The sequence below is a fragment of the Pantoea sp. SGAir0180 genome (assembly GCF_043546245.1).
In genome coordinates, this window is the sequence record NZ_CP028071.1 from 2,981,358 (window position 1) to 3,039,028 (window position 57,671).

Annotated in this window: 49 protein-coding genes (2 of these 49 cut by a window edge); 18 read left to right on the plus strand and 31 right to left on the minus strand. The window is 53.6% G+C overall.

Features of this window, described 5'->3' with window-relative positions:
- Nucleotides 1-843, minus strand: the 5' portion of a protein-coding gene (locus tag C1N58_RS14155) for an ABC transporter ATP-binding protein (protein ID WP_006117721.1). It extends 84 nt beyond the left edge of the window; 843 of the gene's 927 nt are visible here — the first part of the coding sequence; it begins with the start codon at nt 841-843; the stop codon falls past the left edge of the window.
- A 106-nt stretch (nt 844-949) separates the two neighbouring features.
- Here C1N58_RS14155 and can point away from each other — a divergent pair, with 106 nt between their 5' ends.
- A complete protein-coding gene (gene can / locus C1N58_RS14160; RefSeq protein WP_033740288.1) occupies nt 950-1,615 on the plus strand; it encodes a carbonate dehydratase in 666 nt (221 codons plus the stop codon).
- Nucleotides 1,616-1,674: 59 nt separating this feature from the next.
- Here can and hpt read toward each other — a convergent pair whose 3' ends face one another.
- Nucleotides 1,675-2,220 (minus strand): hypoxanthine phosphoribosyltransferase, encoded by a 546-nt coding sequence (gene hpt, locus C1N58_RS14165; RefSeq protein ID WP_006117719.1) that lies wholly within the window; start codon nt 2,218-2,220, stop codon nt 1,675-1,677.
- 234 nt (nt 2,221-2,454) lie between these two features.
- Here hpt and C1N58_RS14170 point away from each other — a divergent pair, with 234 nt between their 5' ends.
- On the plus strand, nt 2,455-3,738 hold the full coding sequence (locus C1N58_RS14170) for a cystathionine gamma-synthase family protein (protein WP_282498529.1): 1,284 nt from the start codon (nt 2,455-2,457) through the stop codon (nt 3,736-3,738).
- Between the two features lie 2 nt (nt 3,739-3,740).
- On the opposite strand, the gene cueO is transcribed toward C1N58_RS14170, so the two are convergent.
- Nucleotides 3,741-5,342, minus strand: coding sequence for a multicopper oxidase CueO (cueO, locus tag C1N58_RS14175; RefSeq protein WP_058702045.1), 1,602 nt, complete (start codon nt 5,340-5,342; stop codon nt 3,741-3,743).
- 159 nt (nt 5,343-5,501) lie between these two features.
- On the opposite strand from cueO, the gene C1N58_RS14180 reads away from it, so the two are divergent.
- The 5 genes from C1N58_RS14180 to C1N58_RS14200 all read left to right on the plus strand — a co-directional run bounded on the left by C1N58_RS14180 (nt 5,502) and on the right by C1N58_RS14200 (nt 10,312).
- Nucleotides 5,502-5,849 carry a YacC family pilotin-like protein gene (locus C1N58_RS14180; protein WP_006117717.1) on the plus strand — a complete coding sequence of 116 codons (348 nt, stop codon included), beginning with the start codon at nt 5,502-5,504 and terminating at the stop codon, nt 5,847-5,849.
- Between the two features lie 107 nt (nt 5,850-5,956).
- Nucleotides 5,957-6,820 (plus strand): polyamine aminopropyltransferase, encoded by an 864-nt coding sequence (gene speE, locus C1N58_RS14185; protein ID WP_058702046.1) that lies wholly within the window; start codon nt 5,957-5,959, stop codon nt 6,818-6,820.
- A gap of 28 nt (nt 6,821-6,848) precedes the next feature.
- Nucleotides 6,849-7,658 carry an adenosylmethionine decarboxylase gene (gene speD, locus C1N58_RS14190; RefSeq protein ID WP_033740284.1) on the plus strand — a complete coding sequence of 270 codons (810 nt, stop codon included), beginning with the start codon at nt 6,849-6,851 and terminating at the stop codon, nt 7,656-7,658.
- 643 nt (nt 7,659-8,301) lie between these two features.
- Nucleotides 8,302-9,138 (plus strand): alpha/beta fold hydrolase, encoded by an 837-nt coding sequence (locus tag C1N58_RS14195; RefSeq protein WP_033740283.1) that lies wholly within the window; start codon nt 8,302-8,304, stop codon nt 9,136-9,138.
- Nucleotide 9,139: 1 nt separating this feature from the next.
- Nucleotides 9,140-10,312, plus strand: coding sequence for a nucleotide disphospho-sugar-binding domain-containing protein (locus C1N58_RS14200; protein WP_394564257.1), 1,173 nt, complete (start codon nt 9,140-9,142; stop codon nt 10,310-10,312).
- A gap of 46 nt (nt 10,313-10,358) precedes the next feature.
- Here C1N58_RS14200 and C1N58_RS14205 read toward each other — a convergent pair whose 3' ends face one another.
- From C1N58_RS14205 to C1N58_RS14230, 6 genes are all read right to left on the minus strand, one after another.
- A complete protein-coding gene (locus tag C1N58_RS14205) occupies nt 10,359-11,906 on the minus strand; it encodes a methyl-accepting chemotaxis protein (RefSeq protein ID WP_185199905.1) in 1,548 nt (515 codons plus the stop codon).
- A 586-nt stretch (nt 11,907-12,492) separates the two neighbouring features.
- Nucleotides 12,493-13,761, minus strand: coding sequence for a D-threonate kinase (locus C1N58_RS14210; RefSeq protein ID WP_394564258.1), 1,269 nt, complete (start codon nt 13,759-13,761; stop codon nt 12,493-12,495).
- A 39-nt stretch (nt 13,762-13,800) separates the two neighbouring features.
- A complete protein-coding gene (locus C1N58_RS14215; RefSeq protein WP_394564259.1) occupies nt 13,801-14,328 on the minus strand; it encodes a 2-keto-3-deoxygluconate permease in 528 nt (175 codons plus the stop codon).
- A gap of 150 nt (nt 14,329-14,478) precedes the next feature.
- A complete protein-coding gene (gene yacL, locus C1N58_RS14220; RefSeq protein ID WP_289367853.1) occupies nt 14,479-14,841 on the minus strand; it encodes a protein YacL in 363 nt (120 codons plus the stop codon).
- 159 nt (nt 14,842-15,000) lie between these two features.
- Complete coding sequence (gene acnB, locus C1N58_RS14225) at nt 15,001-17,598, minus strand: bifunctional aconitate hydratase 2/2-methylisocitrate dehydratase (protein ID WP_394564260.1); 2,598 nt, start codon at nt 17,596-17,598, stop codon at nt 15,001-15,003.
- 245 nt (nt 17,599-17,843) lie between these two features.
- Nucleotides 17,844-18,842 carry an aldo/keto reductase gene (locus tag C1N58_RS14230; protein ID WP_006117706.1) on the minus strand — a complete coding sequence of 333 codons (999 nt, stop codon included), beginning with the start codon at nt 18,840-18,842 and terminating at the stop codon, nt 17,844-17,846.
- A 97-nt stretch (nt 18,843-18,939) separates the two neighbouring features.
- Between C1N58_RS14230 and C1N58_RS14235 the strand changes: the two genes are divergently transcribed.
- Complete coding sequence (locus C1N58_RS14235) at nt 18,940-19,860, plus strand: LysR family transcriptional regulator (RefSeq protein ID WP_058702052.1); 921 nt, start codon at nt 18,940-18,942, stop codon at nt 19,858-19,860.
- 616 nt (nt 19,861-20,476) lie between these two features.
- Here the strand turns inward: C1N58_RS14235 and lpdA are convergent.
- The 4 genes from lpdA to pdhR all read right to left on the minus strand — a co-directional run bounded on the left by lpdA (nt 20,477) and on the right by pdhR (nt 27,627).
- The gene (gene lpdA / locus C1N58_RS14240) at nt 20,477-21,901 is read right to left on the minus strand and encodes a dihydrolipoyl dehydrogenase (RefSeq protein ID WP_028724707.1); all 1,425 of its coding nucleotides are present in this window, start codon (nt 21,899-21,901) and stop codon (nt 20,477-20,479) included.
- 282 nt (nt 21,902-22,183) lie between these two features.
- Nucleotides 22,184-24,079 (minus strand): pyruvate dehydrogenase complex dihydrolipoyllysine-residue acetyltransferase, encoded by a 1,896-nt coding sequence (aceF, locus tag C1N58_RS14245; protein ID WP_394549891.1) that lies wholly within the window; start codon nt 24,077-24,079, stop codon nt 22,184-22,186.
- A gap of 14 nt (nt 24,080-24,093) precedes the next feature.
- Nucleotides 24,094-26,760, minus strand: a complete 2,667-nt coding sequence (gene aceE / locus C1N58_RS14250) for a pyruvate dehydrogenase (acetyl-transferring), homodimeric type (RefSeq protein WP_033740274.1) — start codon at nt 26,758-26,760, stop codon at nt 24,094-24,096.
- A 102-nt stretch (nt 26,761-26,862) separates the two neighbouring features.
- Nucleotides 26,863-27,627, minus strand: a complete 765-nt coding sequence (pdhR, locus tag C1N58_RS14255) for a pyruvate dehydrogenase complex transcriptional repressor PdhR (protein ID WP_033740273.1) — start codon at nt 27,625-27,627, stop codon at nt 26,863-26,865.
- Between the two features lie 511 nt (nt 27,628-28,138).
- Between pdhR and aroP the strand changes: the two genes are divergently transcribed.
- The 3 genes from aroP (at nt 28,139) to C1N58_RS14270 (ending at nt 32,021) form a co-directional block, all read left to right on the plus strand.
- Entirely contained in the window at nt 28,139-29,494 is a 1,356-nt protein-coding gene (gene aroP, locus C1N58_RS14260) for an aromatic amino acid transporter AroP (RefSeq protein WP_394549892.1), read from the plus strand.
- Nucleotides 29,495-29,670: 176 nt separating this feature from the next.
- Nucleotides 29,671-31,065, plus strand: a complete 1,395-nt coding sequence (locus C1N58_RS14265; RefSeq protein ID WP_394564261.1) for a glycoside-pentoside-hexuronide (GPH):cation symporter — start codon at nt 29,671-29,673, stop codon at nt 31,063-31,065.
- Nucleotides 31,062-32,021, plus strand: a complete 960-nt coding sequence (locus C1N58_RS14270; protein ID WP_054634492.1) for a glycoside hydrolase family 43 protein — start codon at nt 31,062-31,064, stop codon at nt 32,019-32,021. The genes C1N58_RS14265 and C1N58_RS14270 overlap by 4 nt, the downstream gene beginning before the upstream one ends.
- Here the strand turns inward: C1N58_RS14270 and ampE are convergent.
- Together ampE and ampD are read right to left on the minus strand one after the other, a co-directional pair.
- A complete protein-coding gene (gene ampE / locus C1N58_RS14275) occupies nt 32,003-32,857 on the minus strand; it encodes a beta-lactamase regulator AmpE (RefSeq protein WP_006117697.1) in 855 nt (284 codons plus the stop codon). The two genes, C1N58_RS14270 and ampE, sit on opposite strands and share 19 nt — an antisense overlap.
- A 2-nt stretch (nt 32,858-32,859) precedes the next feature.
- On the minus strand, nt 32,860-33,414 hold the full coding sequence (ampD, locus tag C1N58_RS14280; RefSeq protein ID WP_006117696.1) for a 1,6-anhydro-N-acetylmuramyl-L-alanine amidase AmpD: 555 nt from the start codon (nt 33,412-33,414) through the stop codon (nt 32,860-32,862).
- A gap of 200 nt (nt 33,415-33,614) precedes the next feature.
- Between ampD and nadC the strand changes: the two genes are divergently transcribed.
- The 4 genes from nadC to hofC all read left to right on the plus strand — a co-directional run bounded on the left by nadC (nt 33,615) and on the right by hofC (nt 37,706).
- Complete coding sequence (gene nadC, locus C1N58_RS14285) at nt 33,615-34,511, plus strand: carboxylating nicotinate-nucleotide diphosphorylase (RefSeq protein WP_033740266.1); 897 nt, start codon at nt 33,615-33,617, stop codon at nt 34,509-34,511.
- Between the two features lie 174 nt (nt 34,512-34,685).
- The gene (gene ppdD / locus C1N58_RS14290; protein ID WP_054688149.1) at nt 34,686-35,135 is read left to right on the plus strand and encodes a prepilin peptidase-dependent pilin; all 450 of its coding nucleotides are present in this window, start codon (nt 34,686-34,688) and stop codon (nt 35,133-35,135) included.
- Complete coding sequence (gene gspE, locus C1N58_RS14295; protein WP_054688150.1) at nt 35,128-36,510, plus strand: type II secretion system protein GspE; 1,383 nt, start codon at nt 35,128-35,130, stop codon at nt 36,508-36,510. Before ppdD ends, gspE begins: the two co-directional genes overlap by 8 nt.
- Complete coding sequence (gene hofC / locus C1N58_RS14300) at nt 36,507-37,706, plus strand: protein transport protein HofC (protein WP_394564262.1); 1,200 nt, start codon at nt 36,507-36,509, stop codon at nt 37,704-37,706. Before gspE ends, hofC begins: the two co-directional genes overlap by 4 nt.
- Before the next feature lie 39 nt (nt 37,707-37,745).
- On the opposite strand, the gene C1N58_RS14305 is transcribed toward hofC, so the two are convergent.
- Nucleotides 37,746-38,786: a GMP reductase gene (locus tag C1N58_RS14305; RefSeq protein ID WP_394564263.1), complete on the minus strand. Its 1,041-nt coding sequence runs from the start codon at nt 38,784-38,786 to the stop codon at nt 37,746-37,748.
- A 226-nt stretch (nt 38,787-39,012) separates the two neighbouring features.
- On the opposite strand from C1N58_RS14305, the gene coaE reads away from it, so the two are divergent.
- Genes coaE through yacG form a run of 3 tightly spaced genes read left to right on the plus strand, consistent with a single transcriptional unit; the run spans nt 39,013 to nt 40,583 of the window.
- A complete protein-coding gene (gene coaE, locus C1N58_RS14310; protein ID WP_006117689.1) occupies nt 39,013-39,630 on the plus strand; it encodes a dephospho-CoA kinase in 618 nt (205 codons plus the stop codon).
- A 3-nt stretch (nt 39,631-39,633) separates the two neighbouring features.
- The gene (gene zapD, locus C1N58_RS14315; RefSeq protein ID WP_006117688.1) at nt 39,634-40,377 is read left to right on the plus strand and encodes a cell division protein ZapD; all 744 of its coding nucleotides are present in this window, start codon (nt 39,634-39,636) and stop codon (nt 40,375-40,377) included.
- Between the two features lie 8 nt (nt 40,378-40,385).
- Nucleotides 40,386-40,583, plus strand: a complete 198-nt coding sequence (gene yacG / locus C1N58_RS14320; RefSeq protein WP_006117687.1) for a DNA gyrase inhibitor YacG — start codon at nt 40,386-40,388, stop codon at nt 40,581-40,583.
- Nucleotides 40,584-40,614: 31 nt separating this feature from the next.
- Here yacG and mutT read toward each other — a convergent pair whose 3' ends face one another.
- From mutT to murE, 15 genes are all read right to left on the minus strand, one after another.
- Nucleotides 40,615-41,010 carry an 8-oxo-dGTP diphosphatase MutT gene (mutT, locus tag C1N58_RS14325; protein ID WP_006117686.1) on the minus strand — a complete coding sequence of 132 codons (396 nt, stop codon included), beginning with the start codon at nt 41,008-41,010 and terminating at the stop codon, nt 40,615-40,617.
- A gap of 133 nt (nt 41,011-41,143) precedes the next feature.
- Complete coding sequence (gene secA / locus C1N58_RS14330; RefSeq protein WP_394564264.1) at nt 41,144-43,849, minus strand: preprotein translocase subunit SecA; 2,706 nt, start codon at nt 43,847-43,849, stop codon at nt 41,144-41,146.
- 67 nt (nt 43,850-43,916) lie between these two features.
- Nucleotides 43,917-44,423, minus strand: coding sequence for a secA translation cis-regulator SecM (gene secM, locus C1N58_RS14335; protein ID WP_233255760.1), 507 nt, complete (start codon nt 44,421-44,423; stop codon nt 43,917-43,919).
- A 290-nt stretch (nt 44,424-44,713) separates the two neighbouring features.
- Complete coding sequence (gene lpxC, locus C1N58_RS14340; RefSeq protein ID WP_033740259.1) at nt 44,714-45,631, minus strand: UDP-3-O-acyl-N-acetylglucosamine deacetylase; 918 nt, start codon at nt 45,629-45,631, stop codon at nt 44,714-44,716.
- A gap of 101 nt (nt 45,632-45,732) precedes the next feature.
- Complete coding sequence (gene ftsZ, locus C1N58_RS14345; RefSeq protein ID WP_006117682.1) at nt 45,733-46,887, minus strand: cell division protein FtsZ; 1,155 nt, start codon at nt 46,885-46,887, stop codon at nt 45,733-45,735.
- A gap of 71 nt (nt 46,888-46,958) precedes the next feature.
- On the minus strand, nt 46,959-48,215 hold the full coding sequence (ftsA, locus tag C1N58_RS14350) for a cell division protein FtsA (protein ID WP_006117681.1): 1,257 nt from the start codon (nt 48,213-48,215) through the stop codon (nt 46,959-46,961).
- The gene (gene ftsQ / locus C1N58_RS14355; protein ID WP_054634500.1) at nt 48,212-49,051 is read right to left on the minus strand and encodes a cell division protein FtsQ; all 840 of its coding nucleotides are present in this window, start codon (nt 49,049-49,051) and stop codon (nt 48,212-48,214) included. The genes ftsA and ftsQ overlap by 4 nt, the downstream gene beginning before the upstream one ends.
- A gap of 1 nt (nt 49,052) precedes the next feature.
- Nucleotides 49,053-49,970, minus strand: coding sequence for a D-alanine--D-alanine ligase (locus C1N58_RS14360; protein ID WP_394549900.1), 918 nt, complete (start codon nt 49,968-49,970; stop codon nt 49,053-49,055).
- Complete coding sequence (murC, locus tag C1N58_RS14365) at nt 49,963-51,438, minus strand: UDP-N-acetylmuramate--L-alanine ligase (RefSeq protein ID WP_394564265.1); 1,476 nt, start codon at nt 51,436-51,438, stop codon at nt 49,963-49,965. Before murC ends, C1N58_RS14360 begins: the two co-directional genes overlap by 8 nt.
- Before the next feature lie 75 nt (nt 51,439-51,513).
- Nucleotides 51,514-52,572, minus strand: coding sequence for an undecaprenyldiphospho-muramoylpentapeptide beta-N-acetylglucosaminyltransferase (gene murG / locus C1N58_RS14370; protein ID WP_394564266.1), 1,059 nt, complete (start codon nt 52,570-52,572; stop codon nt 51,514-51,516).
- Nucleotides 52,569-53,783 carry a cell division protein FtsW gene (ftsW, locus tag C1N58_RS14375; RefSeq protein WP_394549902.1) on the minus strand — a complete coding sequence of 405 codons (1,215 nt, stop codon included), beginning with the start codon at nt 53,781-53,783 and terminating at the stop codon, nt 52,569-52,571. The genes murG and ftsW overlap by 4 nt, the downstream gene beginning before the upstream one ends.
- Complete coding sequence (gene murD, locus C1N58_RS14380; protein ID WP_006117675.1) at nt 53,783-55,099, minus strand: UDP-N-acetylmuramoyl-L-alanine--D-glutamate ligase; 1,317 nt, start codon at nt 55,097-55,099, stop codon at nt 53,783-53,785. Before murD ends, ftsW begins: the two co-directional genes overlap by 1 nt.
- Before the next feature lie 2 nt (nt 55,100-55,101).
- Nucleotides 55,102-56,184 carry a phospho-N-acetylmuramoyl-pentapeptide-transferase gene (mraY, locus tag C1N58_RS14385; RefSeq protein WP_033740254.1) on the minus strand — a complete coding sequence of 361 codons (1,083 nt, stop codon included), beginning with the start codon at nt 56,182-56,184 and terminating at the stop codon, nt 55,102-55,104.
- Nucleotides 56,178-57,536: a UDP-N-acetylmuramoyl-tripeptide--D-alanyl-D-alanine ligase gene (murF, locus tag C1N58_RS14390; protein ID WP_006117673.1), complete on the minus strand. Its 1,359-nt coding sequence runs from the start codon at nt 57,534-57,536 to the stop codon at nt 56,178-56,180. Before murF ends, mraY begins: the two co-directional genes overlap by 7 nt.
- On the minus strand, nt 57,533-57,671 hold the 3' portion of the coding sequence (murE, locus tag C1N58_RS14395; RefSeq protein ID WP_054634504.1) for a UDP-N-acetylmuramoyl-L-alanyl-D-glutamate--2,6-diaminopimelate ligase. Its footprint extends 1,349 nt past the window's final position; 139 of the gene's 1,488 nt are visible here — the last part of the coding sequence; its start codon lies off the right edge, out of view — the gene reads right to left on this strand; its stop codon occupies nt 57,533-57,535. Before murE ends, murF begins: the two co-directional genes overlap by 4 nt.

The following is a 57,671-nucleotide window of genomic DNA, read 5'->3' on the forward strand; positions in this document are numbered from 1 at the left end:
CTGAACGCCCTGTGCGCTGAGCTGGCTAAACACGCTGTTCAGCCCCTGCTCGCGCAGGACTTCAACTTCGAGCGTCGAGGTATCCACTAACCGGTACTGGAAACCTTCCAGCGACGGTAACGGGCTGCGCGGGGCCAGATCCAGAATGAAGGTTTCGGATTTGAGCTTCGACAGCAGGGATTTCATTGAGGTGTTTTCAACCAGTTCACCATTTTGAATAATGCCGATATTGCGGCACAGCATTTCCGCTTCTTCAAGATAGTGAGTCGTCAAAATGATGGTCGTCCCCTGCGCATTCAAATCTTTCAGGAAAACCCACATCGACCGACGCAGTTCAATATCCACCCCGGCGGTAGGTTCATCCAGAATCAGCAGTTTGGGCGCGTGCATCAGAGCACGGGCGATCATCAGACGGCGCTTCATCCCGCCAGACAACATGCGCGCCCTTTCGTGACGTTTCTCCCACAGGTCGAGCTGTTTAAGGTACTTTTCGGCCCGCTGAAGGGCCTCACGGCGCTCAACACCATAGTAACCGGCCTGGTTCACCACGATCTGCATGACCGTCTCGAACGGGTTGAAATTGAACTCCTGCGGCACCAGGCCCAGCTGGCGTTTGGCATTGACGACATCTTTTTCCAGATCGTAACCAAAGACGCGGACGCTGCCTTCCGACTTATTCACCAGCGAACTGATAATCCCGATGGTGGTCGATTTGCCCGCGCCGTTGGGTCCCAGTAGCGCATAAAAATCACCGGCTTCGACGTTAAGATCGATGCCCTTGAGCGCCTGTACGCCGCCGGGATAGGTCTTGGTCAGCCGGGAAAGTTCCAGTGCATAGGTCATTCTGAATACATACCCTGTTTTATGGCATTGTAATGCCGTTTGAATTTAGGAAGCCTTCGCCTATAGTACGCGCACGCAAATGCGCAGTAACAGGTTGCTTAACGCCATGACAGACATTGATACCCTGATCAGTAATAACCGCGAGTGGTCCAGATTACTGGTCAAAGAAGATCCTGGTTTTTTTGAGCGACTGGCTCAGGCGCAAAAACCACGTTTCCTTTGGATTGGCTGTTCAGACAGTCGCGTCCCCGCAGAACGTCTGACCGGTCTTGAGCCAGGTGAACTGTTTGTCCACCGTAACGTTGCCAATCTGGTTATCCATACCGATCTTAACTGCCTTTCTGTGGTGCAGTACGCGGTTGAAGTGCTGGAAGTTGAACACATCATCGTGTGCGGCCACTATGGCTGCGGTGGCGTGCAGGCTGCCATGGATAACCCGGAGTTAGGGCTCATTGATAACTGGCTGCTGCACATTCGCGATCTCTGGTACAAGCATAGCGTGTTGCTGGGTGAACTGCCGCCCGATAAACGTCTGGATAAACTCTGCGAAATCAACGTTGTTGAGCAGGTCTACAATCTGGGGCATTCCACCATCTTGCAATCGGCCTGGAAGCGTGGACGTAAAGTCTCGCTACATGGCTGGGTCTACGGTATTCAGGATGGCTGCCTGCGTAACCTGAATGTTACCGCGAACAGCCGCGAAAACCTGGAGCAACGCTATCGTCACGGCATGGCTAACCTGTTAGTCAGTGGCGATTTTCACCGCCCCTGACGCTCGCGCGCGACAAGCCTACACGAATCCAGAGGTCAGAGCCTTGGAAGAATGTGCGGTCACTCGCCTGAGGATTCGAGGGGAACCACTTTGCCAATGTAAGGCAGATGGCGATAACGCTGCGCATAATCGATGCCAAAGCCCACCACGAATTCATCAGGGATAGCAAAGCCCACGAATTCAACCTGAACGTCGACTTCACGGCGTTCAGGCTTATCCAGCAGCGTACAGATGGCCAGGGATTTTGGCTCCCGCAGACGCAGGATTTCCCGCACTTTGCTGAGCGTATTGCCTGAGTCAATGATGTCTTCAACGATTAACACGTCTTTACCGCGGATATCCTCATCCAGATCTTTGAGAATTTTGACATCGCGACTGCTGGACATCCCGCTGCCGTAACTGGAGGCGGTCATAAAATCCACTTCGTGCGGAACGTCAATCACGCGGCATAAATCCGCCATAAACATAAATGAGCCACGAAGTAGCCCTACCAGCACCATATCGCTGCCGCTGTCGCGGTAGTGGTCGGTAATTTCTTTGCCCAGTTCCGCGATGCGCGCGGCGATTGCCTGCTCAGGGATCATTACGTCAACAGTGTGTTTCATTGCCTTCAGCCCGGTCTCTCACAAAGCCACGCAGTCTACCATAACAGAAGTCCCTACTGACGCCGCGCAGAGAACGCAAACGTTTACGTGCACTAAAAATCTTCACCTGTGCGCAGGCAGTTGCACAAACAGCATTACCTTAGAACAACCCGGCATTTAGCCGCATTAATAGCTGCATGATACGATTTTATCGACATATCGTTATGCAGTTAGCGACCTTATTGGGAGATCTTAATGACTTCACCCTCAAGTAAAAAAACGCACGTCGGCGACCGCCCACTGCATCCCGAAACACAAATGCTGAACTACGGTTATGATCCGCGCCTGTCTGAAGGGGCCGTGAAACCGCCGGTCTTTTTGACCTCCACCTTTGTGTTTAACAGTGCAGAAGAAGGCCGCGATTTTTTTGATTATGTTTCCGGCCGCCGTCAGCCTCCCGAAGGTAAAAGTGGCGGACTGGTGTATTCCCGCTTTAATCATCCCAACAGTGAGATTGTTGAGGACCGCCTCGCTCTCTACGAACAGGCAGAAAGTTGCGCGCTGTTTGCCTCCGGCATGGCGGCCATTTCGACGGCGTTGCTGACCTTTACGCGACCAGGGGAAGTGATTTTGCATTCCCAGCCCCTGTACGGCGGTACGGAAACGCTGCTCAGTAAAACCCTGCACAACCTTGATATTCGTGCGGTGGGTTTCACTGACGGGCATGATGAAGCCAAAGTGCGCGAGGCCGCCCAGCGTGCAATGGCGCAGGGACGCGTCGCCATGATCCTGGTGGAAACGCCGGCAAACCCGACGAACAGCCTTGTGAATATCGCGCTGATGGCCCGTATTGCGGACGACATCGATCGTCAGCAGGGTTCACGCCCGGTCGTCGCCTGTGATAACACCTTACTGGGGCCGATTTTTCAGCAACCGCTCACGCTGGGCGCGGATTTATCGCTGTATTCCCTGACGAAATATGTGGGCGGTCACTCTGACCTGATTGCGGGTGCGGTGATGGGAAACAAAACACTTATGTCGCCGATCCGCGCTTTGCGTAGCGCTATTGGCACTCAGCTTGATCCGCATTCAAGCTGGATGATTGGCCGTTCGCTGGAAACGCTGTCGCTGCGCATGGAAAAAGCCTGTCATAACGCTGAAACCGTCGCCGCCTTTTTACGTACACATCCTGATGTCGCCGCCCTGCACTGGTTACCGTATCTGGATGCAGACAGCCCGGCAGGCAGAACCTATCGGGAACAATGCACCGGGGCCGGTTCAACCTTCTCTTTTGACATTGTCGGCGGACAACCTGCAGCGTTTCGTTTCCTGAATGCCCTGACGCTGTTTAAACAGGCCGTCAGTCTGGGCGGGACAGAATCGCTTGCCAGCCATCCTGCCACCACCACCCATTCTGGCGTGCCGGATACAGTGCGTCAGCGCATCGGGATCACCGACGCGACGATACGCTTATCCATCGGTATCGAGAACGCCGGGGATCTGGTGGAGGATATCCGTCTGGCGCTGGCGCAGGCCTGATATCAGGTCACGGTGAAGCCCAGCATCATGCCGGTGTCTTCATGCTCCAGTAAATGGCAATGCGCCATATACGCATGATCGGCGGCGGCAAGGTGGTTGAAGCGCACCAGCACTTCGCTACGCCAGCCGTCGACATTGACCATGTCTTTCCAGCCCTGACGGTGTGGCGCAGGTGGCTTGCCATTTTCAGAAAGAATACGGAACTGGGTGCCGTGAATATGGAAAGGATGCAGCATGCTGTCGCCTTCACCGGAAATGGTCCATTTTTCAACGGTGCCCTGCTTCACATCAAAGGCTGGCCGCGTCATATCAAATGGCTGGCCATTGATTTTATTGCCATTGTGAAAATCGTAGGCAGTCGCGGCCATCACGTCATGGTCCATCTTCTGATGATCCATTCCCTGGGACGCGCTGTCGTGCTGCATCGCATGATCGTTACCGCCCATAGCCATATCATGGTGCGCACCGTTCCCCATCGCTTTCGCGCCATAGCGTGCCATCAGCGCCTGCATACCTTGCTGATCCAGTTGGGGATCCATACTGAGTTGTAACCAGCGCGATGACAGACCGTCCGTTTTCGGTATGGCCGGTAATGTGGCTAGCTGATCCGGTAAAGTCGCGCTGGCCATGATCCGCAGCGGAATGATATTGACCAGCGGCAGGGGCCGATCGAAGGGAGCCAGCGTCATGCCCATTTGCGAAACAGGTAGCGTCACGATATCAAAAGCCTTGCCATCGGACGTATCGACCATGACTTCAAAGCGCTCGCCCGGCAGGAGCGGAAGGGAGTCGACCTTTACCGGCTCAGGCAGCAGACCGCCGTCACTGGCAATCACATACAGTGGGCGTTTATCGCTGGCAGCCAGATGCAGCGAACGGGCATTGCAGCCATTAAGCAAACGCAGACGTAACCATCCACGCGGTACGGCATGCTGAGGATACTGCGCACCGTTGGTCAGCATCATGTCGCCGAACCAGCCCACTGCGGCCCGCATAATATCAAGCTCATAATCGATGCGGTCACCGGATGAGGTGAGCTGTTTGTCCTGAAAAATCAGTGGAACATCGTCGGTGCCCCATTGATTAGGCAGACGAAGCGTCCCTGACGGCTGATCCTCTAACACAATCATGCCGGCCAGCCCCTGGGCAACCTGATGACCCGTTTTGCCATGCAGATGAGGATGATACCAGCAGGTGGCGGCAGGCTGGTCCGGCGTAAACGTCACCTGACGCGTGGCGCCCGGCGCAATGATTCCCTGCGGTCCACCGTCCACCTCGCCGGGGATTTCCAGACCGTGCCAGTGCAGGGTCGTCGCTTCACTAAGCCGGTTATGAATATTGATGGTGGCCGCCTTGCCACGCTGGAGCCGAATTGCGGGCCCCAACAGGCTGCCATTGTAGCCCCAGGTGGGTACGTCTTTGCCCTGCCACTGGCTGATGCCCGGCATCGCCGTCAGGCTGTACTCTCCTTTCGCATCCGCGTCCAGCAGGGAGGGAACCGGCAGCAGTGGCCGACTGGCCGCCATCAGGGATCGGCTCCAGAGCGGCAGCGCCCCTGCAGCACCCAGTACCGCGCTCAGTTTCAGAAAGTGACGACGTTGCATAATCCGCATCCTTGTAACGAAATGACCTCAAGCCTAAACCCTGCCCTTATGGCAAGGTCAAGCATCAGCAGGCAGAATGCCCCAAAAATCGTAAATTGATCGAAAATCTTTACACAACTGTGCTAACGTCTTTCAGACGACTATTACATGAGAATATCTATGAAGAAGAGCATCAGGATCCTGCTACTGGCAGGACTCTTCGGCTTCTCCTCCACCAGCTTTGCCCTGAGCGAATCCGAAGCAGAAGATCTTGCCGATCTGACTGCGGTATTCGTTTATCTCAAGAACGACTGTGGCTATCAGGATTTGCCCGATGCGCAGATCCGCAAGGCGTTGGTGTTTTTTGCCCAGCAAAACCGCTGGGATTTAAGCAATTACAACAACTACAACATGAAAGCACTGGGTGAAGACAGTTACCGTGATTTGAGCGGTATCGCGATTGCCAACGACAAAAAATGTAAGTCGCTGGCCAGAGATTCTCTCAGCCTGCTTGCCTATGTAAAGTAGCGCCCCAGCCCGCTCTCCCGTCAGACATTTGACCGTGCAACGGCTATCATAGTTAGCTATGATGTTTCGCCGATTTTTATGGCAATGTCACGAAGGAGAGCCCCATCATGGCCCAAAACGAGATGTGGTATGAAACACTTCATACCGGCTTTGGCCAGTATTTTACCGTCGATAAAGAGCTTTATCGTGATAAAACGGCCCACCAGGATTTAATCATCTTTGAAAATGCGGCGATGGGCCGCGTTATGGCGCTGGATGGCGTGGTGCAAACGACCGAACGTGATGAATTTATCTATCACGAAATGATGACGCATGTGCCGTTGCTGGCGCATGGTGCCGCCAAAAACGTACTGATTATTGGAGGGGGCGATGGCGCGATGTTGCGCGAAGTGTCCCGCCATACCGGCATTGAGAAAATCACCATGGTCGAGATCGACGCCGGCGTGGTGACCTTCTGTCGTCAGTATCTGCCGAACCACAGCGCCGGTGCGTACGACGATCCGCGTTTTAATCTGGTCATCGATGATGGTGTGAATTTCGTCAACCGCACCACCGAAAAGTTTGACGTTATCATCTCTGACTGTACCGATCCCATTGGGCCTGGCGAAAGCCTGTTTACGTCCGACTTTTATGCGGGCTGTAAAAATGCGCTGAATGAAAATGGGATCTTTGTTGCCCAGAACGGCGTTTGCTTCCTGCAGCAGGATGAAGCGGTTAACAGCCATCGTAAACTCAGCCATTACTTTGCCGATGTCAGTTTTTACCAGGCGGCCATCCCAACCTACTACGGCGGCATCATGACCTTTGCCTGGGCAAGCGATAATCCGGCCCTGCGCCAGCTTGATCCCGCCCTTCTGCAGGCGCGCTTTGCGGCCTCGGGCCTGAACTGCCGTTACTACACACCGGCGATCCACACGGGCAGCTTTGCTCTGCCACAATATCTGTTGAATGCTCTGTCAGAGACGCGCTGATCGATCATTTATAAGGGGGTGAATAAAATTGCAAAAGCTAAAACTGCATGGCTTCAATAATCTGACCAAAAGCCTGAGTTTTTGTATCTACGATATTTGCTATGCGAATACCGAAGCCGAGCGCGATGGTTATATTGCTTATATCGATGAGCAATACAATGCCAATCGCCTGACGGAAATTTTGACCGAAACCTGTTCGATTATTGGTGCGAATGTGCTGAACATTGCGCGCCAGGATTATGAGCCACAGGGTGCCAGCGTCACGATTTTGGTCAGTGAAGAACCTGTTGATCCTAAAGATATTGATACGTCTGAGCATCCCGGCCCATTGCCTAATTCCGTGGTCGCGCATCTTGATAAAAGCCATATTTGTGTGCACACGTATCCGGAAAGCCATCCTGAAGGCGGCCTCTGTACCTTCCGTGCAGACATTGAGGTCTCAACCTGCGGCGTGATCTCACCGCTTAAGGCGCTCAATTACCTGATTCACCAGCTGGAATCTGACATTGTCACTGTGGATTACCGCGTACGGGGTTTTACACGTGATGTGAACGGCGTTAAACACTTTATCGACCATGAAATTAACTCCATCCAAAACTTCATGTCCGACGATATGAAGCGGATGTACGATATGGTTGATGTGAATGTTTACCAGGAAAACATCTTCCATACCAAGATGTTGCTGAAAGAATTCGATTTAAAACATTATCTCTTTAATACCCGCCCGGAAGATCTGACACCGCAGGAGCACAAACGCATTACTGACCTGCTGTGGAAAGAGATGCGTGAGATTTATTACGGTCGCAATATTCCGTCTGTGGGATTAAAAACCTACTAAGTTATGCCCCCTTTGCGGGGCATTCTCTCTTTCGTCTGCCTGTTATCTGTCAAAGCCCGATCAGGGCCACTTATTGCGCCCTGCGAACCAGGATAGCCCCGGCTGCCTTTCTTTCGCGGCATGTCATCTTGCGATGGTGAGACTGGCAGACCCGTTACGACGTTCTTCCGTGAAATAAATCAGCCGCCCCCTGCGTTCTGTTGTGCAGACGCTATTTCTGAGATCGTCCCGCAACGCCTGTCAGTAACAGGCCACAGTGTGGCACTAACACAAACTCACCACAGTAATCCCTGCCGAGCCATTCGCCCCATGATAAAACATTAATTAAATTTACCATGAATACAGTAAGGATAATAAAGTTTTATGACACTATAAAAAAGACCAGCCTCCCTTTCCTCGCCTGGATTTTATGAGGAAAATCACACTTTAACGGTCTGTTAAGTTACTTAATTTTCCATGAAAACTAAGGTGATGGAGAAAAACCAGGAGCATTTAATTTATAAATACCCTTAAATCAATAAGATGAAAGATTGCGGATTAAAAACAGCGATAAAACATAAAAATAACTTAATGATTACCATTTGCTGTGATATACATTAGAAAACTTTAATATTTGATGATGTTTCTTGGTGGGGAGAGTGATATGAGTCACGGTTATTCTGTAGTAAACATAAATGAACTTAACATTTATGTGGAGTTAACAAAATGCAGTGTCCCGACCCGTAACAGGACCATCCTGATTAACGGTGCACTGGCAACCTCGTCTTCTTTCCGCAACTGGAAACGCTTCCTGGCGGATAAATCAGATGTCATTACGTTTGATCTTCCGTTCTCAGGCAAATCAAAACCCTTCAACGAACAGGGCTGCCATATCGTCACGCTTGATGATGAAGTCACGATTATTCGCGAGCTGATTTCAATTTATAAGCCCAATATTATTGCCTCAGCCTCCTGGGGCGGCGCATCGACTCTCAAGCTCTTGAATCACGGTGAAGAGGGCCTGGAACATGCCATCATCGCGTCCTATTCCTTTGAATTTAATGACCGTATGCGGACTTACGTGAAGCAAGCCAATCTGTTTTCAAAAGAGAAGAACTTTGTCGAGCTTGCGCATTTGATGAATGACGAAGTGGGTGCATATCTGCCGAATAAAATGAAGTTCTGCAACTTCAGGCATCTGACGTCGCTGGATGAGATTGAATACCGTCAGGGGCGTTTCCATCTTGAGCAGATTGCCACACTGCGCAACCACGACTACAAAAACATTATTGATAACTCGGCCTGCCAGTTTCACTTTATCAACGGCGATCTGGATATTCATACGCCGCAAAAAAACATCGAAGAGATATGCGGCGAGTCGGATAAAACGCGCTTTTATCAAATCAGGGATGCGGGACATTTTCTGGATCTGGAAGGCAAGCGCAGCCGGGAAAGGACCGCAGCCGCCTTCAACACTATTTTTAGTCAGATTGGTGTCTGAGATGAAAGTGATTATTGGCGCACTGGGCTCAGCAGGCGATGTCTTTCCCTGTATTGAGATTGGCTCGCTGTTAAAAGAAAAGAATCATGATGTTTACCTGCTCGCTAACGACTATTTCAGATCTGAGGCAGTAGATCGCGGCCTGTCCTTTGTGGCGGTCGGCGACAAAGAGACTTATGTGAAAGCCGTCCAGGATCGGGCGTTATGGGACAAAAAGCACGCCCTGAAACGGATTTCACATTATATGGCGGAACAGCAGGAGGCGATGTTCGATGCCATGAGCGCTCTTGTCGAAGATGACGCCATCATCATTCACTCTTTATGGTGTTTTGCGGCGAAAGCCGTCAGCGAGAAATACCGGTTAAAGAAATATGCTATCAGCCTGACCAATTCAAATTTAAAATTGCAGCCCGGGCGTGTTATCCATGCGCTGGAAAAAAGCCTGCGTGTCAGTCTGAACTGGAAACTGGCTTTATTTCAACGGGCCCTGGTTTCGCCTGCACTCCAGCGTACCATCGACACGCTGCGACGCGACCATAATCTGCCCGCCTCTCGCAATATTTACGCTGACTGGGTCAATAACGAACCGCAGTCGATTGTGTTATACGAACCCTGGTTTTATCAAAAGAAAGCGCGCGAGGGATTTTATGCCGGTTTTTTACTGAACAAGAGCCGGGCCTCGCTGGATGACGATCGTATTACCGATTTTATTGACTCCCGTACGGTGGTCTTTTTTACCAGTTGGGCCCTGGCTGAACAATCATCCGTGACACGCGTTTTACAGGACTTAAAAACAGAAGGACTGAAGTGCGTGCTTGTTACGCCAACCGCAGCCGCGTTAGCGATAAACGATGATGTGATGACGCTGCCGCATCTCAATATTGCCCTGACTGAAACCTGCTTATTTGCCATTCATCATGGCGGTATTGGCACCACCGCGCAGTTGCTCAAGAACGGGGTGCCTCAGCTGATTTATCCGTGCGCATTTGATCAGTTTGAAAATGCCCGCGCCCTTGAACGACTGGCCTGCGGCCTCAAGGGAAAAGGGATCAGGGAAATCAGAAAAATGGCGGCTCTTGCACGTCAGAAGAAACACAACTGCGACTTTTATGCTGTGCAACTGGCTAATCAAACCCACAGAGGTCTTGAGCTGGAACGCTTTCTGACCCGTTAAACGCGTCTTCAGGCCAGGCATCTGGTGCATGCCTGGCCTGAAGGCATCAGACCTGGAACGCCGCGGTTAACATGCGCAGACTGCGCGCCTGTTCAGTTAAGGATTGCGATGCGGAAGCCGACTGCTCCACCAGCGCGGCATTGCTTTGTGTGACGCTGTCCATCTGCGTGACGGCAATGCTGACCTGCGAAACGCCCTGCATTTGTTCCACTGATGCCAGCGCCAGACCATCCATATACTGTGCCAGTGACGCGACTTCACTTGCCGCTTTAAGAATACTCTGGGCGGTATGATCGGCCGCCTGTACGCCTTTCGCCACGCCGGTGACCGCTTCTTCAATCAGGTTACCGATTTCACGCGACGATGATGCGCTGCGCTGTGCCAGCGTACGGACTTCCGTTGCGACAACGGCAAAGCCACGACCGTGCTCACCCGCTCTTGCCGCTTCTACCGCCGCATTCAGCGCCAGAATGTTGGTCTGAAAAGCGATACTTTGAATAACCGCGGTAATCTCTTTCACTTTCGCCGCGCTCACCGAAATGCTGTGCATCGTGTGGCTCATGTCATTGACGGCTTTTTCGCTGGCGCGCGTCAGTGATTCCGTCTCCCGGGCCGAAGACGCTGTAGATTCAGCGACAGAGGTGTTATTGCGAACCGTCGCAGTAATTTGTTCCATGCTTGCCGCCGTCTGTTGCAATGCCGCAGCCTGCTCTTCCGTACGGGAGGACAGCTCGGTATTGCCCTGCGCAATTTCACTGGCCGCCAGTTCAACCGATGCCGCAGAATCTTTGATCTGGGTCACCAGGTTCCGCAAATGATTTTGCATGTTCGCCAGGGCCGTCAGCAGCTTTCCGGTTTCATCCTGACGGTTTACGGTAATCACAGAGGTCAGATCGCCCCGGGCAATAGTATCGGCCGTGTGCACCGCGATAGCCAGAGGACGAGAAATACTGCGGGAAATCAGCAGGCCCAGAATCAGGGAGATTCCCGCTGACAGTAGCAGTCCGGCCACCAGGATCACGCGCGTTTTGGTCCGCTCGCTAGTCAGTTCATCTTCACGCGATTTGAGTAATGATTTCTCCGTGACAATCATGGATTCAATCACGTTACGCATCGCATCCATTTGCACTTTACCTTCATCAGTCGCAAAGATGTCTAAAAAGTGTTGCTGGTCGAGGTTCCCCTGATTCAGACGCTCACGCGCCGCCATTACGTTACGGGCATAGCTTTCCAGCCAGTTCTTCTGTCTGCTTTCCAGATCGACTAAGCGTTGCTGCTGCACCGGATTGTCCTGCGTCAGCTGATGTGTACTCGCGGTGTAGTCGCTAAAGGCCTGTTTACCCTGATTAAAGGGTGCCAGCATTTGTGTCTGACCGCTAAGTGCATAACCCCTAAGGCCGGTTTCCATATTCAGCAGACTCTCGGTCACCTTATTCAGGCCTTCAACCACCTGATAGGTATGAACGTTAAGCTTGCTGGCCTGCGTGACGCGATTAAACCCCATATAAAACAGACTGCATACCACAATCATGACAAGCGTCATGGCACCAAACGCCATATAAAGGCGGGTTCTGATAGATGTATTGCTGAGCATAATATCTCCGCGAGTGGAAAGAGAATAATTAAATTCCATTAATTCACGAGAATAATGGCAAGGCACATTAATAAATCAGGCATATAAATTTAATGAAAAGCCTGACCACTCAACCGAACGGTGAGTGACGTAGAAGTGAACGCATCAATGTTAAGTTGATTATTAGCGCTCTCGCGGAAATTTCCACTGCGTTACAATTTAAATTAGCGTTAGCGGAAATAACGAGAAAACAGGGGGGATGATAATCCCTGTTATCGCCCTGTTCTCACGGTGCACGTGGCCATAAAAAACTGAAAAATCAAACAGATTAAGCATTCAAAAAGGACAGTGAAGCCTGTTTCGTTTTACCGAACAGTAAATTTGACTTAAGCGAGCAGTTGCATTCAGGTAACGAAATGTAACAGCACTATTGGGGAGTACAGCATTACACATCGAACAGGGAACGTAAGGATTTATTATATTTTAATAATGGAGAATATCGCGCCCTTTATTAAACAGGGCACAGCTATTCTCATCATTCCTCCAAATTTCCCCTGACTTATCCTGTCGAAACGCAATTCTGGCCTGCACATCTGCAGGCTCAGGTTTACGCATTCAGATACAGCTCCTCAATATAATGCAGCGCATCACAGAGCGTATCATCCGTCCCGAATCCCCCTGCTTTAGTGATAACGGGTAAATCATCGATGTCACTGTTTACGAAGGTGCCACACGGGATACAGGGCGCCACTTCGCCGTGGATACGGTAACCTTCTGCGCCGAGAGCATTCGCCACCGCGATCGCGATGTCGCCGCCCGTCAGGAACAGCCCACCCGTACGGGCACGATCCAGGATCGCTAAGGTGATATCCCCCATTCGCCGACTCAGCGTTTCGCCCAACGCCTCGCGACTCAATGCATATTTTCCGGTCAGCGCTGCAATCTGGTTACGGTCGTCCCCGTGGCTGCTGGTCTGCAGAACACAGTGCCTGTTCTGTGCAAGGATCTGGCACGCCTGCTCTACGATCTCTTTTTGCTCTTTCTCAGGTGCAAGCAGGGTTTCGACCACGATTCTGACCACGTCAGCCCGCCCCAGACGTTGCGCCTGGGCTACCTGACGCCGGGTCATTTCACTCATCGAGCCCGCCACCACCAGAACCGGAAGCGTTTGATCGCTGTCCATATAGCTGTCGGTCGGAAGCGCGTTGGCCAGTCCCGCCGCCCCAACCAGCAAAGGGCGCGCAGCCATTGAGAGAGCAGCCCGGGCAATCAGGGCCAGATCGTTATCGCTTTCTGCATCAATAATGACGATGCTGGCGGGCTGTTGGCGCAGGTTTTCAAGCCGGTCTGCGAGGTCGCCACGCCTGACGTCGTCCAGCGTCATCTCCCCGACAGGCAGATCGGTCTGTAAGCCGATCAGTGTGCGGATACGCGAGGAGATAATCGGTGTGCGCGGATCGCTGGCAAACTCGGTTTCCAGCAACGGGCGCTGGTGAACCCAGCATTCACCATTGCGCGTCATGCGCCCCGCAGACGGAATGGCTGCGGCGACAATCGCCAGCGTGGTTCCGCTGGCGGCCATAGCGGCAGCAATCTCTGCGCCGGGATTGCCACGAAAGGTAGAGTCGATTTTTTTATAGATCAGCACGCTGTTTTGCCCAGGGCGCACCCAGGGAGACAGCGCCTGTTTCACCGCAACCGCCGCCTGCTCAGCGCTGAGTGCCCGGCTGTCTGTGTTAATCACCAGCACATCAGCGCGACGTGAGGGCTTTTGCTGTGACGTCAGCATCACTTCCGTACGTGCCCCTTTTTTAGCCAGTTGCACGCCCGTATCATTCGCACCGGTAAAGTCGTCGGCAATAACGATCATTTTCATCGTGATTTTTCCGTAGATGAAGCGACAGCCCGTCGCTGATTACCTTTTGCCACCCAGGAAGGTCAGCATCGGCGTTAAAAGGGCGGTGACAATCACCGATGTCGCAATCAGCGGCGTTGCCGCGGCGACCACACAAGACAGAGCCGGATCGGCCAGCGCCAGCGCAGCCGGCGTGACGGCAGTTGTCCTGGCGGCGGCCCCTGCCGGGACCGTATGAAGACCGCCGTTGCTGTTCTCCATCGCCGCAATGACCGCAACGGATGACAATCCCCACCGGCCTTCAAGGCCAGACAACGTATCGACAGACAGACCCAGCGCGACAGCAGCAGGACGCTTCGTCACGGTGATACCGCCGCCCGTAACCCGCGCCTGGGGCAGCGCTTTAACCGATCTCATGCATAACAAAAAAACACCGATAAGCGCAGGCACGTCCTCTTTAAACGGTGCCGGCGTAAAGCCCCCTGTCCCTGAGGCGTCGGGAGCCAGCGTGTTAGCGGCGGCCCCCAGCACCAACGGGGTAATCATCATTCCGCCAGGCACTTTTTCGATTGTTTCCTTAATCTTCATACCACCACCTTATTGATTAATTATAATCACCATGATGATATTAAATCACAAGAATAAAATATGCGGCGGGAATCTCAGATTAAAACGCTGATAATTGAGCATTATCAATCAATAAAGGAGGTAAATGGCGATCGGTGTACAAGCTTTCAATCATTTGCCCGACATAAATCGCTGCCAGGCGGCAATCACGGCCAGGAAATCTTCCTTACCGCAGAAGCACAGGCTTTCTTCATCGTAGTAATTCATGCCCTCTTCCATCTCATCGCCTTCGAAATTCAATGTATTCGCGCGGACAATGACCTCTTCATCATCCATCCAGAGCGTATATTCGCGCCCGATGCGCTGCCACTGGCGCTCACTGCCTGTAAGTTTTTGGGCTTCGGCTTCAACCTCATCCAGCACGCTGGCGTCATGCCCGACTTCTTCATTAAACCAGTGGCCTAATGCTTCATGGCCCATCGACATGCGCACTTTTACCTTGCCCGTGATGTCGCGTAAAAATTCATACTCCATGATCTTATCTCTTTGTCAGTTACTCGCGCTGTTATACCGCTATTTTTATTGCCGTGCACCTGCTTAGCGCACCTATCCAGATTCCCTGGACGCCCCTTTTGAGGCATAAAAAAAGAGGAGCGCCGGGGCGCTCCTCTCATACAGAACGATCGTCACCTGTCAGACGGCAGTCTGGAAAATCACGCCGTCTGCTTTTTCCGTGTACTGACTCAACTGGTCAAAGTTGAGATAGCGATAGGTGTCAGTGGCTGTTTTATCAACCTGTGCCATGAACTGCTGATACTCATCTGGCGTAGGCAGTTTACCTAACAGCGATGAGACGGCAGCCAGCTCCGCAGAGGCCAGATAGACATTAGCCCCTGTACCCAGACGGTTCGGGAAGTTACGGGTTGACGTCGAGACCACCGTTGCGCCGTCAGCCACACGTGCCTGGTTACCCATGCACAGTGAACAGCCCGGGATCTCAATACGCGCACCGCTCTTACCAAATACGTTGTAGTAACCTTCTTCTGTCAGCTGAGCCGCGTCCATTTTGGTCGGTGGTGCGACCCACAGACGGGTTGGTAACTGGCCTTTATGGCTGTCCAGCAACTTACCTGCCGCACGGAAGTGACCGATATTGGTCATGCACGAGCCGATAAAGACTTCATCAATCTTCTCGCCCTGCACATCAGACAGCAGACGCGCATCGTCCGGATCGTTTGGCGCACACAGAATCGGCTCTTTGATCTCAGCCAGATCGATGTCAATCACCGCGGCATATTCCGCATCGGCGTCGGCTTCAAGCAACTGTGGATCCGCCAGCCATTTCTCCATGCCTTCGATACGGCGCTCCAGCGTACGACGATCGCCGTAGCCTTCCGAGATCATCCATTTCAAGAGAACAATGTTAGAGGTCAGGTACTCTTTGATCGGCGCCTGATCCAGCTTAATGGTACAGCCCGCAGCAGAACGTTCTGCAGACGCATCGGTCAGTTCGAACGCCTGCTCAACTTTCAGATCGGGCAGACCTTCAATTTCAAGGATGCGGCCAGAGAAGATGTTCTTCTTGCCTTTCTTCTCGACGGTCAGCAGGCCCTGCTTAATGGCATACAGCGGAATGGCGTGAACCAGATCGCGCAGCGTAATGCCAGGCTGCATTTTGCCTTTGAAACGTACCAGCACCGATTCCGGCATATCGAGCGGCATAACGCCCGTTGCCGCAGCAAAGGCGACCAGGCCCGAGCCTGCCGGGAACGAAATCCCGATAGGGAAACGCGTATGAGAATCGCCACCTGTTCCGACGGTATCCGGCAGCAGCATACGGTTCAGCCAGGAGTGAATAACCCCGTCCCCCGGACGCAGAGAAACCCCGCCGCGGTTCATGATGAAGTCAGGTAACGTATGGTGAGTGTTCACATCCACCGGCTTAGGATAAGCCGCCGTGTGACAGAACGACTGCATGACCAGGTCAGCCGAAAAGCCCAGGCAGGCCAGGTCTTTCAATTCGTCTCGGGTCATTGGACCGGTAGTATCCTGTGAGCCCACAGAGGTCATCTTAGGTTCGCAGTACGCACCAGGACGGATGCCGTCAACACCACAGGCACGGCCCACCATTTTCTGTGCCAGCGAGTAGCCACGTGTGCTTTCAGCCACGTCTTTCGCGATACGGAACACGGTACTGGCAGGCAGCCCCAGCGATTCGCGCGCTTTGGTCGTCAGGCCACGGCCAATGATCAGGGGAATACGACCACCAGCACGGACTTCATCGATCAGGACGTCGGTTTTCAGTTCAAAACTGGCCAGCAGGTCGCCGGTTTCGTGGTTGCGGACTTCACCTTTGAAGGGGTAGATATCAATGACATCGCCCATATTCAGGTTGTTCACATCCACTTCAATCGGCAGCGCGCCTGCATCTTCCATGGTGTTGAAGAAGATAGGGGCAATCTTGCCACCCAGCACAACGCCACCGCCTTTTTTGTTTGGCACGTTCGGAATGTCATCGCCCATAAACCACAGCACCGAGTTGGTCGCCGATTTACGTGATGAACCGGTGCCTACAACGTCACCGACGTAGGCCAGCGGGAAACCTTTGGCCTGCAGCGCTTCAATTTGTTTGATCGGTCCGATGTTGCCTGGCTCATCTGGCTCAATGCCTTCGCGGGCATTTTTCAGCATTGCCAGCGCATGCAGAGGGATATCAGGACGTGACCAGGCATCCGGTGCCGGAGACAGATCGTCTGTATTGGTTTCGCCAGTGACTTTGAAAACCGTTACGGTAATTTTTTCAGCCAGCTCTGGACGTGACAGATACCATTCGGCATCCGCCCATGACTGCATCACCTGTTTCGCATGCGCGTTGCCTGCTTTGGCTTTTTCTTCAACGTCGTAAAAGCTGTCAAACATCAGCAACGTGTGGGAAAGCGCTTTTGCCGCAATCGGCGCGAGTTTCGCATCATCTAATGCTTCAATCAGAGGATGGATGTTGTAACCGCCCTGCATGGTACCGAGCAGTTCAACGGCTTTTTCAGGAGATACCAGAGGAGAGGTTGTTTCGCCTTTGGCGACAGCAGCCAGGAAACCTGCTTTAACATACGCCGCTTCATCGACGCCGGGTGGTACGCGGTTGACCAACAAATCGGTCAAAAATTCTTCTTCACCCGCAGGTGGATTTTTTAGCAGTTCAACCAGCGCGGCCATCTGGGAAGCATCTAATGGCTTAGGTACGATCCCTTGGGCAGCACGCTCGGCAACGTGCTTACGGTATTCTTCTAGCACGACGTTCTCCTCGCTCTCATTGTATGGGTTTCCGGTGCACCCTGATGACAACGCATTCCATGAGTAGGGTAAGGTGCCCGGTTCCGCGTGGGGCAGCATAGCAGGATTTCAACAGCTTGTTAATCTGTTTACAAAAAAGCAACATTGCGGTTTTCTGCAGCAGAATGCGCTACCTGAACAGAGATAAACGAAAAAAACGCAGGGCTTAATGCCCTGCCGGTTAACCCAGTCATTTCGCTGTAAGCTTAACGATCGATCATGCCATATTCTGCATCCGCATAGCGTTCACCCCGCACGTTTTGCGGCGCAAAGAGCCTGTCCAGCGTGTCACTGTCCGCCCCTGTCAGGACGACATTCGCTGCGGCACAGTTTTCTTCCAGATGATGGACCTTGCTCGCTCCCGGAATCGGCACAATATCTTCTCCCTTCGCCATGACCCATGCCAGCGCCAGTTGTGCCGCAGTAATACCATAACTGTGTGCCATCTCAGTGAGCTGCGCGACTAACTTTTGGTTATGTTCCTGTGCCTGCTCCTGAAAACGCGGCAAACTGCGGCGGAAGTCATGCGGATCCAGCGCGTCCACGGACGTCAGTTTGCCCGTCAGGAAGCCCCGGCCCAACGGACTGTAAGGCACAAAACCGACATTCAGTTCACGACAGGTCGCCAGAATGTCCTGCTCGGGATCGCGGGTCCAGAGTGAGTATTCGCTTTGTAAGGCAGAGACGGGATGGACGGCACAGGCGCGCCGCAGCGTAGCAGATGAGACTTCAGACAACCCAATATAGCGGGCTTTTCCCTCTTTAATCAGATCCGCCATCGTGCCAATCACGTCTTCAATCGGTACGCTCGGATCAAAACGGTGCTGGTAAAGCAGATCGATATGATCGGTCCCCAAACGGGTTAACGATCCTTCGACTGCACGGCGAATATGCTGAGGCTGGCTGTTAACGCCCGTCATCTTTTCCCAGCCCTGACCTTCGCCAGTAATCGCAAAACCAAATTTTGTGGCCACCGTGATATTGTCGCGGCGGCCTTTAAGGGCTTTAGCGATGAGCACCTCGTTGGTAAAGGGACCGTAGATTTCGGCGGTATCCAGAAAGTTGATGCCCAGTTCAAACGCGCGCGACAGCGTATTTAATGCCTGCTGCTCATCATGATTGCCATAGGCGAAGGTCATGCCCATACAGCCGAGTCCCAGTGCTGAAACGCGTAATCCCTGATTACCCAATTGACGTTGTTGCATGATGTTTTCCTCTTTGTTGCGGTGTTATTGTTATAATCCTCATCAATACCAACAACAATTGCGCTATTCTTGCCCATTCAGTGAGGAAAATTCATCAATGACACTTTCGCGGGCCACCCTGCAGGAACTGGAAATGTTCAGCGCCATTGCGCACCACCGGAGCTTCCGCAAAGCCGCACAGGCACGCAACGTGACGCCGTCTGCGTTGAGCCACGCCATGCGCCATTTTGAGCAACGGCTAGGGGTGAGATTGCTCAACCGCACGACGCGCAGTGTCTCACTGACCGAGGCTGGACAACATTTTCTGCAGCGCATTCAGCCTGCCTTACTCGATTTATCGCAGGCCGTGGATGAACTTAACGACTGGCGAGCCCGGCCTCACGGTACGCTGAAACTCAATATGCCCCGCTCTGCAGAAGCGCTGTTTTTTGACAGCCTGATCCTGCCCTTTCTCCAGCGCTATCCGGACATTACGCTGGAAATTGACAGTAACGATGCGCTGGTGGATATCCTTGAAGCCGGTTTTGATGCAGGCATTCGCTACGGTGATGTGCTGGCGCAGGATATGATCGCCCTGCCCTTTGGCCCGGCAATGCGTACACTGGTTGTCGCAAGCCCGGCGTTTATCGAACGTCATGGTGCCCCGCAAACACCGGACGATCTGCTGCAGTTTCCCTGCATTGAGCGGCGTTTCCCGAGCGGGCAACGCTATCGCTGGGAATTCATGCACGCAGGGAAAAAGCGGGAAGTCGCCGTCAGTGGCTCTCTGGTGCTGGACAACAACGAACGAATATTGCAGGCCGCCCTTGCGGGAGCAGGGATTGCTTTTCTGCAGGAGGCCGTGGTCAGTGCCAGTCTGCGAAGTGGCTCACTCGTTGAGCTGTTAAGTCACTATACGGAGAATGCCGATGGCTTCTGGCTCTACTATCCTGGCAGGCGTTATGTCTCTGCACCATTACGTCATTTTATTGACTGGTTACGTGTTAATAATAACGAAGTGATCAACCATCAAAATTAACAGCAATATAAGAACCGAGAAATAATTATTTTAAAATAGTCATGAAAGAATCAGCACAAATAACATTTAAAATATAAAAGACAGAAATTTTTATTAATTAGCATTATGAAAAAATAAAAAACCAGGGGACAGTAAGATAATAAATGCGTAGACTGCGGTTGGGCGCCTGAAGCTTTCTGCTTTGGGTAAGAACCTGAGGTGGAAAGAGGAAGGAACCGCTCACATTAATCAGTCAACTAATGCGAGCGGAGGTCACTACCCTAACACCTCAACACTGTCAGGGTAGCCCCTCGCTCGATGAAAATCAAGAGAGGTGCCACCATGAAGTCGAAATACGGTTTACTTGTTATTAGCGGGTTAATTCTCTTAGGATTGAGTTTATCAAACCGAGGTTCATTATGTGAGCTTCGCCTCAGAATAATGAGTGCTGAACTTTCGGCTGTCTTGAATTACGAAACCAGGCAGTAAAACTTCGTTAGTGGCGGAGTTTACTCCGCCCTATATGCCAGTGTAAATGTGTTAGCGCAGGCGCCCTTTCCTTTATTGATTTTCTTATTCGATAATAATCAGCATAAAAAAACGGCCCCATAAGGGGCCGCTATGACTGTCCTGAGACTTATTTCTTCTTCGCTTTCGCGTTAGGCAGATCGGTGATGCTGCCTTCAAAAATTTCAGCCGCCAGTCCTACGGATTCATGCAGGGTTGGGTGCGCATGAATGGTCAGCGCAATATCTTCTGCGTCACAGCCCATTTCAATGGCCAGACCGATTTCACCCAGCAGTTCACCGCCGTTCGTTCCGACAATGGCACCACCGATAACACGATGGGTCTCTTTGTCGAAAATCAGTTTGGTGATGCCATCTGCACAGTCAGAAGCAATCGCACGGCCTGATGCCGCCCACGGGAACGTGGCGGTTTCATAGCTGATGCCTTTCTCTTTCGCTTCTTTCTCAGTCAGACCGACCCAGGCAACTTCTGGCTCAGTATAGGCAATGGAAGGAATCACTTTCGGATCGAAGTAGTGTTTCAGACCTGAAATGACTTCTGCCGCAACATGGCCTTCATGCACGCCTTTGTGTGCCAGCATTGGCTGACCTACAATGTCGCCGATCGCATAAATGTGTGGCACATTGGTGCGCATCTGCTTGTCAACGCGGATGAAGCCGCGATCGTCAACTTCGACACCGGCTTTGTCAGCATCCAGGCCTTTACCGTTCGGTACACGACCAATCGCAACCAGAACCGCATCATAACGCTGAGCTTCGCCCGGCGCTTTTTTGCCTTCCATCGAAACATAGATACCGTCGTCCTTGGCTTCTACGGCGGTAACCTTGGTTTCCAGCATCAGGTTAAATTTCTTGCTGATACGTTTGGTAAAGACTTTAACCACGTCTTTATCGGCCGCCGGGATAACCTGGTCAAACATCTCGACCACGTCGATCTCTGAACCCAGCGCATGGTAAACGGTAGCCATTTCCAGACCGATGATTCCGCCACCCATAACCAGCAGACGCTTAGGCACTTCTTTCAGTTCCAGCGCGTCAGTGGAATCCCATACACGAGGATCTTCATGAGGAATGAACGGCAGTTCGATAGGACGTGAACCTGCAGCGATAATGGCGTTATCGAAGTTAATAGTGGTTGCGCCACCTTCACCTTCGACCACCAGCGTATTGGCACCGGTAAATTTGCCCAGGCCATTAACCACTTTCACTTTACGCCCTTTCGCCATGCCAGACAGGCCACCGGTCAGTTGGTTAATCACCTTCTCTTTCCAGCTACGGATTTTGTTGATATCCGTTTGCGGCTGACCAAACACAATGCCGTGTTCTTCAAGCGCTTTCGCTTCTTCAATCACTTTAGCAACGTGCAGCAGCGCTTTAGACGGGATACAGCCTACGTTAAGACAGACACCACCGAGGGTGCTGTAGCGCTCAACCAGTACGGTTTCCAGACCTAAGTCAGCGCAACGAAAAGCTGCAGAGTAACCTGCAGGACCTGCCCCAAGTACCACGACCTGAGTTTTAATCTCTGTACTCATCATGACCTCTTATTGGATTTCCGGCGGGTCAGACGCTGAGCCTATCCCATTAGGCTAGTTAACTGGCCATATTGCGTCTGCTGCTGCAAACATTCCCCTATCGGATTTGCCTGCCGTGACTCAATCTGACTGCGCCAATTATGCCTAATGGAATAGGCTCATAATGTCCTTATTCCACCGGGACATGTTCACCGCAAGAGTTTACAGAATTGTTAATAAACTGCCAACAGCGGTGCCCTGAATGTTACAAAAAGGCCGGCATTTGCCGGCCTTTTGCGCTTTTTACATAACCAGACGACGAATGTCTGACAGCATATTGCCAATAATAGTAATGAAACGTGCACCATCCGCACCGTCGATAACACGGTGATCGAAGGACAGAGAGATCGGCATCATCAGACGTGGTGCAAACTCTTTACCGTTCCATACAGGCTCCATTGCGGATTTGGACACGCCAAGGATGGCCACTTCCGGCGCGTTAACAATCGGCGCAAAGTGCGTGGTGCCCAGGCCGCCCAGGCTGGAGATGGTGAAACAACCGCCCTGCATATCGCCTGCGGTCAGTTTGCCATCGCGCGCCTTTTTAGAGACCGCCATCAGCTCACGAGACAGCTCGGTGATGCCCTTCTTGTTCACGTCTTTAAAGACCGGAACGACCAGACCATTTGGCGTATCGACCGCCACGCCGATGTTGATGTATTTTTTCAACGTCAGCTTCTGCGCGTCTTCAGACAGGGAGCTGTTGAAACGTGGCATCTGCTCAAGCGCTGCAGCGACAGCTTTCATGATGAAAACCACTGGCGTGTATTTCACGTCCAGTTTGCGCTTCTCGGCTTCGGCGTTCTGCTGCTTACGGAAAGCTTCCAGATCGGTAATATCGGTTTTATCAAAGTGGGTTACGTGTGGGATCATCACCCAGTTACGGCTCAGGTTGGCACCCGAGATTTTCTGGATACGGCCCAGTTCCACTTCTTCAACTTCACCGAACTTACTGAAGTCAACTTTCGGCCATGGCAGCATGCCCGGCAATCCGCCACCGCTGGCTGCGGCTGGCGCAGCCTCTGCGCGTTTCACTGCATCTTTCACGTAAGCCTGAACGTCTTCTTTCAGGATACGGCCTTTGCGTCCTGTGCCTTTCACCTTCGCCAGGTTAACGCCAAATTCACGCGCCAGCCGACGAATCACCGGCGTGGCGTGGACATAGGCTTCATTCTCAGCAAACTCGCCTTTGCTGTCTGCTTTTGGTGCAGGGGCTGCGGCAGGCTGAGATTCCGCCGCCGCAGGTGCAGGGGCCGACTCTTTCTTAGCCGCCGGTGCCGCGGCAGGGGCAGCGCCTTCCACTTCAAACACCATGATCAGCGAACCGGTGCTGACTTTATCGCCCGTCGCGACTTTCAGTTCTTTGACGGTGCCCGCGAACGGTGCCGGAACTTCCATCGACGCCTTATCGCCTTCCACTACAATCAGTGACTGCTCAGCCTCGACTTTATCGCCGACCTTCACCAGCACTTCGGTGACTTCAACTTCGTCGCCGCCGATGTCAGGTACGTTAACGTCTTTTGCCCCTGCGGCCGCAGCGGGTGCCGTCGCAGCCTCTTCTTTCACTTCTGGCTTCGCATCAGCAGCCGGTGCAGCACCCTCTGTTTCAAAGACCATGATGTGAGAGCCGGTATTCACTTTATCGCCGGTGGCGATTTTAATCGCTTTCACCACGCCCGCGAACGGTGCCGGGACTTCCATTGAGGCTTTGTCGCCTTCAACGACGATCAGCGATTGTTCAGCTTCAACTTTGTCGCCCACTTTCACCAGAATTTCGGTGACTTCGACTTCGTCACCACCGATATCCGGTACGTTAACGTCTTTGCTGGCGCTGGCAGACGCAGCGGCGGCAGGGGCGGCCTCAGCTTTTTTCTCTTGAGCTGGCGCCGGTGCCGCTTCAGCAGCACCTTCTGCGTCAAACATCATGATCAGCGAGCCGGTTTCCACTTTGTCACCGGTTGCGATTTTGATCTCTTTTACTACGCCGGCCTGCGGCGAAGGCACTTCCATAGAAGCTTTATCGCCTTCTACAGTGATCAGCGACTGCTCGGCTTCCACCTTATCGCCAACCTTGACCAGAATTTCGGTGACTTCAACTTCGTCTGACCCGATATCCGGTACCTTGATTTCAATAGCCATTACTCTGTTACCTCTTAAGCCAGACGCGGGTTAACTTTATCGGCATCGATCTTGAACTTCACGATCGCATCCGCCACGACTTTCTTATCGATTTCGCCACGTTTAGCCAGTTCACCCAGCGCGGCTACCACAACGTATGCTGCATCCACTTCAAAGTGGTGACGCAGATTTTCACGGCTGTCAGAGCGGCCAAAGCCGTCGGTGCCCAGCACACGGTAATCGCTTGAAGGCACGTAGCTGCGAACCTGCTCAGCAAACAGCTTCATGTAGTCGGTTGATGCGACAGCGGGTGCTTCGTTCATCACCTGAGCGATGTAAGGCACACGCGGCGCTTCTGTCGGATGCAGCATGTTCCAGCGCTCACAATCCTGACCATCGCGGGCCAGTTCGGTGAACGAGGTGACGCTGTAAACGTCCGAACCGATGCCGTAATCAGCCGACAGGATCTGCGCGGCTTCACGCACATGGCGCAGGATAGAACCTGAACCCAACAGCTGAACTTTACCTTTGCTACCGTCTACGGTTTCCAGCTTGTAGATACCTTTACGGATACCTTCTTCGGCACCTTTCGGCATCGCTGGCATGTGGTAGTTTTCGTTCAGCGTAGTGATGTAATAATAAATGTTTTCCTGCGCTTCACCGTACATGCGTACCAGACCGTCGTGCATGATGACAGCCACTTCGTAGGCATACGCTGGATCGTAGGAGATACAGTTTGGAATGGTCAGTGACTGAATATGGCTGTGACCATCTTCATGCTGCAGACCTTCACCATTTAGCGTAGTACGGCCTGAGGTACCGCCGACCAGGAAGCCGCGCGCCTGCTGGTCACCCGCCAGCCACATCAAATCACCAATGCGCTGGAAGCCAAACATCGAATAATAGATGTAGAACGGAATCATCGGCAGGTTGTTAGTGCTGTAAGAGGTCGCCGCCGCCAGCCAGGACGATCCTGCGCCCAGCTCGTTGATCCCTTCCTGCAGAATCTGACCTTTCTCGTCTTCTTTATAGTAAGCCACCTGCTCGCGGTCCTGCGGCGTGTACTGCTGACCGTTCGGGCTGTAGATACCAATCTGACGGAACAGGCCTTCCATACCAAAGGTACGGGCTTCATCGGCAAGAATCGGCACCAGACGATCTTTAATCGACTTGTTCTTCAGCATCACATTCAGCGCACGCACAAACGCGATGGTGGTAGAGATCTCTTTGTTCTGCTCTTCCAGCAGCGCACTGAACTCTTCCAGCGCCGGCATTTCCAGCTTTTCCGTGAAGTTAGGCTGACGTGAAGGCAGGTAACCGCCTAATTTCTCGCGCTGACCATGCAGGTAGTTGTACTCTTCGGAGCCTTTCTCAAAGGTGATGTAAGGCAGCGACTCAATTTTGTCGTCTTCGACCGGCACGTTGAAACGATCACGGATATAGCGTACGCCATCCATGTTCATCTTCTTCACCTGGTGCGCGATGTTCTTGCCTTCTGCGGTGTCACCCATACCGTAACCTTTGATGGTATGAGCCAGAATCAGAACCGGCTTGCCTTTGGTGTCCTGCGCTTTTTTCAGTGCCGCGTAAATTTTCTTCGGATCGTGACCACCACGGTTCAGTGACCAAATCTCATCGTCTGACCAGTCTTTCACCAGCGCAGCGGTTTCCGGATATTTACCGAAGAAGTGCTCACGCACGTAGGCACCATCACGCGATTTAAACGTCTGGTAGTCGCCGTCGACGGTTTCATTCATCAGCTGGATCAGTTTACCGCTGGTGTCATTGCGCAGCAGTTCATCCCAACGACCGCCCCAGATAACCTTGATCACTTCCCAGCCAGCACCGGCAAAAATGCCTTCCAGCTCGTTGATGATCTTACCGTTACCGGTGACCGGTCCATCCAGACGCTGCAGGTTACAGTTGATGATAAAGACCAGGTTATCCAGTTTTTCACGGGTCGCGATAGTGATCGCACCTTTGGATTCTGGTTCATCCATCTCGCCGTCGCCCAGGAACGCGTAAACGGTCTGGCCAGAGGTGTCTTTCAGACCACGGTGTTCCAGGTACTTCAGGAACTTAGCCTGATAGATAGCGTTGAGTGGGCCCAGGCCCATTGAAACGGTCGGGAACTGCCAGAACTCCGGCATCAGTTTTGGATGCGGATAAGAAGACAGGCCTTTGCCATCGACTTCCTGACGGAAGTTATTCATCTGCTCTTCGGTCAGACGGCCTTCCAGGAAAGCACGGGCATAGATACCCGGAGAAATGTGGCCCTGAAAGTACACCAGATCGCCGCCATCTTTCTCACTGCGCGCGCGGAAGAAGTGGTTAAAACACACTTCATAGATAGTGGCAGAAGACTGGAAGGAGGACATGTGGCCGCCAAGCTCCAGATCTTTCTTCGATGCGCGCAACACCGACATGATGGCGTTCCAGCGGATAGCGGATCGGATACGACGTTCAAGTGAGGTGTTGCCCGGATATTCCGGTTCATCTTCAACGGCAATAGAGTTGATATAGTTACTGATAGCGGCAGCACCGCCAGCAACTTTCACACCGCCTTTACGGGCTGCACTCAGCACCTGATCAATCAGATACTGTGCACGTTCAACACCTTCTTCACGGATGACCGATTCGATCGCCTGTAGCCAGTCACGAGTTTCAATCGGATCCACGTCATTGTGTAAACGTTCTGACATGGGGGTATTCCTTATCTGTGTCTAATACGTTGAAAAATCGGGAGCCTGTTAACGTCAGGGAGACAGGCTCGTCGCACATGTCCGCACGATCTTTGCCGCGCGTTATTCCTTACGTTGCTGTAAACGACGTAGGGAGCGTTCTCGACGGCTCTGCTCCCGACTTCTGTCCAGCAAGATTTCCTCAATGAACGCCAGGTGACGGTGTGATGCCTCGCGTGCTTGTTCTGGCTCACGAGCCACAATCGCCTCAAAAATTCTGGCGCGGTGACCGCTCACTTTCGCCAGCATTTCCCGGCGAGAGTAGAGCAATTCAAAATTCTGTCGGACATTCTGTTCCAGCATAGGGCCCATTGATCGTAGCAAATGCAAAAGCACGACATTATGGGCCGCTTCTGTGACAGCGATCTGATACTTCATCACTGCGTCTGCTTCAGCGTCGAGATCGCCGCTGTCCTGCGCCTGTTGGATATGAAGATGACAGTCGCGAATACGCTGCAAATCTTCTTCTGTGCCACGCAGTGCCGCATAGTAAGCCGCAATGCCTTCTAAAGCGTGGCGCGTTTCCAGCAGATCAAACTGAGATTCCGGATGTTCGGCGAGTAGCTCTACGAGTGGATCGCTCATGCTCTGCCAGAGATGTTTTTGTACGAATGTTCCGCCGCCCTGACGGCGTAATAACAATCCTTTCGCTTCTAATCGCTGGATTGCCTCACGGAGAGACGGACGTGAAACATCGAATTGTTTGGCGAGTTCGCGCTCGGGGAGCAACTTCTCTCCCGGCTGCAGCGTCCCTTCCATAATGAGGGATTCCAGTTGCTGCTCAATCGCATCGGAGAGTTTGGGTTGACGAATCTTGCTATAAGCCATCTTCCCTTCTTAAAGTATGCCGGTCAAACAAAGTAAATTGGTAATACCAATTCAAAAAAGGTGCCCGTAAAGTAACAAAGTATTCACCTTGTGTCTATACGGCATCTGTGACACTTCGGTGAAGGAATGCGGGATGCGCGCGTTAAATCCAGAGATAAAAGTGGGGAATCAGGCCATACCTGGACGTTAATTTTTTTAACCTTTACCAAAAATTACACAGCATGTATGACTAAACCGATTTAGCCATCAGCGCCTGGTCAGCGCGGTTTGCTGCCGTTTTTCTCATCGGGGGTAAATAAGACGGCAGACCGTTTGATTCTTTTTAAGCCAACTCGTACCGGGGCTGGCGAAAGCAGGTGCAAAGCCCTGCGCTTATCACTATTCTGTTGGTCAGGTTACAGCTGGCGGCATTACGCAAGTCTGACACCTTAAAAACATCATTCTTAAGTGTATTTAATTCTTTACAGTCAGCACATTCTGAAGCGAAGAATAACAACATCATGAGGTGTGTATGGAACAACAGCACGGTGAATCGCTGAAGCGCGGTTTAAAAAATCGCCATATACAGTTGATCGCCTTGGGCGGTGCAGTGGGAACCGGCCTGTTTCTGGGCAGCGCGTCGGTCATCAAATCCGCAGGTCCCGCCGTTATTTTAGGCTATGCGATTGCCGGGTTTATCGCCTTTCTTATCATGCGTCAGTTGGGTGAAATGGTGGTCGAGGAGCCCGTTGCCGGGAGCTTCAGCCACTTTGCCTATAAATACTGGGGAAATTTTGCCGGTTTCGCCTCTGGCTGGAACTACTGGGTGCTGTATGTGCTGGTCGCCATGGCGGAGCTGAGTGCCGTCGGTAAATACATTCAGTTCTGGGCGCCCGATTTTCCCACCTGGGCATCAGCCGCTATCTTCTTCGTGCTGATTAATGCCATTAACCTGACGAACGTTAAAGTGTTTGGTGAAATGGAGTTCTGGTTTGCCATTATTAAAGTTATCGCGGTGATTGCGATGATCCTGTTTGGCGGCTGGTTACTGTTCAGTGGTACCGGTGGGCCGCAGGCAACCGTGCGTAACCTGTGGGAACACGGCGGCTTTATGCCGAATGGCCTCGGTGGGCTGGTGATGGTTATGGCGATTATCATGTTCTCCTTTGGCGGTCTGGAACTGGTCGGGATTACGGCGGCAGAAGCGGACAATCCTGAAACCACGATTCCAAAAGCCACCAACCAGGTGCTGTGGCGGATCCTGATTTTCTATATCGGCTCGCTGGCAGTGCTGCTGTCATTAATGCCGTGGACGCGCGTGACTGAAGATACCAGCCCCTTTGTGTTTATCTTCCACGAACTGGGCGATGCCATGGTTGCCAATGCACTGAACGTGGTGATCCTCACCGCCGCACTGTCGGTCTATAACAGCTGCGTTTACTGTAACAGCCGCATGTTGTTTGGTCTGGCACAGCAGGGGAATGCGCCAAAAGCGCTGCTGAACGTGGACCGCCGCGGTGTGCCCGTGATGAGTATTCTGGTGTCAGCCGTCGCCACCGCGCTGTGCGTGCTGCTGAACTTCCTGATGCCGGGCGAAGCGTTTGGTCTGCTGATGTCGCTGGTCGTGTCTGCGCTGGTCATCAACTGGGCGATGATTAGCCTGGCGCACCTGAAATTCCGTAAAAAGAAAAACCAGCAGGGCGTTACCACCCGTTTCAAAGCGGTACTGTACCCTCTGGGTAACTGGGTTTGCCTGATCTTCCTGGCTGGCATCCTGGTCCTGATGGCGATGACGCCAGGCATGGCCATTTCCGTATGGCTCATTCCTGTCTGGCTGTTCATCCTGGCTATTGGCTATTTCATCAAGAATAAGACGCAAAAAGCCTGACGACATTGCCTGCCCGCCGACAGAAAGCGGCGGGCAGGCAGTCGGTAAACCCGACCCTGCTCACACTTCTCCCTGCACGGCTGTTTTGTCCATCATCCCAACAATTTCGTGCCGCACCGCCTGTGGATTAAACATTAATAATCCTTTTATGTTTAATTCCTCTGCAGGTTACAACAATGACAGATAACCCCCTCTCATTCAGAGAAAAGCTGGGCTATGGCATGGGTGATGCGGGGTGCAACATGATCGGTGGCGCTGTCATGCTGTTCCTCAGCTATTTCTATACCGACGTTTTTGGCTTAGCACCGGCCTTAGTGGGCGTGCTGTTACTCTCGGTGCGCATTCTGGATGCCATCACCGACCCGATAATGGGCGCGATAGCTGACCGTACCAAAAGCCGCTGGGGGCGTTTCCGTCCCTGGTTACTGTGGGTGTCAGTGCCCTACGTTATATTCAGTGTACTGATGTTTACCACGCCAGACTGGAGCTATCCCAGCAAGGTCATCTGGGCCTTTACCACCTACTTTTTCATGTCCCTGGCCTATACCGCCATTAATATCCCCTACTGCTCGCTGGGTGGCGTCATGACTAACGATCCCGGTGAGCGTGTCTCCTGCCAGTCGTACCGGTTTGTCATGGTCGGCATTGCCACCCTGATTCTGTCACTGTCGTTGCTGCCGATGGCGGAATGGTTTGGCGGTGAGAACAAGGCGCGGGGTTATCAGATGGCGATGGCTGTGCTGGCCCTGGTGGGACTGGCAATGTTTCTGTTCTGCTTCGCCACCGTGCGGGAACGTATTCAGCCTGCCGTCCCTACTCATGATGATCTGAAAAACGATTTGCGTGATGTGTGGAAGAACGATCAGTGGGTGCGCATCTTGCTGTTGACACTTTGCAATGTCTGCCCGGGTTTTATTCGTATGGCAGCAACCCTCTATTACGTGACCTGGGTCATGGGACAAACGGCGCACTTTGCCACGCTGTTTATCAGCCTGGGGGTGGTTGGCATGATGCTGGGTAGCACGCTGGCAAAAGTCCTCACCGACCGCTGGTGTAAGTTGAAAGTCTTTTTCTGGACCAATATCGCCCTTGCCCTGTTCTCCTGCGGTTTCTACTGGCTTGCTCCCCACGCCACCGTGACAGTCGTTATCGCTTACTTTCTGCTTAATGTTCTTCATCAAATTCCCTCCCCTTTACACTGGTCTTTGATGGCGGATGTGGACGATTACGGTGAATGGAAAACCGGTAAGCGTATTACCGGCATCAGCTTTTCAGGCAATCTGTTCTTTCTCAAGGTCGGACTGGCCGTCGCGGGGGCGATGGTCGGTTTTCTGCTCTCGGCTTACGGTTATGATGCGGGTGCGAAACAGCAATCGGCTCACGCGCTCAACGGCATTGTCCTGCTGTTTACCGTTATCCCCGGGGCTGGCTATTTGATTACCGCGGGCGTGGTGCGACTGATGAAAGTGGATCGCACATTAATGCAAACCATTCAACGCGATCTTGCCCTCCGCCAGATTCAGGCGCACGAAAAACACCCTACCGAGCTTCCGACTGGAGAGTTGAAATGAGCGAAAACTGGCCCAACCCCTTTATTGAACGGCGCGCCGATCCGTTTATCCTGCGCCACGGAGAACACTATTACTTTATTGCTTCCGTACCGGAATATGATCGTCTTGAGCTACGTCGTGCCAGCACGCTAACGGCCTTACGCACCGCGACACCGGTCGTGGTCTGGCGTAAACCCGATATTGGGCCGTTCAGTGAGCTGATCTGGGCACCGGAGTTGCATCGTATTGCAGAACACTGGGTTATCTATTTTGCCGCAGCGCCTTCGCGCGATATCAAAGATGGCTTGTTTCAGCACCGGATGTACGCGCTGGTGTGCAACGATGACGACCCGCTCAGTGGCCACTGGCAGCCCCCGCGCCAGGTGTTAAGTCATCTCGACAGTTTTGCGCTGGATGCCACCCACTTTGTTCACCAGGGGAAGAACTGGTACTTATGGGCGCAGAAAGATCCTGCAATTCCAGGCAATTCCAACCTCTATCTGGCTGAATTGCGTAATCCATGGACGCTCAAAGGCAAACCGGTGATGCTGAGCCGTCCGGAATATGAATGGGAGTGCGCGGGGTTTAGCGTCAACGAAGGCGCGGCCGCTATAGTGCATGGTGACTGGCTGTTTATTACCTATTCTGCCAGCGCAACGGATGAAAACTACTGCATGGGCCTGCTTTCCATTCCGCGTGATGCCGATCCGCTGAACGCGATGGCCTGGCAGAAATCAGCGCGTCCGGTCTTTGCAACCAGTTGGGAAAACCGCCAGTATGGACCGGGACACAGTTGTTTTACTCAGGATGAGGACGGGCGCGATCTGCTGGTCTATCACGCACGCAATTATACAGAAATTGAGGGCGATCCCCTTTGGGACGGTAATCGCCATACGCGTCTGAAATATTTTCACTGGCGTGAGGATGGCACACCCGACTTCGGGGTTCCCCCTGCCGACTACACCAACGTGCCGTAAATGGTCAGCAACGCCACAACCACCACCAGCACCAGCGAAATGCGCTTCGCCAGCGCCACGGCGACACGTGGCGTTGCGACCTTATCGCTGTGCGGATCGCGAGCCAGCGAAAACTGCGCCAGCGTGGTTAAAACCTGGTACTGCGAGTGATGCCTGTCCGTCAGCGAGGCAAACCAGGCAGGCAAGGCTTTCTCACCGTGCCCCAGCAGCGCATAGGCAACGCCCGCCAGCCGCACCGGGAGCCAGTCAACCACATGCAGAATGCTGTCCACGCCAGACTGAGAGCGGGCCATGGGCGTGCAGTGTTTTGCCAGCCAGCTTTGCCAGGCGCGTAAAAACGCATACCCCACGAGTAACACCGGTCCCCAGGCACCGCCCACCACGAACCAAAACATCGGTGCCAGATAGAAACGGAAGTTAATCCAGATGAGCGCATTCTGAAGCTCACGAAGGAATTCGCGTTCGCTGCACTCAACAGGCACACCGTGGATCAGGGTTAACTCTGCCGCCATGGCCTGATGTGCCGCGGCGTCATCACGACTCGCCGCCTGCAAATACGTATGATAGTGCTGACGCACCACACCCGCTCCGATGCACAGTAACCCCACCACGATCCAGAACAGAAGCTGAGGAATACCAAACAAAATGCCTTTCAGGCTCCCGACCACCAGCGCGGTCAGGCCCATCGCGATAATCAGCATCAGCAGTGTGCGCATCACCGAAAAGTGCTGACGGCGACGAAACACAGGCTCCAGCCGGTGATCCAGTTGCCAGTGCTCCCCCAGCTTAAACAGCCGTTCCCAACCTAAAACCAGTAACAAGGTAAATAACGTCATAGTTACTCCAATTTTTGTTGCTGTAACCGCTGTTTAAAATCGTCCCAGTCAAACGCCGGGCCGGGATCGGTTTTCCGTCCCGGTGCAATATCACTGTGGCCGGTAATGCGCGCAGGCGTTAACGGATAATGGGCTAACAACGTCTGCGTGACCTGATGCAGAGCGGCGTATTGTGCCTCGGTATAAGGTTCAATATCCGTGCCCTCCAGTTCAATGCCAATTGAAAAGTCGTTGCAGTTTTCCCGCCCCTCAAACTGCGAGATGCCAGCGTGCCAGGCACGTTTATCAAAGGGGACATATTGCACGATTTCGCCATCACGTCGGATAAGGCAGTGCGCCGCAACGCGCAGATGAGCAATCTCAGCAAAGTAGGGATGCGCGTCGGCAGGCAGCGTGCCGGTGAACAGTTTATCAATCCACGGGCCGCCGAATTCGCCGGGCGGCAGGCTGATATTGTGAATGACCAGAAGGGATGGCGCTTCATTATGCGGCCGATCATTACAATGGGGGGACGGCACCTGTCGCACACCGGACAGCCAACCTTTTTCTACTTTCATGCTGGATTCTCTTCGCAGGACCGGTTTGAGAATAGCATGAATTTTAAGGGATTATTGCGTCAAAATGCGTTGCACTATCGGGCTGATAAACGCACATGTTAAGTATACTAAACAAAAAGTGACTAAGGACTGGTGCCTTCGCGCTATTCAGGCTATGGTAATCGCCTCTGTTACCTGACATTTACTGGAGCGGAACGCGTATGTCTGTGCGTCGCTATGATCCGGACAGTCGCCATCAGGCGCTGCTTGAACGTATTGAAAATGATATCCCCGAAGCCGTTGAACGCGCATTAAAGGAAGATCTCGGCGGTGAGACAGAGAGCGACCGCGACATTACCGCACAGCTCCTGCCAGCCGACAGTCGGGCACATGCTCAGGTTATTACCCGTGAAGCCGGTGTTTTTTGTGGTAAACGCTGGGTCGAAGAGGTGTTTAACCAGTTAGGCGCACACACTGCCCTGACATGGCATGTGGAAGATGGACAACATGTTATCCCGGATCAACCCCTGTTTGAGGTTGACGGGCCAGCCCGCCTGTTGCTGACGGCCGAACGCACCGCATTGAATTTTGTACAAACCTTGTCCGGCGTCGCCACGGAAGTCAGCCGCTATGTCGCGCTGCTGGAAGGCACACAGACACAGCTTCTGGATACACGCAAAACATTGCCAGGCCTGCGAACAGCGCTGAAATACGCCGTACTGTGCGGTGGCGGCAGTAATCATCGCCTCGGCCTGTCCGATGCGTTTCTGATTAAAGAAAACCATATTATTGCCAGCGGCTCAATTCGTCAGGCCGTCGAAAAAGCCTTTTGGCTTTATCCGGATGTCCCTGTGGAAGTCGAAGTTGAATCGCTGAAAGAGCTGGAAGAGGCACTGGCTGCGGCGGCCGACATCATCATGCTGGACAATTTTTCCCTTCAGGCGATGCGCGAGGCGGTGAAGATCACGGCTGGTCGTGCGCTACTGGAGGTGTCAGGCAACGTCACCGAAACGACGATTCGGGACATCGCCGAGACCGGTGTGGATTATGTCTCTGTCGGCGCGCTGACCAAGCATGTGCGTGCTCTGGATCTGTCGATGCGCTTTCAGGCGCAATAATCTCTGTTGCCGTGCCGCCGGCACGGCCTGTTTTGTGCACCAGCGTCCAGTGACGTAGTCCTGTTCCTGTAACCCACCAGATTTATTGCCTGCCCTTTTCCACTCTCCGGATTTCCTGCTGTTATTACCGACAGCGTCTTCCTAGACTGCGGCCTTCTTACTCAGGAGGCACATATGCACTATCAACAAGGATTTACGTTGGTTGAATTAATGATTGTGGTCGGCATCGTGGCGATCCTCAGCGCTATCGGGCTGCCTGCCTATCAAAATTATCTGCAGCGCGCCGCGCTGACCGACATGCTGCAAATCATGGTGCCCTTTAAGACGGCCGTTGAGCTTTGCGCGATTGAACGCGGCGGGCCTGAACAGTGTCAGGCCGGGCAACGCGGTATTCCGCAGGGCACAACATCACGTTACGTGTCGGCGATCACCGTGGTCAACGGCATGATTACCCTGACCGGGCAGGAGAGCCTGAATGGATTAAGCGTAGAAATGCTGCCCGTCTGGGACAGTAACGAAGGCACGCTCGTCTGGCAGCGTACCTGTACCAGCACTAACACCACGTTACGCGACAACTGTCAGGAACAATTCCGCTTTGACAGTCGTGGGGGCACAAATGAGTAAACCCGACGATGCGATAGCGCTGATCTGTCAGCGCTACCGCGCCATCATCCTCGACCACAACGCGACGCATTTACGTCTTGCTGTCGCTGAGCAGGTTCCGCCAGGACTGGCCGAAGCCCTGCAATTTGCCAGCCCGTGTCAGATCGCTATTGAGTGCTGGCCGCAGGCCCGGCTCGAACAGGCTGAAGCGATGCATAGCCCCTTGTGTGCTAAAGAGGGTGCCGCCACAGAATCGGCAATCGATACCGCCAGCCAGCTTCTGCATCAGGCCGCACAGCGGCGGGCCTCAGACATCCATATTGAGCCTTATCAGCACAGCCTGCGTATTCGTCTGCGCATTGACGGCGTGTTGCATCCCCTGCCCCTGCAACGGGACATACAGCCAGCGGCTCTGCTGGCGCGGCTTAAAATTTTGGCCGGACTGGACATTGCCGAACGTCGTCTGCCACAGGACGGTCAGTTCAGCCATGAGATTGACGGTCAGGTCGCTTCCTTTCGGCTCTCAACGTTGCTGACGCAGGGCGGAGAGAAAGCCGTCGTACGTTTGCTGCAGCGGGAAGGCGCTACACTGTCCCTGGACTCGCTGGGCTTACCCGCGGCACCGCTGCGCCTGCTCAAGGCTGCGCTGGCACAGCCCCAGGGCCTGATTCTGGTCACGGGCCCAACCGGCAGTGGAAAAACGTTTACCCTTTACAGCGGACTGAGCGCGATTAATCAGCCCGGAAAGAACATTTGCAGTGTGGAAGATCCCATTGAGATCCCTTTGCCGGGCATCAATCAGACGCAAATTAATCCAAAGTATGGGCTCGATTTTAATCGCGTGTTACGCGCGCTGCTTCGCCAGGATCCGGATGTCATCATGATAGGCGAAATACGTGACGGCGAGACCGCTGAAATTGCCGTAAAAGCCGCGCAAACCGGTCATCTTGTCCTCTCGACTTTGCACACTAACTCAACGGCTGAAACGCTAACCCGCTTACGCCAGATGGGCATTCCTGGTTATTTACTGGGCTCAGCGTTGCGCCTGATTATTGCTCAGCGCCTGGTCAGACGCCTGTGTCCGCACTGTCGTGAACCTGCACAGGCCGTAGCACATCTCCCGGCGTCAGTCTGGCCAGGCACGTTACAAACCTGGCGGGCACCGGGTTGCGATCACTGCTTTTCGGGTTATTTTGGCCGTCTGGCTTTATTCGAACTCCTGCCCGTTACAGCCAAACTGCAAAATGCTATCGCCGCCGAAATGCCTCTGGAGGAGGTATTGGCGCTGGCAAAACAGCAAGGGATGCGCACGCTACAGGCTTCCGGGCTGGACGCTGTCAGCCGCGGCGAAACCTCTCTGGAGGAGATGCAGCGCGTTATTGGGCTCGAATCATGACGCACCTTTTTCTTTATCGCTGGTATGCCGTAGATACACAGGGCAGACTGCAAACGGGTTATCATCTGGCCCCCGACAGTGAGACGCTGTCTGACGACCTTTCGCGCCGGCACTTAGTGCCGGTGAGCGAGAAGCGGGAAAAAGTGATGCGCCGACGTGACTGGCGGTCACAGCATAAAATTGATTTCATTCGCCAGCTCGCCACCCTGCTAAAGGCGGGCCTTCCTTTATCGCAAAGCCTTGATCTGCTGGCATCAGGTCACCCGCATGCCGCCTGGCGGGCGTTGATGCAGGCCTTACAGCATCACGTCTTGCGTGGCGAGCCATTTTCGCAGGCATTACGCCAGTGGCCAGAGGTTTTTCCGCCACTTTTTGCTGCGCTGATGGCGGTCGGCGAGCTGACCGGTCAGTTGGATATCTGCTGCGAACAACTGGCGCAGCAACAAACACGTCAGCAGCATTTGCGCGCCAAGGTTCTGAAAGCCCTGCGTTATCCCCTGTTTATTCTGTTCGTGGCGTTGGCCGTCACCTGCGGTATGTTGCTGTTTGTGTTGCCGGAGTTTGTTTCCGTCTATGCCTCGTTTGACGCGCCTTTACCCGCCTTCACCGCCGCCGTTATCACCCTGTCCGACGCATTACAGGCGGGCGGATTGCCGTTAATCGGGGGCATTGCCCTGCTGGCGACGGGCTGGTACCACGCGCGGCGGTGCTCTGAAAACTGGCAGCGCTGTGAGCAACGCGCCCTGCTGCGTGTGCCGGTTATCGCCGGGCTATGGCAGGGCAGTCAACTGACGCAAATCTACAGTGTGTTGCAACTGACCCAGCAGGCAGGATTAACCCTGCTCCAGGGACTTGATGCGGCCTGTGTCACGTTGTCATCGCGGCTGTGGCAGGATGCCATCAGGGCTATTCAGCAGCACATTGCGCAAGGCAATCCTCTGCACCAGGCGTTGCACTCGCATCCCCTGTTTACGCCACTTTGTCGTCAGTTGATTCGTGTGGGCGAAGAGTCAGGCGCACTGGATGTGATGCTGGCGCGTCTGGCTGAATGGCATGAAAGAGAAACGCTGACGCGGGCCGATAATCTGGCCGCCTCGCTGGAACCCGTGATGATGGTGGTGATTGGCGGCATTGTCGGCACACTGGTGATCGCCATGTATCTGCCTGTGTTTGGGCTAGGTGAGGCCATGCAGTAAAGGTACTCCGTTCCTTTACTGCATGCTGAGCAGGCAGGGTTAACGGGAAAAGATGCGGTTTTCCTGCTCGGCCACCCGAATAAACGTGGTGCGCTTGGTTAACTCTTTTAGCCGCTCAGCTCCCACATAGGTGCAGGCAGAACGAAGCCCGCCGAGAATATCGCGAAGGGTTTCTTCTACCGGTCCACGCAAGGGGAGTTTCACTGTTTTCCCTTCTGCCGCACGATATTCCGCCACGCTTCCCGCATGACGTTTCATTGCGGATTCTGAGCTCATGCCGTAAAACAGCATAAACCGCTCGCCGTTTTCTTCTGTAATTCGGCCTTCGCACTCATCATGTGCCGCCAGCATGCCGCCCAGCATGACAAAATCCGCACCGCCACCAAACGCTTTGGCGATATCACCCGGCACAGCGCATCCGCCATCGCTGACAATTTGCCCATTCAGGCCGTGCGCCGCATCGGCGCACTCAATCACGGCTGAGAGCTGCGGATATCCCACGCCGGTTTTGACGCGCGTGGTGCAGACTGAGCCCGGTCCAATCCCCACCTTCACGATATCCGCTCCGGACAGGATTAACTCTTCGACCATTTCCCCCGTGACGACGTTACCCGCACAAATCGTTTTGCCCGGGAAGATCTCGCGCGCGCGCTTCAGGAAATCGACAAAGTGCTCAGAATAACCATTGGCAACGTCAATGCAGATGAACTGCAGGTCATCGCAAATGGCCATGACCGCAATAAGTTTGGTGAGATCGGCGTCTGAGGTGCCGGTAGATACCATCACATATTTCAGTACTGATGCCGGTACGCGTTGAACAAACGTCCGCCAGTCTTCCACACTGTAGTGTTTGTATACGGCTGTTAATACATTGAAACTGGCCAGCGCCTCGGCCATTGAAAAAGTCCCCACCGTATCCATGTTGGCCGCGATAACAGGTACGCCGCGCCAGTCCAGGCCGGAGTGTTTGAACGTAAAGCTGCGATCCAGTTCGACCTGAGATCGGCTTTTCAGCGTGGAGCGCTTTGGACGAATCAGTACGTCTTTAAAGCCCAGTTTCAAATCTTCTTCAATGCGCATACATAATGTCCTGGTAAGAGGTTATTCATCGCCATGAAGGGCGTTATCACAAAGCCAGTCACCTCATGATACGCGCCATTTGCACCGCAACAAGAGTGCGAATTTCACTTTATTTACGCTACAATCCATCAGATTCGACGGCGTCTTTCTAACGAAATCGGACGCGCAACATGATCGTGTCGTAACGCTTTGGCTTACCTGTGACTGAACGACTAAGAGAGTGAGAGTGAGAGATACGCCCTACACGGTGGCGCTGACCGGTGGCATTGGCAGCGGCAAGAGCACTATTGCCGCGTACTTTGCTGCAGAAGGCGTGACGATCATTGACGCTGATGTCATTGCCCGCGAGGTCGTCGAGCCGGGCACGCCTGCTCTGCAGGCGATTGTTGCACGCTATGGTGACAGTATTCTGACCGATCAGGGAACACTGCAACGTGCGCGCTTAAGAGAGATTATTTTTGCGGCACCTGATGAAAAAAACTGGCTAAACGCGCTGCTTCATCCCCTGATTAACGCCCGCACACAGCAGCTTAAAGCGCAGGCGACCTCACCTTATGTCCTGTGGGTCGTGCCGTTGCTGGTTGAAAACCAGCTCCAGCATCAGGCCGATCGGGTTTTGGTTATCGACACCGATGAAGAAACACAGCTGAAACGTACGCTCGCACGCGACAACGTTTCTCCTGAGCAGGCTAAACGCATTCTTGCGGCACAGGCGACGCGCCAACAGCGCCTCGCCTGTGCCGATGATATTATTGATAACAGTGGCGCGCCTGAAAATGCGCTACCCCAGGTTGCCAGACTTCATCAGCGTTATCTGAAGCTTGCGGCAGCGAAACAGGATTAATCCATGAGTACAGTCGTTCTGTTTGAACATCCACTGAATGAAAAAATGCGCACCTGGCTGCGTGTCGAATTCCTGATCGATCAGTTGCATCAGGTTACGCCATTGGAAAATACCGCCACGGCACTGACTTTTTTTCGTCTGATCGGCGAACTGCTGGATATCTTTGAACGCGGCGACATGCGCACCGAGTTGCTGAAAGAGCTTGAGCGTCAGCAAACCAAACTGCGCGCGTGGGCGGATGTGCCCGGCGTCGATATGTCCGTGGTGGATGCATTGCGCGACAAACTAAAAGCACAATCTGTTCTGCTTAACAGTGCGCCGCGTATGGGGCAGCAACTGAGGGAAGATCGTCTGATTGCTCTGGTTCGTCAGCGGCTCAGTATTCCGGGCGGGTGCTGCAGTTTCGATCTGCCTGGTCTGCACATCTGGCTGCATCTGCCGCAGACAACACGTGATGCGCAGGTGACAAGCTGGATGGAAACCCTGATACCGCTGCACAGCACACTGGCCATGTTGCTCGATTTAATCCGTCAGTCGGGCACTTACCGTTTACAAACCAGTCTGAACGGTTTTTATCAGGATAATGCCGAAGGCGCCGATCTTCTGCGTCTGCAACTGGACATAGAGGACGCACTTTATCCTCAGGTATCCGGTCATAAGAGCCGTTTTGCGATACGTTTTATGCCACTGGACAGTGAGCGCGGTGAAGTCCCTGCGCGCCTCAACTTCCAACTGGCCTGTTGTTAGAGGTGAACATGCAGGAAGAAATTATGACCGTTAACTGTCCGCAGTGCGGTAAAACGGTTATCTGGGATGAACTGAGCCCGTGGCGGCCGTTTTGCAGCAAACGTTGTCAGTTAATTGACCTTGGCGAATGGGCTGCGGAAGAAAAGCGCATACCCAGCAGCGATGAGTTGAACGACAGTGACAACTGGAGTGAAGAAGAACGCTAAGTCACGCGGTGGGGCATAATGCCCCACCCTGTTACAGTTCGCCTGCCACCAGACGCGCTATCAGTTCATGATTTGCCGCCGGAAATTCTTCAGCGATCAGCGCCCGCTGTTCGACCCAACGCTGTGGCTGACCTTCTTTGCCCCAGGGTTCACCTTTCCAGCCTTCGACCAGGAAAAAATGCAGCGTCACACGCAGATCGTCATAGGTATGATCTTTGATGCCAATGGCGCGGGCATCAGTCACCTCAATGCCGGTCTCTTCGAGCAGTTCGCGCACTAAACCCTGCTCAGGGCTTTCACCCGCTTCAATTTTACCGCCGGGAAATTCCCACTTATTGGCCATGTAGGAGGAAGCCGCACGCTGGGCAAGAAAAATGTGTTTATCAGCATTGCGGATAATGCCGACGGCAACCTGCAGGTGCTTCATGAAGGTATCCTGAAGAGTAGGTGAATGAGCGCTGATTCTAAAACATGTTAAGCGGGTTGTTAACCGCGCCATCGTTCAGCGGACAAAAAGCCAAAAAAAAGGAGCCAGAGGCTCCTTTTCAGTCAACACGTTATCAGGCCAGGCGACCATGACACTGTTTGTATTTCTTACCTGAACCGCATGGGCAAGGATCGTTACGTCCGACTTTACGCTCGCCGCCCTGCTGGGCAAGCGACTCGGCCGCCAGCACATCTTCGCTGACATGGCTGAGATGCTGCTGCTGCGCCAGACGCTCTGCCTCTTCGCGACGTTGCTGCTCCATCGCTTCCACTTCTTCTGGCATTCGCACCTGCACCTTGCTCAGTGTGCTGATTACTTCATACTTCAGCGTTTCAAGCATGGCGGCAAACATGGCAAACGATTCACGTTTATATTCCTGCTTCGGATCTTTCTGCGCGTAGCCACGTAAGTGGATGCCCTGACGCAGATAATCCATTGCCGCCAGGTGCTCTTTCCACAGGGAGTCCAGCGTTTGCAGCATCACGCCTTTCTCAAAGTTACGCATCATCTCCGCGCCCACGATCTCTTCTTTCGCCGCATAGCTATCGGCAGCGTGTTTCATAATGCGCTCACGCAGCGTCTCTTCATGCAGGTCCGGTTCTTTATCCAGCCATTCACTGATTGGCAGATCCAGATCGAAATCGTTACGCAGGCGCTCTTCCAGTCCCGGTACGTCCCACATTTCTTCCAGTGACTGCGGTGGAATGTAGCTGTCGATAATCGATTTATAGACGTCTTCGCGAATACTGTTGATGGTATCCGAGACATCAGAAACATCCAGCAGCTCATTACGCTGGCTATAGATCGCGCGGCGTTGGTCATTCGCCACATCATCGTATTCCAGCAGTTGCTTACGAATATCGAAGTTACGGCTTTCCACTTTACGCTGTGCGTTGGCAATGGCTTTGGTTACCCACGGGTGCTCAATGGCCTCGCCCGGTTTCATTCCCAGCTTGCGCATCATGTTAGAAACACGATCAGAGGCAAAAATACGCATCAGCGCATCTTCCATTGACAGGTAGAAACGTGAAGAACCCGCGTCCCCCTGACGACCCGCACGACCGCGCAGCTGGTTGTCAATACGACGCGATTCATGGCGTTCCGTACCGACGATATGTAAGCCACCTGACGCCAGCACGGCATCATGGCGAACCTGCCAGGCCGCTTTAATCGCCTCGATCTGCTCTTCAGTCGGATCCTGCAGCTCAGCGACTTCGGCATGCCAGCTACCGCCCAGCATAATATCGGTACCACGGCCCGCCATGTTGGTGGCGATGGTCACGGCACCCGGCTGACCAGCCTGAGCAACAATATCCGCTTCGCGGGCGTGGAATTTGGCGTTCAGAACATTGTGCTTAATGCCTGCGCGTGTCAGCTCGTTTGATACAACTTCTGACTTCTCGATCGAAATCGTACCTACCAGTACCGGTTGCCCTTTCGCGGTACGTTCGCGAATATCCTCAATAATGGCATCGATCTTCTCTTTCTCTGTCATGTAGACCAGATCGGCCAGATCTTTACGCACCATCGGACGGTTGGTTGGCACAACTATGGTATCGAGCTTGTAGATGGAGCTGAACTCAAACGCTTCTGTATCAGCCGTACCCGTCATACCGGCCAGCTTTTCATAGAGGCGGAAGTAGTTCTGGAAGGTGATCGATGCCAGCGTCTGGTTTTCGTTCTGGATTTCAACGCCTTCTTTGGCTTCAACGGCCTGATGCAGACCATCAGACCAGCGACGTCCTTGCATGGTACGACCGGTATGCTCATCGACAATGATGACTTCGCCATCTTTAACGATGTAATCAACATCGCGCGTGAACAGCGCATGTGCACGCAGCGCAGCCGTCACGTGATGCATCAGCATGATATTCGTCGGTGAATAGAGGGATTCACCTTCCACCATAATGCCCTGGCTCACCAGCAGCTCTTCGACTTTCACCAGGCCGCGCTCGGTCATGTGCGCCTGACGCGCTTTCTCGTCAACCCAGAAATCGCCTTCACCCTGGAAGTGGTCAGAATCTTCTTTTTCCTGACGGATCAGGTGAGGAATGATTTTGTTCACTTTGGTATAGAGTTCAGAGCTGTCTTCTGCCGGACCTGAGATGATCAGTGGCGTTCGCGCTTCGTCAATGAGGATGGAGTCGACCTCATCCACCAGCGCATAGTGCAGTTTACGCTGTACGCGCTCTTCAGGGCTGAACGCCATGTTGTCGCGCAGATAGTCGAAGCCATATTCGTTGTTCGTACCGTAAGTGATGTCCGCTGCATAGGCTTCACGTTTGGCGACGGAAGGCAGACCTGACATGTTGATACCGACACTCAGACCAAGAAATTCAAACAACGGGCGGTTATTTTCCGCATCACGCTGGGCCAGGTAATCGTTGACGGTAACAACATGAACACCTTTACCGGTCAGGGCATTCAGGTAGGCTGGCAGCGTTGCCGTAAGCGTTTTACCTTCACCGGTACGCATCTCAGCAATACAGCGGTTGTTGAGTACCATACCACCAATCAGCTGGACATCAAAGTGACGCATGCCAAAGACGCGTTTACTGGCTTCACGCACGGTTGCAAAGGCTTCCGGAAGTAAACTCTCCAGCGACTCGCCTTTTATCAGGCGCTCACGGAACAGTTCCGTTTTCGCTTTCAGTTCTTCATCAGAGAGCTTTTCAAAATCCGGTTCCATCTTATTGATGATATCAACGGTTTTACGCATGCGGCGCAAAGTACGATCATTGCTGCTACCAAAAACCTTAGTTAACATTTTGATTAACATAGTAAATATATTCTCAATTCAGCCGAATCGTCGGACTGCGAAATCTAAAAGGGTGTAATGAAAGTGATTAGCAGAACAATGAAGCGGGGCCGGCACGGATACCGTGCACTTTGCCATGCCAGGCTGCTCGCGTCAGGGCAGGCGCGTCAGACACAGGCAGCAGAGACAAACCAAAGGCGTCGTATGTCTGTGCTGTCTGGGAGGTCAATAAGGCATGAAGTGAATCGATTAACGCCAGCTTTTGCGCGGCCAGCGGATGTACCTGCTCTTCCGCCTGAGACTGCGGCGTCAGCGTGAAAGAGAGGTGGCGGATAACCGTGCGAATGGCATGCTGGTGCCAGTAGTCAACCGTAAAACTGGGACGTCGCGAGGCTTCCTGAAGACGAATAAGATGATCGAAACGAACGGCATTGCCGATGAACAGGCTGCTGGCTGAGGATTCGGATCCGGTGTTAAGTTCCGCTGTTTGCGCACACGCCGGCAAGCCGAGACTGGCCGCCACCATTCCCAGCAGGAAATGAGGCCAGAAATAGCGTCTACCTATTTGTCGCCAGCGTAGAAGGATTCCGATCACAATTGTTCCATTGCGCATAACAATTTCATTATTCACTGCTGTTTTCAGCAGCATGCAGCCTGTAAAAGCGCCAGAGATAGTAACACTAATGTGGCGTGCCGACACCTGCGTTTAAAGCGACAACGGAAGAAATCGCACCTGATTGTGCAGCAATTCAGCAATTGTTTGCTTTAGCATGTGAAGAGTGTCGCAACACACAGAGAGCGAAGGCGGGGTAATAAAAAACGGCCGGCGCGACTGACCGGAGAGAGTGTCAGCGCAACCAGCCGTTTTTACGTTCTGATCAGGAATTAAGCCAGAACCAGATTTGGTGCTTTAAACGCCAGCGGCAATTCAGCTTCGTCTTCGAAGGTCGCCCATTCCCAGGCTTCCTGCTTAGCCAAAACGGCCTGCAGCAGTTTGTTGTTCAATGCATGGCCCGATTTGTACGCGGTAAACGCGCCGATAATGTTATGGCCACACATAAACAGATCGCCGATAGCGTCCAGCATTTTGTGACGGACAAACTCGTCTTCAAAACGCAGACCTTCTTCATTAAGCACGCGGAAATCATCAAGGCCTATCGCACAATCTAAACTACCGCCCAGGCACAGGCCTTTAGACTGCAGATATTCGATTTCATGCATGAAGCCAAAGGTGCGTGCACGGCTAATCTGACGAACAAACGCTTCGGCAGAGAATTTCATCTGGTAACGCTGAGAGCTGGCATCGATAGCCGGGTGTTTGAAATCAATAGTGAAATCAAGCGAAAAACCGTTATACGGTTTAATTTCCGCCCATTTATCACCATCTTCAACACGCACGGTTTGCTTAACGCGCACAAACTTCTTGGCGCTGCTGAGCTGCTCGATACCTGCATCCATCAGCAAATAGATAAAAGGCGCTGCGCTGCCATCCATAATCGGGATTTCAGGTGCATCGACTTCCACAATAATGTTGTCGATGCCCAGGCCCGCCAGTGCGGCATTCAAGTGTTCAACTGTCGAAATACGCACGCCTTCATCATTCACCAGGCAGGTACTCAGCATGGTGTCGCGCACGTATTTTGCATCAGCCGGAAAATCAACCGGGGGATTCAAGTCGGTGCGACGATAGATGACCCCGGTATTAGCCGGTGCAGGGCGCAACGTCAGGCTGACTTTCTTGCCGGTATGTAAACCGACACCTGTCGCCTGAACAATACGTTTTAATGTCCTTTGTTTGATCATCGTAATTATCTCGCAATATTACTTTCCGACCACCAGTATACGTTACCAGCGGGCGAACACTTTAGCACAAAGAGCGGGAAAACCCAATTATAAGGTTATTCCTAGTCGGCCTGCTTACGCAAAAACGCCGGGATATCAAGGTAATCTGGCTCTTTGTTCGATTGCGCATTCTGATCGTTCACCACTTTCGCTGCAGGTTTCTGCTCCTGCGGCAGCGGCGACATACCGTGCTGCTGGTAACGATGATCCATCACTGGCTGGCTGGCCGGTTTGTTGGTGACCAGCGTGATTTCAGGACGCTTGTCCATACCAATACCGGTTGCCACCACGGTGACGCGCAGTTCATCGTTCATTTCTGGATCCAGAGAGGTACCGATAACCACGGTGGCGTTGTCTGAGGCGAAGGCGCGGATGGTATTACCCACGGTTTCGAACTCATCCAGACGCAGGTCAAAGCCCGCCGTGATGTTGACCAGCACGCCACGCGCACCAGACAGGTCAATATCTTCCAGCAGTGGGCTGGAAATCGCCATCTCAGCAGCTTCTTCCGCACGATCTTCACCGCATGCCACGCCAGAGCCCATCATGGCATAACCCATTTCTGACATGACGGTACGCACGTCAGCAAAGTCGACGTTCATCAGGCCAGGGCGGGTAATCAGTTCAGCGATACCCTGCACTGCGCCTTTCAGTACGTCGTTAGCTGCGCCAAAAGCGTCGAGCAGCGAAATGCCGCGCCCAAGCACTTTTAACAGCTTGTCGTTAGGAATGGTGATCAGTGAATCAACGTGCTTAGACAGCTCTGCGATCCCCTGCTCGGCAAACGCCATGCGCTTCTTGCCTTCGAAGTTGAAAGGCTTGGTCACGACCGCAACGGTCAGAATACCTAAATCTTTCGCCACTTCAGCTACAACAGGCGCTGCACCGGTACCGGTACCGCCACCCATTCCCGCTGCGATGAACACCATGTCTGCCCCTTCCAGCGCAGAACGCAGTGCTTCGCGATCTTCCTCTGCAGAGTTACGGCCCACTTCCGGGTTCGCACCCGCACCCAGCCCTTTGGTAATGTTATTACCAATCTGGATGGTCTGGCCGACCGCTGTTTTACGCAACGCCTGGGCGTCGGTGTTAACAGCGAAGAATTCCACACCTTCGATACGCTCGCGTACCATGTGCTCTACGGCGTTGCCGCCGCCACCGCCGACGCCGATGACTTTAATCACCGCGTCATTGGTTAATTCCATAGGTTCAAACATGATTTCTCTCCGTTATGTGCCTGTCGCCTGGAGATCACAAAAGAAAACAGCATGATCCCCTTTTACAAAAATTAAAACTCTTTTTTTAACCAACTATTGATACGTTTAAACCAGTTGCCGACTGAAACCCGCTTTTCCGCCTCTGCGTCACCGTTCATGTGTGACTCTTTGCCGTAATGCAACAGCCCTACCGCCGTGGAATAGTAAGACTCCTGCGCGTAGTCCGTCAGGCCAGTAATGTTCAGCGGCTGTCCAATGCGCACCTGCGTATGGAATACGCGCTGCGCGCAGGCGGCCAGACCTTCAATCTGCGCCGCACCGCCGGTTAATACAATCCCCGCAGCAAGATGGTGTTTCACTCCCTGCTGGCGAAGCTGCTCTTGCAACTGCAAAATCTCGTCATTGACCAGATTTAAAAGTTCGGTGTAACGCGGCTCAATTACCTCAGCCAGCGTCTGACGCTGTAAGCTCCGTGGCGGACGTCCGCCAACGCTCGGCACTTCAACGTTCTCATCTTTTCCAACAATCGAGCCCAGCGCGCAACCATGCCGGACTTTAATCGCTTCCGCATCGGTAGGCGGCGTGCCAAAGGCGTACGCAATATCGCTGGTAACTACATTGCCCGCATAGGGAATGACCTTGGTGTGGCGCAGTGCACCGCCAGTATAGACGGCGATATCCATTGTGCCGCCCCCGATATCCACCACGCAAACGCCCAGTTCGCGTTCGTCTTCGGTCAGTACAGCAAAGCTGGACGCCAGACCGGCAAAAATCAGTTGGTCAACTTTGAGGCCACAACGTTCAACGGCTTTAACAATATTTTTCGCCATATCATTGTGACAGGTGATCAAATGGACTTTCGCCTGCATACGTACACCGGAAAGGCCGACCGGGTTCTTAATGCCTTCCTGGTAATCGATGGCATATTCCTGAGGAATAACGTGCAGAATGCGATGCTCGTCACGAACGCGCACAGACTTTGCCGTGTGCACCACATTCTCTACATCATCCTGAGTCACTTCCTCTTCTGAAATCGGAACCATCCCGATTTCGTTCTGGCAGCTGATATGTTTGCCCGATAATGCAAGGTAGACGGAGGAAATCTGGCAATCCGCCATCAACTCAGCCTGATCAATGGCGCGCTGTACGCATTTCACCACCGACTCAAGATCGTTAACGCCACCTTTATCCATACCGCGGGACGGACAACTGCCGACCCCAATAATATTGACCATACCATCGGGCAGAATTTCCCCAACCAGGGCGGCGACTTTCGCAGTGCCGATTTCGAGTCCAACTACCAGTTTTCTGTCCGTTGCCTTGATCATTGTTGTTTAGCCTGTGCCTGGTTTTGTTGCTGATTACTGTCCTGTGGCTCCATCACTATCGGTGTCCAGCCAACGGAGGCGCCAGAGTCATAGCGTAAATCAACGGAGTTGATGCGCTTGTGTTCATTCTCGCCTTGTTGCTGCAACACCGGATAAAGCTCAATAAAACGATTCAGACGCTTCATGGTATCGGTACGGCCCAGTTCGATACGTACATCGTCACTGGTCACCAGCTGCCATGAACGTCGTGCCGTCATCGACGCCACCTTCAGGGTAAACTTCCTGGCCTTCAGCACATCATCCATACTGTGATAGCCCGCCAGGACCTCTTTTTCACTGCCTTCTGGCCCATACAACATGGGCAACGTTTCTTTGCCCATATGATTGGCCGGTACGCTAAATGACACGCCGTCGCTGTCCACCATATGCGCGTCGTTCCAGCGTGCCACCGGCGTGTACTCAACCAGATGAATCTTCAGTTCATCAGGCCACTGTTTGCGCACACTGACCTGTTTAATCCACGGCAACCGTTCAATCTGCTGCTGGATAATGTTCACATCCTGCGACATAAAGGTGCCGGGTGGCCCCAGGGATAAAATCGCCTGGCGGATGTCGTCGTGGGTGGTGTAATGCAACTCACCAGTGACCACCAGTTTCGACAGGGGTAAGCGGGATGCATCGTTCATCCACTTCAGCACCACTAATCCACCCGCAATCATTATGCCCATCACCATCAGCAGAAAGACGATGCCAAACAGCCGGGCACCGTTACTGCGGCCGGTGCGTGCCCGCTCCTGCGCCTCACGATTGCGTACATTCATCGCCGCCTGTGACATATCAGTCGGCCAGTTCCAGAATGCGTACGACCAGTTGAGAAAAGGTCAGTCCCGCCTGCTTTGCTGCCATCGGCACTAAGCTGTGGCTGGTCATGCCCGGGGAAGTATTGGCTTCCAGCAACTGAAAGCGGCCCTCACCATCGGTCATCACATCGACACGACCCCAACCCTGACATCCCAGCGCTTGCCAGGCAGACCACACCAGCTGCTGTAATTCTGCTTCACGCTCTGTACTCAGCCCTGCGGGACAGAAGTACTGAGTATCGTCAGAAATGTATTTAGCTTCATAGTCATAGAACTCGCTGGCAGTCTTTATTTTTATCGCTGGCAGAATCTGATCGCCCAGAATGCCTACGGTATATTCTTCACCACTCAGAAACGCCTCGATAAGCACGTTATCGTCGTGACGAAATGCCTCTTCCAGCGCGGCCAGCAGATCACCCTGCTGATTAACCCGGCTGATGCCAACGCTGGATCCTTCACTGCTCGGTTTAACAAACAGAGGGAAGCCCAGTGCGGCAATCGCCGCCGCTGTCGCGGCGTCCAGACCCGACTGCATCTGTGCACGGGTCATCCAGACAAACTTACCTGCCGGCAGTCCCCTGCCCTGCCACAGTAATTTGGTACGCAGCTTATCCATGGTCACCGCCGACGCCATGACCCCGCTGCCGGTATAAGGCAGTTGCAGGAATTCAAGCACGGCCTGAAGCGTGCCGTCTTCGCCACCGCGACCATGCAGCGCGATAAAGACTTTGTCGAAGCCCTGCGCTTTCAGATCCAGTACAGACTGCTCGCGTGTATCAATACTGTGCGCATCAATGCCCGCTTCACGTAAACCGGCCAGTACGGCAGCCCCGGACATCAGGGAGACCTCGCGTTCGGCTGAGGTGCCACCCATCAAAACAGCCACTTTAGACATGACGGCCCTCCACTTTGCGCTCTGGCTGCAGTTTGCATTCCGCCAGTTTACGCGCCACTTTCCCGACGTTGCCTGCGCCCTGAACCAGAATCAGATCGTTACCTGACAGCAACGGTGCCAGCATCTCGACTAACGCATCATGCTCCGGCACCAGAATGGGGTCGACTTTACCGCGGTTGCGGATTGCACGACACAGCGCACGGCTGTCAGCACCCGGAATCGGCGTTTCGCCGGCGGCATACACATCCAGCATCAGTAAAACGTCGACCTGTGACAGCACGTTGGCAAAATCATCAAACAGGTCGCGCGTGCGGGTATACCGGTGCGGCTGAAAGACCATCGCCAGTTTTTTATCCGGCCAGCCTGCGCGCGCCGCTTTAATGGTGGCATCCACTTCCGTTGGGTGATGGCCATAATCATCAACCAGCATAGCCGTGCCAGGCGTGCCGTTGACCGGTTCGGTAGCAAACTCGCCCAACTGATCGAAACGACGGCCGGTTCCCTGGAAGCTCTCCAGCGCCGCCAGAATCGCGCTGTCTTCAATGCCTTCTTCGCTGGCAACCGCAACCGCTGCCGCCGCATTCAACGCGTTATGCCGTCCCGGCGCATTCAGCGTGATCGCGAGTGGTGCCTTGTCCTGACGAATCAGGTTGAAATGCACCTGGGCGCCACTCTGTTCAAAATCTTCAATGCGGAAGTCCGCATCCTCGCTGAAACCATAGGTCGTAATCTGACGTCCTACGCGCGGTAACAAATCGCGAATCACCGCATCATCAACGCACATCACCGCACGGCCATAGAAGGGCAGGTTGTGCAGAAAATTGATGAACGTCTGCTTCAGATTTTCGAAATCACCCTGATACGTGTCCATATGATCGGCTTCGATATTGGTCACGACGGCAACCATCGGCTGCAGATGCAGGAAGGACGCATCGCTCTCATCCGCCTCTGCGATCAGATAACGGCTGCTGCCCAGACGCGCATGTGTGCCCGCCGCTTTCACCAATCCACCGTTAACGAAGGTCGGATCCAGGCCACCTTCGGCATAAATGCTGGAGACCATCGCCGTTGTGGTGGTTTTGCCGTGCGTTCCGGCGATCGCAATGCCATGACGAAAGCGCATCAGTTCTGCCAGCATCTCAGCGCGACGAATCACCGGGATACGTTGCTCGCGTGCCGCAACCAGCTCAGGGTTATCCTGAGAAACCGCACTGGAGACCACGACGACACTGGCATCCGTCACGTTTTCCGGGCGGTGATTGAAGTAAATCGTTGCGCCCAGATTGATCAGATTTTGGGTTACCGGGTTAGGGGCCAGATCAGAACCGCTAATATGGTAGCCTTCATTCGCTAACACTTCGGCAATACCGCCCATGCCAGCACCGCCGATGCCGACAAAGTGAATGTGCCGGACGCGACGCATCTCGGGCACGATTGAACGCAGTTTTGCCAGTTGTTGTGTATTCATTACGCTTTCTTATACCTACTTATTCAGTTTGTGCTCAGGTTGTTGAGCACGGGCCAGCCAGGCTGACCTGATTCTTTAACGTGCGGCGCGAGCCACTTCCTGTGCAACCCGTTCGGTGGCATCAGGTATCGCTACCGCGTGGGCCTTTTCTGCCATCGCGAGTAATGTTGGACGGTCCCAGTGACGCAACGTTTCCACTACCGCCTCCGCAGTAAACTGCGGCTGCTCAAAAATTTTGGCTGCCCCTGCGCCTTCAAGCGGCAGGGCATTCCAGTACTGCTGGCGATCTTTGTGCTGAAACGGCACGAAAATCGCCGGTAAGCCTGCGGCAGCGATTTCGCTTACCGTTAATGCGCCAGAGCGGCAAATCACCACGTCGGCCCAGGCATACGCAGCGGCCATATCATCAATAAACTCGGTCACTTTATGCTGCGGCTGACCGGCTTGCTGATAGGCCTGTTGGACTTCTTGCAAGGCACCCTTACCCGTCTGATGCCAGAGGGTAATGGTCTCGCCCAGCCTGGCGGCAATCTGAGGCAACGTCTGGTTCAGAATGCGCGCGCCCTGACTGCCCCCGATAACCAGAATACGAATCGGTCCACTGCGGCCAGCCAGCCGTTGAGCCGGTGACGGTAGCGCCAGCACATCGGTACGCACCGGATTGCCCACAACGTCCGCGTGCGGAAAGGCGCCCGGGAAGGCCTGCATGACCTTGGTGGCAATTTTAGCCAGCCATTTATTGGTGAGCCCGGCAATACCGTTCTGCTCATGGAGTACCACTGGCACCCCGCAACTCCAGGCGGCCAGACCACCGGGCCCCGATACATAACCGCCCATGCCCAGCACCACATCGGGCTTCCAGGCTTTGATAATCTTGCGCGCCTGACGCCAGGCGTTGAAGATGCGTACCGGCGCTAACAACAGCGCTTTACTGCCTTTACCGCGTAATCCACTGATGCGGATAAAATCAATGTCGATACCGTGCTTCGGTACCAGGTCGGCTTCCATACGATCGGCCGTGCCTAACCAGCGCACCTGCCAGCCCTGCGCCTCAAGATGATGGGCCACAGCCAGCCCCGGGAAAACATGCCCACCGGTTCCTCCTGCCATGACCATCAATCGTTTACCGCTCATCGACCACCCCGGGTAAACGCCTGCGCTTTAGCCAGACGCGTTTCATAATCAATACGTAACAAAAATACGATGGCCGTCGACATAATGAGCAGGCTCGAGCCACCGTAACTAATCAGCGGTAATGTCAGACCTTTTGTCGGCAACATCCCCGCCGCCGCACCCACGTTGACCAGCGCCTGAAAGCTGAACCAGACGCCGATTGAGCAGGCCAGAAAGCCGGAGAAACGTTGGTCAAGTTCAAGTGCGCGGCGGCCAATCGACATGGCGCGAAAAGCCACGAAGAATACCATTAACAGGGCTAAAACCACACCGATGTAACCCAGTTCTTCTCCGATAATCGAGAAAATAAAGTCGGTATGTGCTTCCGGCAGGTATTCCAGTTTCTGTACCGAATTGCCCAGCCCCTGGCCCCAGAATTCGCCGCGGCCAAACGCCATCAGTGACTGAGTAAGCTGGTAGCCGCTGCCGAACGGATCTTCCCACGGATTCCAGAAAGAGGTCACACGGCGCATACGATAGGGCTCGGCGATGATTAACAATATCACCGCGAAGATGCCGGAACCGATAATCGCCAGGAACTGCCACAGCTTCGCCCCCGCCAGGAAGAGCATCGCGAGCGTCGTGACAAACAGCACCACCACTGTACCCAGATCGGGCTGAGCGAGCAGCAGCACCGCCAGCACGACCATCACCCCCATAGGCTTACAGAAGCCCCAGAAGTTATTGCGGACTTCCTCAACCTTACGCACCAGATAACTGGCGAGATAACAGAAGAGCGTGAGCTTAGACAGTTCCGCTGGCTGAATACGCAGTGGGCCCAGTGCAATCCAGCGTGATGCCCCGTTTACGGAGCTTCCTACGACCAGCACAATCAGCAGCATGACGACCGACGCCATCAGCATCACGTTGCTGTAGCGTTGCCAGAAATCCATGGGTACGCGCAGCGTGACCAGCGCGATACCAAACGCCAGCGCAATATAGAACGCATCACGCTTGGCAAAGTAGAACGGATCGTCATTCAGACGCTGTCCCACCGGCATTGAAGCCGATGTCACCATCACAAACCCGATTGCAGCCAGCCCCAGGGTCAGCCAGAGCAAAGTCCGGTCATAGAGCACCTGCGAGGTATCGTCGCTCTCACGCGCGCCCATCACCCAGTTACTCAGGCGACCTGACAGATAATTCACAATGCCCGCTCCAGGAATACGCATCAGCTTAACTCCCTGGCCAGTTGCGCGAAGACATCGCCGCGCTGTTCAAAATTGCGGAACTGGTCAAGGCTGGCGCAGGCCGGGGAAAGCAGGACCATGTCGCCTGGCTGTACCTGTTTTGCAATCTGCGCCATTGCCTCCTGCAGCGTTTCGGTCCTGACCGCCACGTCAGGGCGGAGCGCGGCCAGTGCATCACCATCGCGCCCAAAGCAAAACAGCCGGATACGATCGCCCTGCAGATACGGCTGCAATGGAGAGAAATCCGCAGATTTGCCATCGCCTCCCAGCAGTAACCAGAGCGTACCGTCAACCTGTAATCCTTTCAGAGCCGCTTCCGTACTGCCCACATTGGTTGCTTTTGAGTCATTGATCCAGCGCACACCGCGGCTTTCATGAACCAGCTGGAAACGGTGCGCCAGACCTGAATAAGCTGCCAGTGCGGACAGACTGGTCGAGCGTGGCAGACCAACCGCATCGGCCAGCGCCAGTGCGGCGAGCGCATTGGTGTAGTTATGCTGTCCAACCAGCGTCATCTCGTCTGTGTTCAGGACTTTTTCGCCTTTCGCCCGCAGCCAGACACTGCCCTGCTGTTTGTTCAGGTGATAATCGCCGATATCAATACCGAAACTGACACAGCGTGCGTCGGCACCGCGTACCGGCATGGTCATGCCATCGTCGGCATTCACCACGCAAACCTGAGCGTTCTCGTAAATCCGCAGTTTTGCCGCGCGATACTGCTGCATACCTAACGGATAGCGATCCATATGATCTTCGGTCACGTTCAGGATCGTGGCCGCTGCGGCCTTCAGGCTGTAGGTGGTTTCTAACTGGAAGCTGGAAAGCTCCAGAACATAGAGCTGAGCGGGCGCTTTCAGCAGGCTCAGCGCGGGCAACCCAATGTTACCGCCGACGCCTACCTGCCAACCGGCGGCTTTCGCCATTTCGCCGACTAACGTAGTGACCGTACTCTTTCCGTTTGAACCGGTGATCGCCACGATCGGTGCCTGTGCTTCCCGGCAAAACAGCTCAATGTCGCCGACGATTTCAATGCCCGCGTCTGCCGCTTCACACAATGCGGGATGGGCCAGGGCAATGCCGGGGCTGGCCACGATGAGATCCGCAGCCAGCAGCCAGTCGCGATTGAGACCGCCCACATAACGTTCCACCTGCTCAGGCAGTTTATCCAGCCCGGGCGGTGATACACGGGTATCCATCACGCGGGGCGTTACGCCCTGCGCTATAAAGAAATCAACACAGGACAGGCCGGTCAGGCCTAATCCGATGATGACGACTTTTCTCCCGCGGTAATCAGCCATGATTAACGTACCTTCAGCGTCGCCAGGCCAATCAGCACCAGCATGAGCGAAATAATCCAGAAGCGCACAATCACGCGCGGCTCTGGCCAGCCTTTCAGTTCGTAATGGTGATGGATCGGTGCCATGCGGAAAATACGCTGGCCACGGAGCTTGAACGATCCCACCTGCAGGATCACCGACAGCGTTTCAACCACAAACACGCCGCCCATAATCACTAATAAAAATTCCTGGCGCAGCAGGACAGCGATGGTACCGAGCGCGCCGCCCAGTGCCAGCGAGCCGACATCGCCCATAAAGACCTGAGCCGGATAAGTGTTAAACCAGAGGAAACCTAATCCTGCCCCAACAATCGCCGTACAGACGATAACCAGCTCACCTGCGTGACGCAGATAAGGAATGTGCAGGTAATCGGCGAACTTCACGTTACCGGTCGCCCAGGCGACCAGGGCGAAACCGGCCGCAACAAACACTGTCGGCATAATGGCCAGACCATCCAGCCCATCAGTCAGGTTGACGGCATTGCCAGTACCGACGATAACGAAATAGGCCAGTACGATGTAAAACAGGCCAAGCTGTGGCATCACATCTTTGAAAAACGGCACCACGAGTTCCGTCGCAGGCGTATCTTTACCAGCCAGATAGAGCGCAAAGGCGACACCGAGCGAAATCACCGACATCCAGAAGTATTTCCAGCGGGCAATCAGCCCCCTGGTATCCTTACGAACCACTTTACGGTAATCATCAACAAAGCCAATGACGCCAAAGCCCACCAGCACCACCAGCACGCACCAGACGTAGGGATTAGAAGGATAAGCCCACATCAGCACCGACAACGTAATCGAGGTCAGAATCATGATGCCGCCCATCGTCGGCGTGCCCCGCTTGCTGAAGTGCGATTCGGGACCATCATTACGGACAACCTGCCCGATCTGCAGCTTTTGCAGCCAGGCAATCAGACGCGGCCCCATCCACAGCGAAATAAACAGTGCGGTCAGCAGGCTGACAATGGCGCGAAACGTCAAATACGAAAAGACGTTAAAACCGGAATAAAATGCGACCAGATGCTCGGCCAGCCAAACTAACATGTTCCTTTCTCCTGTAAGCTCTGTACTACCTGCTCCATGGCGGCACTACGCGAACCTTTAATCAATACGGTCATTTCTTTGTGTTCGGACAGCAACTGGCGTAATCGTTCAGTCAGCGCCGTTTTATCGCTGAAATGTTCGCCAACTTCGCTACTTTCACTCATAAAGTGGCTGAACTGCCCGGTGCTTAATACCCGGTCAACGCCTGCAGCTTTGGCGGCCAGGCCGACTTCGCGATGAAGTTGTTCACTTTCATCCCCTAATTCAGCCATATCGCCCACCACCATCACACGGTAGCCAGGCATTTCAGACAGCACCTGTGCCGCCGCAACCATCGATCCTACATTGGCGTTATAGCTGTCATCCAGGAGCAGTTGATGATCTGAGAGCCGGACAGGAAATAAGCGACCAGGAACGGACTGCAGGCTTTTCAGCCCGGTCTGCACCGCGCTAAGCGGTGCATCGACCGACAACGCAAGCGCCGCCGCCGCCAGAGCATTGGCGATATTGTGCCGACCGGGCAGAGGCAGAATAATGTCGATGTCACCACGGGGCGTATGCATGACAAAATGGGTGCCATCCTGGCGAATACGGATATCGCGCGCACCAAAGTCGCAGTCTGCGGCCTGCGGCGAGAAGCGCCATACCGTTTTACCGTGCAGGTTCTCCTGCCAGCGTGGCCAGTCATTGCTGTCAGCATTTAAAATCGCCGTTCCCTTTGCGGGCAGGCCGTAAAAAATTTCACCCTTCGCTTTTGCGACACCTTCAAGCGACCCGAAACCCTCAAGGTGCGCGGCAGCCAGATTATTGACCAGCGCCGCTTCCGGACGAACCAGGTCGGTGGTATAGGCGATTTCACCCTGATGATTAGCGCCAAGCTCAATCACGGCATACTGGTGTTCTGGCGTGAGACGCAGCAGGGTCATGGGCACGCCAAAATCGTTATTCAGGTTACCGGCGGTATGCAGCGTTTCGCCGCACTGGCGTAAAATCGCTGCGGTCATTTCTTTCACTGACGTTTTACCGGATGAGCCGGTCAGCGCAACGACGCGGGCACTGACCTGCTGACGCACCCAGGACGCCAGCTTACCAAAGGCGATGCGCGTGTCTTTGACAACGACCTGCGGCACCGACACAGGTAAATGCTTACTTACCAGCAAGGCTTTCGCGCCCTTGGCAATCGCATCCTCGGCAAAGTCATGTGCATCGAAGCGCTCACCCACAATAGCAACAAACAGACTGTCTGCGGTGACCTTGCGGGTGTCTGTCGTGACGGTGTTGAACGTCAAATCGTCGCCGTGCAGCGTACCGCTGGTGACCTGCGCTAAGGTGCGTAATGAAACCGGAATCATGCAATGCCTCCTAACAGCGTGGCGACCGTAGCACGATCGGAGTAGTCCAGCCGCTGATGACCAATAATTTGATAATCTTCGTGGCCTTTACCGGCGACTAACACAATGTCGTCGGGCTGAGCCTGCATAATAGTG

Excerpts from the sequence above, each read along its gene's own strand:
- C1N58_RS14170 (WP_282498529.1), top strand. The coding sequence starts at position 2,455 with ATGACTTCACCCTCAAGTAAAAAAACGCACGTCGGCGACCGCCCACTG.
- zapD (WP_006117688.1), top strand. The coding sequence starts at position 39,634 with ATGAGTACAGTCGTTCTGTTTGAACATCCACTGAATGAAAAAATGCGC.
- C1N58_RS14180 (WP_006117717.1), top strand. The coding sequence starts at position 5,502 with ATGAAGAAGAGCATCAGGATCCTGCTACTGGCAGGACTCTTCGGCTTC.
- cueO (WP_058702045.1), bottom strand. The coding sequence starts at position 5,342 with ATGCAACGTCGTCACTTTCTGAAACTGAGCGCGGTACTGGGTGCTGCA.
- ppdD (WP_054688149.1), top strand. The coding sequence starts at position 34,686 with ATGCACTATCAACAAGGATTTACGTTGGTTGAATTAATGATTGTGGTC.
- ftsQ (WP_054634500.1), bottom strand. The coding sequence starts at position 49,051 with ATGTCACAGGCGGCGATGAATGTACGCAATCGTGAGGCGCAGGAGCGG.
- speE (WP_058702046.1), top strand. The coding sequence starts at position 5,957 with ATGGCCCAAAACGAGATGTGGTATGAAACACTTCATACCGGCTTTGGC.
- C1N58_RS14305 (WP_394564263.1), bottom strand. The coding sequence starts at position 38,786 with ATGCGCATTGAAGAAGATTTGAAACTGGGCTTTAAAGACGTACTGATT.
- C1N58_RS14210 (WP_394564258.1), bottom strand. The coding sequence starts at position 13,761 with ATGAAAATGATCGTTATTGCCGACGACTTTACCGGTGCGAATGATACG.
- C1N58_RS14265 (WP_394564261.1), top strand. The coding sequence starts at position 29,671 with ATGACAGATAACCCCCTCTCATTCAGAGAAAAGCTGGGCTATGGCATG.
- C1N58_RS14235 (WP_058702052.1), top strand. The coding sequence starts at position 18,940 with ATGACACTTTCGCGGGCCACCCTGCAGGAACTGGAAATGTTCAGCGCC.
- C1N58_RS14360 (WP_394549900.1), bottom strand. The coding sequence starts at position 49,970 with ATGTCTAAAGTGGCTGTTTTGATGGGTGGCACCTCAGCCGAACGCGAG.
- murC (WP_394564265.1), bottom strand. The coding sequence starts at position 51,438 with ATGAATACACAACAACTGGCAAAACTGCGTTCAATCGTGCCCGAGATG.
- gspE (WP_054688150.1), top strand. The coding sequence starts at position 35,128 with ATGAGTAAACCCGACGATGCGATAGCGCTGATCTGTCAGCGCTACCGC.
- mutT (WP_006117686.1), bottom strand. The coding sequence starts at position 41,010 with ATGAAGCACCTGCAGGTTGCCGTCGGCATTATCCGCAATGCTGATAAA.
- C1N58_RS14200 (WP_394564257.1), top strand. The coding sequence starts at position 9,140 with ATGAAAGTGATTATTGGCGCACTGGGCTCAGCAGGCGATGTCTTTCCC.
- C1N58_RS14215 (WP_394564259.1), bottom strand. The coding sequence starts at position 14,328 with ATGAAGATTAAGGAAACAATCGAAAAAGTGCCTGGCGGAATGATGATT.
- nadC (WP_033740266.1), top strand. The coding sequence starts at position 33,615 with ATGTCTGTGCGTCGCTATGATCCGGACAGTCGCCATCAGGCGCTGCTT.
- secA (WP_394564264.1), bottom strand. The coding sequence starts at position 43,849 with ATGTTAATCAAAATGTTAACTAAGGTTTTTGGTAGCAGCAATGATCGT.
- aceE (WP_033740274.1), bottom strand. The coding sequence starts at position 26,760 with ATGTCAGAACGTTTACACAATGACGTGGATCCGATTGAAACTCGTGAC.
- C1N58_RS14270 (WP_054634492.1), top strand. The coding sequence starts at position 31,062 with ATGAGCGAAAACTGGCCCAACCCCTTTATTGAACGGCGCGCCGATCCG.
- mraY (WP_033740254.1), bottom strand. The coding sequence starts at position 56,184 with ATGTTAGTTTGGCTGGCCGAGCATCTGGTCGCATTTTATTCCGGTTTT.
- hpt (WP_006117719.1), bottom strand. The coding sequence starts at position 2,220 with ATGAAACACACTGTTGACGTAATGATCCCTGAGCAGGCAATCGCCGCG.
- C1N58_RS14195 (WP_033740283.1), top strand. The coding sequence starts at position 8,302 with ATGAGTCACGGTTATTCTGTAGTAAACATAAATGAACTTAACATTTAT.
- C1N58_RS14230 (WP_006117706.1), bottom strand. The coding sequence starts at position 18,842 with ATGCAACAACGTCAATTGGGTAATCAGGGATTACGCGTTTCAGCACTG.
- can (WP_033740288.1), top strand. The coding sequence starts at position 950 with ATGACAGACATTGATACCCTGATCAGTAATAACCGCGAGTGGTCCAGA.
- C1N58_RS14205 (WP_185199905.1), bottom strand. The coding sequence starts at position 11,906 with ATGCTCAGCAATACATCTATCAGAACCCGCCTTTATATGGCGTTTGGT.
- pdhR (WP_033740273.1), bottom strand. The coding sequence starts at position 27,627 with ATGGCTTATAGCAAGATTCGTCAACCCAAACTCTCCGATGCGATTGAG.
- hofC (WP_394564262.1), top strand. The coding sequence starts at position 36,507 with ATGACGCACCTTTTTCTTTATCGCTGGTATGCCGTAGATACACAGGGC.
- ftsZ (WP_006117682.1), bottom strand. The coding sequence starts at position 46,887 with ATGTTTGAACCTATGGAATTAACCAATGACGCGGTGATTAAAGTCATC.
- yacG (WP_006117687.1), top strand. The coding sequence starts at position 40,386 with ATGCAGGAAGAAATTATGACCGTTAACTGTCCGCAGTGCGGTAAAACG.
- murD (WP_006117675.1), bottom strand. The coding sequence starts at position 55,099 with ATGGCTGATTACCGCGGGAGAAAAGTCGTCATCATCGGATTAGGCCTG.
- ampD (WP_006117696.1), bottom strand. The coding sequence starts at position 33,414 with ATGAAAGTAGAAAAAGGTTGGCTGTCCGGTGTGCGACAGGTGCCGTCC.
- lpxC (WP_033740259.1), bottom strand. The coding sequence starts at position 45,631 with ATGATCAAACAAAGGACATTAAAACGTATTGTTCAGGCGACAGGTGTC.
- ftsA (WP_006117681.1), bottom strand. The coding sequence starts at position 48,215 with ATGATCAAGGCAACGGACAGAAAACTGGTAGTTGGACTCGAAATCGGC.
- ftsW (WP_394549902.1), bottom strand. The coding sequence starts at position 53,783 with ATGCGTATTCCTGGAGCGGGCATTGTGAATTATCTGTCAGGTCGCCTG.
- yacL (WP_289367853.1), bottom strand. The coding sequence starts at position 14,841 with ATGGAGTATGAATTTTTACGCGACATCACGGGCAAGGTAAAAGTGCGC.
- murG (WP_394564266.1), bottom strand. The coding sequence starts at position 52,572 with ATGAGCGGTAAACGATTGATGGTCATGGCAGGAGGAACCGGTGGGCAT.
- murF (WP_006117673.1), bottom strand. The coding sequence starts at position 57,536 with ATGATTCCGGTTTCATTACGCACCTTAGCGCAGGTCACCAGCGGTACG.
- aroP (WP_394549892.1), top strand. The coding sequence starts at position 28,139 with ATGGAACAACAGCACGGTGAATCGCTGAAGCGCGGTTTAAAAAATCGC.
- lpdA (WP_028724707.1), bottom strand. The coding sequence starts at position 21,901 with ATGAGTACAGAGATTAAAACTCAGGTCGTGGTACTTGGGGCAGGTCCT.
- ampE (WP_006117697.1), bottom strand. The coding sequence starts at position 32,857 with ATGACGTTATTTACCTTGTTACTGGTTTTAGGTTGGGAACGGCTGTTT.
- aceF (WP_394549891.1), bottom strand. The coding sequence starts at position 24,079 with ATGGCTATTGAAATCAAGGTACCGGATATCGGGTCAGACGAAGTTGAA.